Source organism: Rhodanobacter thiooxydans LCS2 (assembly GCF_000264375.1).
Classification (GTDB): Bacteria; Pseudomonadota; Gammaproteobacteria; order Xanthomonadales; family Rhodanobacteraceae; genus Rhodanobacter; species Rhodanobacter thiooxydans.
The window spans coordinates 1-40,414 of the sequence record NZ_AJXW01000008.1; the positions used below are offsets into that span (position 1 = coordinate 1).

At 68.9% G+C, this 40,414-nt stretch carries 37 protein-coding genes; 20 read left to right on the plus strand and 17 right to left on the minus strand.

All coding sequences use genetic code 11. The features are described 5' to 3' along the window. Nucleotides 1-146: 146 nt before the first annotated feature. Nucleotides 147-623, minus strand: coding sequence for a GNAT family N-acetyltransferase (locus tag UUA_RS02035; RefSeq protein ID WP_008433835.1), 477 nt, complete (start codon nt 621-623; stop codon nt 147-149). A 344-nt stretch (nt 624-967) separates the two neighbouring features. Between UUA_RS02035 and UUA_RS02040 the strand changes: the two genes are divergently transcribed. Next, a complete protein-coding gene (locus UUA_RS02040; protein ID WP_235605858.1) occupies nt 968-1,165 on the plus strand; it encodes a hypothetical protein in 198 nt (65 codons plus the stop codon). A 75-nt stretch (nt 1,166-1,240) separates the two neighbouring features. Here UUA_RS02040 and UUA_RS02045 read toward each other — a convergent pair whose 3' ends face one another. Further along, nucleotides 1,241-2,245 (minus strand): Lnb N-terminal periplasmic domain-containing protein, encoded by a 1,005-nt coding sequence (locus UUA_RS02045; RefSeq protein WP_008433838.1) that lies wholly within the window; start codon nt 2,243-2,245, stop codon nt 1,241-1,243. 134 nt (nt 2,246-2,379) lie between these two features. On the opposite strand from UUA_RS02045, the gene UUA_RS02050 reads away from it, so the two are divergent. The 3 genes from UUA_RS02050 to UUA_RS02060 all read left to right on the plus strand — a co-directional run bounded on the left by UUA_RS02050 (nt 2,380) and on the right by UUA_RS02060 (nt 6,385). Continuing rightward, nucleotides 2,380-4,275, plus strand: coding sequence for an esterase/lipase family protein (locus UUA_RS02050; protein ID WP_039953421.1), 1,896 nt, complete (start codon nt 2,380-2,382; stop codon nt 4,273-4,275). A gap of 106 nt (nt 4,276-4,381) precedes the next feature. Continuing rightward, a complete protein-coding gene (locus UUA_RS02055) occupies nt 4,382-5,665 on the plus strand; it encodes an NAD(P)/FAD-dependent oxidoreductase (RefSeq protein WP_008433841.1) in 1,284 nt (427 codons plus the stop codon). 186 nt (nt 5,666-5,851) lie between these two features. Beyond that, nucleotides 5,852-6,385 carry a hypothetical protein gene (locus UUA_RS02060; RefSeq protein ID WP_153022841.1) on the plus strand — a complete coding sequence of 178 codons (534 nt, stop codon included), beginning with the start codon at nt 5,852-5,854 and terminating at the stop codon, nt 6,383-6,385. Between the two features lie 38 nt (nt 6,386-6,423). On the opposite strand, the gene UUA_RS02065 is transcribed toward UUA_RS02060, so the two are convergent. Genes UUA_RS02065 through UUA_RS19865 form a run of 3 tightly spaced genes read right to left on the minus strand, consistent with a single transcriptional unit; the run spans nt 6,424 to nt 8,502 of the window. After that, nucleotides 6,424-6,789, minus strand: a complete 366-nt coding sequence (locus tag UUA_RS02065; RefSeq protein ID WP_153022842.1) for a hypothetical protein — start codon at nt 6,787-6,789, stop codon at nt 6,424-6,426. A gap of 26 nt (nt 6,790-6,815) precedes the next feature. Further along, on the minus strand, nt 6,816-7,568 hold the full coding sequence (locus tag UUA_RS02070; protein WP_008433846.1) for a carboxypeptidase-like regulatory domain-containing protein: 753 nt from the start codon (nt 7,566-7,568) through the stop codon (nt 6,816-6,818). A 52-nt stretch (nt 7,569-7,620) separates the two neighbouring features. Next, nucleotides 7,621-8,502, minus strand: a complete 882-nt coding sequence (locus tag UUA_RS19865) for a hypothetical protein (RefSeq protein ID WP_008433848.1) — start codon at nt 8,500-8,502, stop codon at nt 7,621-7,623. 532 nt (nt 8,503-9,034) lie between these two features. On the opposite strand from UUA_RS19865, the gene UUA_RS02080 reads away from it, so the two are divergent. Further along, the gene (locus tag UUA_RS02080; RefSeq protein WP_008433850.1) at nt 9,035-9,274 is read left to right on the plus strand and encodes a hypothetical protein; all 240 of its coding nucleotides are present in this window, start codon (nt 9,035-9,037) and stop codon (nt 9,272-9,274) included. Between the two features lie 81 nt (nt 9,275-9,355). On the opposite strand, the gene UUA_RS02085 is transcribed toward UUA_RS02080, so the two are convergent. The 5 genes from UUA_RS02085 to UUA_RS02105 all read right to left on the minus strand — a co-directional run bounded on the left by UUA_RS02085 (nt 9,356) and on the right by UUA_RS02105 (nt 14,968). Then, nucleotides 9,356-10,129, minus strand: a complete 774-nt coding sequence (locus UUA_RS02085; protein ID WP_039953417.1) for a formyl transferase — start codon at nt 10,127-10,129, stop codon at nt 9,356-9,358. Next, the gene (locus tag UUA_RS02090; RefSeq protein ID WP_008433853.1) at nt 10,126-11,097 is read right to left on the minus strand and encodes a polysaccharide deacetylase family protein; all 972 of its coding nucleotides are present in this window, start codon (nt 11,095-11,097) and stop codon (nt 10,126-10,128) included. Before UUA_RS02090 ends, UUA_RS02085 begins: the two co-directional genes overlap by 4 nt. Nucleotides 11,098-11,244: 147 nt before the next feature. Further along, nucleotides 11,245-13,035, minus strand: coding sequence for an acyl-CoA dehydrogenase C-terminal domain-containing protein (locus UUA_RS02095; RefSeq protein ID WP_008433855.1), 1,791 nt, complete (start codon nt 13,033-13,035; stop codon nt 11,245-11,247). Nucleotides 13,036-13,065: 30 nt separating this feature from the next. Then, nucleotides 13,066-13,542 carry a hypothetical protein gene (locus tag UUA_RS02100; protein WP_039953423.1) on the minus strand — a complete coding sequence of 159 codons (477 nt, stop codon included), beginning with the start codon at nt 13,540-13,542 and terminating at the stop codon, nt 13,066-13,068. A 184-nt stretch (nt 13,543-13,726) separates the two neighbouring features. Further along, a complete protein-coding gene (locus UUA_RS02105; protein ID WP_039953424.1) occupies nt 13,727-14,968 on the minus strand; it encodes a serine hydrolase domain-containing protein in 1,242 nt (413 codons plus the stop codon). Between the two features lie 178 nt (nt 14,969-15,146). Between UUA_RS02105 and UUA_RS02110 the strand changes: the two genes are divergently transcribed. The 11 genes from UUA_RS02110 to UUA_RS02160 all read left to right on the plus strand — a co-directional run bounded on the left by UUA_RS02110 (nt 15,147) and on the right by UUA_RS02160 (nt 24,089). Continuing rightward, on the plus strand, nt 15,147-15,614 hold the full coding sequence (locus tag UUA_RS02110; protein WP_008433860.1) for an SET domain-containing protein: 468 nt from the start codon (nt 15,147-15,149) through the stop codon (nt 15,612-15,614). A gap of 86 nt (nt 15,615-15,700) precedes the next feature. Beyond that, complete coding sequence (locus UUA_RS02115) at nt 15,701-16,219, plus strand: RDD family protein (protein ID WP_008433862.1); 519 nt, start codon at nt 15,701-15,703, stop codon at nt 16,217-16,219. Continuing rightward, on the plus strand, nt 16,219-16,899 hold the full coding sequence (locus UUA_RS02120; RefSeq protein WP_008433863.1) for an RDD family protein: 681 nt from the start codon (nt 16,219-16,221) through the stop codon (nt 16,897-16,899). The genes UUA_RS02115 and UUA_RS02120 overlap by 1 nt, the downstream gene beginning before the upstream one ends. After that, the gene (locus UUA_RS02125) at nt 16,896-17,873 is read left to right on the plus strand and encodes a stage II sporulation protein M (RefSeq protein ID WP_008433864.1); all 978 of its coding nucleotides are present in this window, start codon (nt 16,896-16,898) and stop codon (nt 17,871-17,873) included. Before UUA_RS02120 ends, UUA_RS02125 begins: the two co-directional genes overlap by 4 nt. Continuing rightward, the gene (locus UUA_RS02130) at nt 17,863-19,377 is read left to right on the plus strand and encodes a hypothetical protein (RefSeq protein WP_008433865.1); all 1,515 of its coding nucleotides are present in this window, start codon (nt 17,863-17,865) and stop codon (nt 19,375-19,377) included. Before UUA_RS02125 ends, UUA_RS02130 begins: the two co-directional genes overlap by 11 nt. After that, nucleotides 19,374-20,483 (plus strand): hypothetical protein, encoded by a 1,110-nt coding sequence (locus UUA_RS02135; RefSeq protein WP_008433866.1) that lies wholly within the window; start codon nt 19,374-19,376, stop codon nt 20,481-20,483. Before UUA_RS02130 ends, UUA_RS02135 begins: the two co-directional genes overlap by 4 nt. Continuing rightward, nucleotides 20,480-21,484 (plus strand): AAA family ATPase, encoded by a 1,005-nt coding sequence (locus tag UUA_RS02140; protein WP_008433867.1) that lies wholly within the window; start codon nt 20,480-20,482, stop codon nt 21,482-21,484. The genes UUA_RS02135 and UUA_RS02140 overlap by 4 nt, the downstream gene beginning before the upstream one ends. 118 nt (nt 21,485-21,602) lie before the next feature. Further along, on the plus strand, nt 21,603-22,910 hold the full coding sequence (locus UUA_RS02145) for a DUF58 domain-containing protein (protein WP_008433868.1): 1,308 nt from the start codon (nt 21,603-21,605) through the stop codon (nt 22,908-22,910). Nucleotides 22,911-23,144: 234 nt separating this feature from the next. Continuing rightward, entirely contained in the window at nt 23,145-23,525 is a 381-nt protein-coding gene (locus UUA_RS02150) for a DUF4288 domain-containing protein (RefSeq protein WP_039953418.1), read from the plus strand. Nucleotides 23,526-23,624: 99 nt separating this feature from the next. Next, nucleotides 23,625-23,777, plus strand: a complete 153-nt coding sequence (locus UUA_RS18700) for a type II toxin-antitoxin system RelE/ParE family toxin (protein WP_008433869.1) — start codon at nt 23,625-23,627, stop codon at nt 23,775-23,777. A gap of 3 nt (nt 23,778-23,780) precedes the next feature. Beyond that, nucleotides 23,781-24,089 carry a helix-turn-helix domain-containing protein gene (locus UUA_RS02160; RefSeq protein ID WP_008433870.1) on the plus strand — a complete coding sequence of 103 codons (309 nt, stop codon included), beginning with the start codon at nt 23,781-23,783 and terminating at the stop codon, nt 24,087-24,089. A gap of 177 nt (nt 24,090-24,266) precedes the next feature. On the opposite strand, the gene fusA is transcribed toward UUA_RS02160, so the two are convergent. Continuing rightward, nucleotides 24,267-26,306: an elongation factor G gene (gene fusA / locus UUA_RS02165; protein WP_008433871.1), complete on the minus strand. Its 2,040-nt coding sequence runs from the start codon at nt 26,304-26,306 to the stop codon at nt 24,267-24,269. A 448-nt stretch (nt 26,307-26,754) separates the two neighbouring features. Here fusA and UUA_RS02170 point away from each other — a divergent pair, with 448 nt between their 5' ends. Together UUA_RS02170 and UUA_RS02175 are read left to right on the plus strand one after the other, a co-directional pair. Then, the gene (locus UUA_RS02170; protein ID WP_008433872.1) at nt 26,755-27,600 is read left to right on the plus strand and encodes a hypothetical protein; all 846 of its coding nucleotides are present in this window, start codon (nt 26,755-26,757) and stop codon (nt 27,598-27,600) included. Nucleotides 27,601-27,641: 41 nt separating this feature from the next. Then, the gene (locus UUA_RS02175) at nt 27,642-29,600 is read left to right on the plus strand and encodes a hypothetical protein (protein WP_235605859.1); all 1,959 of its coding nucleotides are present in this window, start codon (nt 27,642-27,644) and stop codon (nt 29,598-29,600) included. Between the two features lie 67 nt (nt 29,601-29,667). Here UUA_RS02175 and UUA_RS02180 read toward each other — a convergent pair whose 3' ends face one another. After that, nucleotides 29,668-30,810 (minus strand): carboxylate-amine ligase, encoded by a 1,143-nt coding sequence (locus UUA_RS02180; protein ID WP_008433874.1) that lies wholly within the window; start codon nt 30,808-30,810, stop codon nt 29,668-29,670. Nucleotides 30,811-31,225: 415 nt separating this feature from the next. Between UUA_RS02180 and UUA_RS02185 the strand changes: the two genes are divergently transcribed. Next, complete coding sequence (locus tag UUA_RS02185) at nt 31,226-32,824, plus strand: hypothetical protein (RefSeq protein ID WP_008433875.1); 1,599 nt, start codon at nt 31,226-31,228, stop codon at nt 32,822-32,824. A gap of 123 nt (nt 32,825-32,947) precedes the next feature. Here the strand turns inward: UUA_RS02185 and UUA_RS02190 are convergent, their stop codons facing one another. The 5 genes from UUA_RS02190 to UUA_RS02210 all read right to left on the minus strand — a co-directional run bounded on the left by UUA_RS02190 (nt 32,948) and on the right by UUA_RS02210 (nt 38,384). Next, nucleotides 32,948-35,203: a xanthine dehydrogenase family protein molybdopterin-binding subunit gene (locus tag UUA_RS02190; protein ID WP_008433876.1), complete on the minus strand. Its 2,256-nt coding sequence runs from the start codon at nt 35,201-35,203 to the stop codon at nt 32,948-32,950. Beyond that, nucleotides 35,200-35,736, minus strand: a complete 537-nt coding sequence (locus UUA_RS02195; protein ID WP_008433877.1) for a (2Fe-2S)-binding protein — start codon at nt 35,734-35,736, stop codon at nt 35,200-35,202. Before UUA_RS02195 ends, UUA_RS02190 begins: the two co-directional genes overlap by 4 nt. A gap of 51 nt (nt 35,737-35,787) precedes the next feature. Next, nucleotides 35,788-37,107, minus strand: a complete 1,320-nt coding sequence (locus UUA_RS02200) for an APC family permease (protein ID WP_008433878.1) — start codon at nt 37,105-37,107, stop codon at nt 35,788-35,790. Nucleotides 37,108-37,180: 73 nt separating this feature from the next. Beyond that, the gene (locus UUA_RS02205) at nt 37,181-38,062 is read right to left on the minus strand and encodes a PhzF family phenazine biosynthesis protein (protein ID WP_008433879.1); all 882 of its coding nucleotides are present in this window, start codon (nt 38,060-38,062) and stop codon (nt 37,181-37,183) included. A 133-nt stretch (nt 38,063-38,195) separates the two neighbouring features. Further along, a complete protein-coding gene (locus UUA_RS02210) occupies nt 38,196-38,384 on the minus strand; it encodes a hypothetical protein (RefSeq protein WP_039953420.1) in 189 nt (62 codons plus the stop codon). Nucleotides 38,385-38,610: 226 nt separating this feature from the next. On the opposite strand from UUA_RS02210, the gene UUA_RS02215 reads away from it, so the two are divergent. After that, entirely contained in the window at nt 38,611-40,128 is a 1,518-nt protein-coding gene (locus UUA_RS02215) for a fumarate hydratase (RefSeq protein WP_008433880.1), read from the plus strand. The last annotated feature ends 286 nt before the right edge of the window (nt 40,129-40,414 follow it).

The following is a 40,414-nucleotide window of genomic DNA, read 5'->3' on the forward strand; positions in this document are numbered from 1 at the left end:
GACTCGCTCACATGAAACAGTCGCTTGCGTGACTGTTTCAGTCCGGCCATCGGGCAACCGCTCCTCCGTTGCCTCAACTCGGGCGTCCATACCCTCGCCATGCCCTCGCCGTGGCCAGCCTGAGAGGCTGAAAAAATCACAACCTCTCAGCGCACCGGCTTGGCCAGCCGCAGCAGGTCCGGCAGGTAACCGGCGGCTTCGTACAGCGCGCGGGCGCGCGCGTTGCCGGGGAACACCGCCAGCGTCACCAGCTGGCAATGGTGGCCGCGTGCCCATGTCTCGGCGTGCGCCAGCAGCGCCTTGCCGACCCCGCGATTCTCGTACGGCGGCGCCACCGCCATGTCGGAGATGTGGCAGTTGCTGCGTCCGGTAAAAAAATCCGCGGTGCGCTGCAGGTGGATGAAGCCGGCCCGTTCGCCGTCGGCGTCCTCGGCCACGAACAGGTAACTGTTCGCCGGTTGGTCCTCCAGGTGGCGCTGCAGGTCGTTGCGGATACCCTCGATGCACTCGTGGCGACGCCGCCACGGCGGCAGCGTGAAATCGGCGAAGCGCGGCGCCTGCGCCAGAATGAAGTCGTCGTCCTCTTCTTCGGCCAGGCGGATCAGCAGGGACACCTCGGTCATGGGGATCGACTCGGCGGTTGGGTGACAGTGCCGTTTCTACACCTTGCCTGATGATGGCGGTAGCCCTCGGGTAGCTGGAAGCAGGCTGCCGGCAGGCCCGTGTATATTTTTGCGCAGCGCGGCAGGGTATCGGCCTCGCCTTGCCGAACGGCATCCACGCAGGGAACCCGTCCATGTCGACCACCCGCTGCATCCATCTCCGGCCCGCCGGCGAGCCCTGCTGGCGCAGGGCATGCGCGCCATTCACGACGACCTGAAACTGCCGTCGGCATTCCCGCCGGAAGTCGAGGCCGCTGCGGCACGGCGGCCGCAACCTGGCCGAAGCCACCGTGCTGGCGCCACGCGTGGGCGAGGTCTTCAACGGTGCGATCGTCGAGGTCGGCCATGACGATCCGGGCAAAGGCACGGTCATCGTGCGCGATCCGGCGGTCGAGGCCAGCGTGTCAGGTGCCGCGAGTCTTCCGCTCGGCGCCGACGTCAGGGTGAGCCTGGTCGAGGCCGATCCGGTCAGGCGCGTGACGCGTTTCGCACTGGCGGGATGACCGCGGCGGCCGCCGTTCAATCGCGCGGCGGATCGGAAGTTGGCCGCCGTGGCCTGAGCGCCTGACACGCCGAGGTCAGGATCCGCGCGCGCGGATCGCGCGGGAGAAGTCGTCGCCCGCCGCCGTGTTTCGCGCCCGTTCGGTGATGCGGCTGCGGCGGCGCAGTTCGTCGAGCGACACGCTGCGATCCACTGCACCCACGTCGTGCAGGTAGTCCGGCAGGTAGCCGGTCAGCAGCAGGCGGATGTCCCACGGCAGTCCTGGCTCGATCTGCCGGGCCATGCGGTAGACGATCGTGGTGCAGTTCGAGGTGATCGTGTTGTAGAACGCCGGCCTGCCGGCGAGCGTGTTCGCCGCCTGCACATAGGAGAGGAACAGCGCACGCATGGCCGCCTTGTCCATGCGCAGCGGGTACAGGTAGTCGTCCTCGCCGCGCACGTTGGTACGCACACGGATGATGTCGTGTTCGTCGGCGGCCACCAACACCGTCTCGAACTGCTTGAAGAAGCCGCCGATCGGCGAATACTGCTCGCCGCGCTGCCGGCGGATTTCCACCGAGAAGACCACGCGGCTGCCGTCGTCGAAGCCGAACGAGATCATCGCGTGGGCGATCGCCCGGCTGCCCCAGTACGACAGCACCGCGTCGGCCGAGGCGAGGTGGTCCAGGTCGTAATGGCGGGTTTCCCAGCGCGTGTCGTAGTCGTCGTCGCTGCGCCAGTCGAAGTCGCGCACGTTGTCGAGGGTGACTTCGCTGCCGCTCGCCGTGCCGGTGAACTGGCGCGCGACGTCGTCGGCCCAGACCCGCGTGCCGGACGGCGCGATGCTCGCCCACCACAACAGCAGCAGCGCGTACATCGCCGTGTAGACACCCAGCGGAAGCCAGCTGCGGCGGGCGATGGCGACGGCAGCCAGGGCGATCACGGCCAGCGCCCACAGCGTGCCGCCGAGCGTGCGCACGGTGGCGTTGCCGGGCAACTGGTACCACAGCGCCATGGCGCCCCACGTACCGGAGACGAAGCTGGCGAGCGACACCGCCGCGAAGAGTGCCGTCCTGCCGATCACCCCGTACTTCTTTGCCATCTCGTTCCCGGGCATCCGTCCATGCCGCAAGCCTGCAGCTTTGACTGTGGCATGACAATGCCGGATCTCTGATGCGGCGGCTACAATCCCCGCATCGCCTGGCCTGGAACAAGATGCCGATGGGATCGCTGCAGATGAAGGCCCGAACCTGCGCCTGGGCAGCGCGCTGCATCGCCGTGATCGGGCTGCTCGGCCTCAACGCCTGCGCGATGGTCGGGGTGAGCCGCGTCAACACCAACGACTACGTCAGCCAGCAGCGCGCCGACGTGATCGTTGCCGGCCGGCCGAGCGACCGCACCGTGCAGTCGCTCAACGTGGTTGCGCTGACGCTCGACAGCTGCCAGCGCGATTTCGCGGCCTGCACCGACACCGTCGCCCACTCGGCGGGGCTGACCGACGAGCAGCGGCTCTCCACGTTGGCCGAGATGTGGCTGGGCCGGGCGCTCAAGGCGGAGCGGTCGCAGTCCGGCGCGACGATGGACGACACGACGCTGGACGCCTTCCTGCAGTCCGCGCGCTACGCCTATGCGTATCTCTTCTACACCGCGCGTGCGCCCACCGAGCGCACGTTCGAATTGCGTCAGGTGCAGGTGACGTGGTTCTACAACCTGGCCGTGCAGCGCGTGATGAGCCGCTTCTTCCTGGAGCTGCCGCATCTGGACCCGCACTGGACGCAAACCACGCTGGCCGGCTGGAGCGTGCTGCGCTCGCAGAGCGATATGCGCCTGCCGGGCGGTACGCGCGTGCCGGCAGAGCTGATCCCGGCGGCGAACCTGCGCTTCGAGGGCCTGCGCAATATCTATCGACGCGACGGCTTCGGCTCCAACTTCGTGGCCGTTGCGCCAGCAGAGGCGGCCGCCGCCGAGGTGCCGTGGCGCGAACCCGATTACGTGCCGATCACCGGTGCGCTGGAATTCGAGGGCAGCACGCTCGATGCCATGCTGGCGACGCGGCAGGTGCGCCTGCTGGTGCGCGACCCGTACCACGACGATACCGTCACGGTGGGCGGCCGGGTGGTGCCGCTGGGTGCGAATTTCACCGCACCCTACGGCGTATGGCTGGCCCGTTCGGGCTTCGCCAGCCAGTCGATCCGCTCGCTGCTGGGTCGCGAAGGCGGCATCCGCACGCCGCGCGTACTGCTGATGCAGCCCTACGACCCGGACCGGCTCACCGTGGTAATGCTGCACGGCCTGGCCAGCAGTCCGGAAGCGTGGATCAACGTGGCCAACGAGGTGATGGGTGACGAGGAACTGCGCCACAACTACCAGGTGTGGGAGGTCTACTACCCGACCAACCTGCCGGTGGCGGTGAACCTGGCCAACATCCGCAAGGCGCTGGACGCCACGCTGCAACATTACGATCCAACAGGCCAGGCACGCGCATCGAACAACATGGTGCTGATCGGCCACAGCATGGGCGGCGTGATCGCGCGCCTGCTGGTGTCCTCCAGCGACGACCGGCTGTGGGGCGTGATCCCGGTACGCGCCAACCTGTCGGCAAGGAAGCAGCAGCGGCTGCACCAGCGGCTGGCGCCTTATTTGCAGTTCACCCCGATGCCGCAAGTGACCCGCGCGGTGTTCCTGGCGGCGCCGCATCGCGGCACGCCGTACGCCCAGCACCGCCTCGCGCGCTGGGTCGGCAACCTGATCCGGTTGCCGGTGGCCGTGCTGAAGGAAATGGCGGAAATCGGCAATCTGCTGGAATCCGACGACTCGGACGGGACCCGACCGCTGTACATGCCCAACAGCATCGACAACCTCAGCGACGCTTCCCCGTTCATCGTTGCCGCCGCCAACCTGCCGATCTCGCCGCTGGTGCACTACCACACCATCGTCGGTGTGTATAAATCGAAAGGCACTCTGCAGGACAGCAACGACGGCGTGGTGCCGTACAAAAGCGCCCACCTCGACGGCGCCGATTCCGAACTGGCCATTCCCTCCTGGCACAGCGTGCAGGAGACGCCGGCGGCGATCGTGGAGCTGCGACGGATCCTGCGGCTGCAGTTGGAGGCGCTGAAGCAGACGAAGTGACCGCAGACATCGGCAGCATCTGCTTTTCACGCCATGGCGCGACAATGGCTGGGCGTCGCAACGCGGCATGCGGCGGCGTTCGCCATTCCAGGCCCGGGAGAAAACCATGATGCACCGGATCGTGATCGTCGGCGGCGGCGCCGGCGGGCTGGAACTGGCCACCCGGCTCGGTCATGCGCTGGGCAAGCCCGGCCGCGCCAGCGTCACCCTGGTGGACGGCAACCTCACCCACATCTGGAAACCGCTGCTGCATGAAGTGGCAGCCGGCGTGCTGGACGCGGCCACCGAGGAACTCAGCTACGCGGCGCAGGCGCGCTGGAATCATTTCCGCTTCGTCGCCGGTCGCATGGCCGGGCTCGACCGCGCGCGCCGGGTGATCCGGCTGGCCGCATGGCGGGGCGAACACAGCGGTGTGCAGACGCCGGCGGTCGAGCTTGGCTACGACACCCTGGTGATCGCGGTGGGCAGCATCGGCAACGACTTCGGCACGCCGGGCATAGCCGAACACTGCATCTTCCTCGACTCGGTGGCGCAGGCCGAGGACCTGCGCCAGAACATGCTGGAGCGGCACATTTCGCGAGTCGCCCAGGGCATCGACACGGCGCTGCGCATCGCTGTCGTCGGCGGTGGCGCCACCGGCGTCGAGCTGTGCGCGGAACTGCTCGACGCCAACCGCACGCTGGCGCACTACCAGAGTCGCAAGGAAGGCCTGGAGCATCTCGACATCACCTTGCTGGAGGCCGGCCCGCGGCTGCTGCCGGCGCTGCCTGAGCGGATCAGCCGCGGCGTGCGCGAGAATCTGCAGCAGATGGGCATCACCGTGCGGACCGCCACGGCGGTCAAGCACGCCGACGCCAGCGGCCTGTACGACGCCGGGGGCAAGCTGCTGCCGTCCGACGTGATGGTGTGGGCGGCCGGCGTGCGCGCGCCCGCGTTCCTGCGCGAGATCGACGGACTGGAAACCAACCGCAACGACCAACTGGCCGTGCTGCCCACGCTGCAGACCACGCGCGACCCGGACGTTTTCGCGCTGGGCGATTGCGCGGCCTGTCCCCGCGGCGGCGGCGCCAGCGGCAACGTGCCCGCGCTGGCCCAGGCGGCGCATCAGCAGGCGACCCTGCTGGTCGGCAACCTGCGCCGCCGTCTCGACGGCAAGCCGCTGCAGGATTACCGTTTCCAGGACCGCGGCACGCTGATTTCGCTGGCCTCGTACAACGCCTTCGGCAAGCTGTTCGGCAACCGCGTCATCGAGGGGCGCCTCGCGCATTTCTTCTACGCCTCGCTCTACCGCATGCACCAGTCCGCCCTGTACGGCCCCTGGCGCACTTCGCGCAAGCTGCTCGGCGATGCGATCGCCCGCAATACGCGGCCGCTGCTGAAGCTGCATTGAGGCGTCGGCGCGCCGGCGGTTGCGGCGTCCGCGGCGGACATGTCAGATTCGCGCTTCATCGGGACAGTGGCTTGGCTGGCGCAGCGCTGGTCCTGCACAAGATGGTGAAGGCATTCGTGCGCCGGGGCTGGATCGGAATCCAGTGGTACCGGGCACCTGTCATGTCGCGGCCCCGGATCACGTTGTATGGGAATCACCTTCTGGAGATTCGCCATGTCATCCTGTTCCATTGCCACGCTTCTGGCCGCCGCGCTCGTGCTGCCGCTGGCCGGCTGCACGCCACCGGAGGGGGTGGCGGTTGTGGACTGCGAAAAGCCGGTCCAGCTGTCGGACAACCCGTGGAAGCGCTGCACGCTGCGGGTGGGCACGTTCCACGGCCGTGCGGCGGCGACCTTTCGTGGCAAGTCGCCGGGGTTCTACCGCTACTTCGAGGCCGAAAGCGCATTCCGCGTCGAGCGTGGACGGGTCCGGGTGACGGTGCGGGGCAGCGGCGAGCCGGTCGTGTTCACCGTGGAGCCGCAGCGGCCCTGGCAGGGACACATCGTTGCGCGACTGAACCGCCAGGACCGCAAGGGCCGGAGTTTCACCGTCGTGCTGGAACCGGAAGGCGATGCCTCGGGGTTCCAGGCTACCGTCCGCCATCGCGATGTGCAGCGTTCGATGGAGACGTCGACGACCGTGATCCCCGCCATCGTCGGGTCCTCGCCTTCGCAGGGGTGATGGTGTTGTTCACATCGTTGCGCGGGCGGCACGGCGCGTTACAGGGATTTGATCTTCAGGTGTTCGACCTTGCCGGAGGTGGGGACGTCGCAGCTGGCCTGGTTGGAGAAACTCTGCACAGGCATGATTTCGCTTGCCGCGCTTTGTCCCTGAGCTACCTTGTGGCAGGCGCCGCCGCTCATCCCGCCCTTGTTGCGGCAGCTGATGACCAGGTCCCAGCAGGCTTCGAAGCCGCCGTTGCCGGCGGTGCGCTGGATCTTGCAAGTGACGCCGTGGGGACCGGGTTTGCCGCAGTCCACGCGGGCCGCATCGGGTTCTGAAATGCGGACGCACGCGGCAAGCATCAGCCCCGCGCTGGCCATGGCCGCAGCGCGGGCGAGAGTTTTCAATGTCATGGGTTGCATGTTCCTGATCGTGTTTGCATGAAGCGTCAATCGCCAATGACGATCGAGGCCGAGTTGTTCCTGCCGCTGCCGGGATTGGGGATGAAGTCCAGCTGGAGTTCGGCTTTGAATTCTCCTTTCGCGTGCCAGTCCTGGATCCTCAGGCGACGATTTCCCGCAACGCCCTTCAATGCCGCTTCGACCGTGTAGCGGCCGAGGGGGACGTCTTCCACCTGGTAGCGATCGACCCAGTAATGGTCCCCGGGCCGCAGTCGCAGCGTCTTTCCGGGCGAGCCGTCGATCAGCGGGCCGCTGGGCGTCAACGTCAGCTCGACGTGGTCCAGGTCCCCGCTGAAGTCCAGATCCGTGCTGAGCTGGATGAACCCGCCATAGAATCCGTAGTCGTTGTCCGGCACGCGTCCTTCCAGTTTCCAGACGAAGTTGCGGACGGCGCCTTGGTCGTCGAAGGAGTCGACGTTGTCCGGCTGCAGTTCCAGGGTGTAGGTCTTGCCGTTGTAGGCCTTCTTGATGGACGCGTGCGCCTTCCATGCGCCGGGCTGCGCCTTGATTCGATAACTGCCGTCTTCCCCGGTGGAGCCGTGGATGTACGAGGCGTAGAACACGCGGTTGTCGAGCAGGATCTTCGCGCCGGCGATGGGCTTGCCCCGTGTATCGAGGGCGGTTCCCGTGGCATGGCCTGTTTCTGCCCTGGGTGTGGCGTTGCCGGCATCTACCCTGCAGGCCGGCAACCCCAGTGAAACCAGGACTGCCAGCAGGATGGTGGTCGTTTTCTTCATCATGCGGGGTTCCGGAAAGTGATTCGTGATCCGCGCCGGCGATCGACGCGTCCTGTTACTTCGCCGTTTCCGGCAGCAGGCAGTTTTCGCGCGCGCGGGCGATTTCCCCGGTGCCGTTGCCGATGGCCTGGACCTTGCCGTTGCTTCGGTAACGGCGCTGGACCTGCAGGCAGTGGTATTCAATTTTCTGCACGGCGGCGGCGCGTGGAACGAGGATGTGCTTCATCCAGCCGGCGGCGAGGTCGATCACGATGTCCTTCATGCCCAGGCCGAAGATGGCCTTCATCGAGTTCGCCAGTTCGCCCGCCCCCGGCGTGCCGGTGTCCACGACCTTGGCGATCACCTCGTTGGCGGCCACGGTGGTCTCGCCGCGGGTGGCGCGCTCGCGCCAGACCTGGGCCTTGACCGTGGCCTCCGCGCTCGCCTCGGAAACGCGCTTGAGCTGCATCTCGCGCAGTACCGAGTGCTGCTTGACGAAATGGTTTTCCGGATCGCGCATCGGGATGGTCATGTGATCCGGGAACAACGGTCGGATCTCCCATCGCACTCGCCATTTCTCCGCCGAATCGGCGATTTCGCGCAAGCTCTGCTCCGCCGGCAGGCCGAGTTCGCCCAGGCATCGATTGAAGATTTCCCGGGTGCGCATCTCCTCGTCGCGCAGCGTGCGGTCGTATTCCTCCAGCGCGTCCGGGTCCACGCCGGCGGTGGCGGTGAAGCGGACGAAACGGGTGCCGTGTCCTTCCGGGCCACTGTCGTCGGGTGGCTTGTGGACCGTTCCCTGCAAGGCCCGTACCTGCACCTCGGTGTTGGCGAACTGCACCACCAAGTTGGCAAGGCGCAGCAGCTCGGGGTACAGCGCTTCGAACACGGCGCCCAGTGGCGCAGGCTCGCCGTCGCGGGCAAGTGCAAGCAAGCTGGTGATGTCGGTGTCGGACATGCGATCTCCCTCTGGCGGGCCCCGCCAGCGACACCAGCCGTCGCTTGCCGGGCATGCCATTGCCGAGTTTTCGTTGTCGGGATACCGGCCCGGGATCGCGCGTGCAGCCGGCGAAGCCATGGTGTCGCTGCCATTCGTCCCCGCGGCAATTTCTACCATATCCACCGGCGTGGCGGGCTCGATCCGGATTTCGCCATCCGGTCGCGTGACCGAGGTCTCGTGAAGGGCCAGAAGCGAGAAATTGGGCGGGCAGGTTCATCGATCGATCGCCCTGGCGGGAGCGTCGATCCAGTGTCGGCGTGGAGCACCCCTGAGTCGACACCGACGCATGGGCAGGGGATGATTGCTCGGCGCTGGAAGCCGTGCCCCTGGCTGGTGCTGACGGTGCTGCTGTCTTGCGCGCTGGTGGCCTGGGCTGTGATCCAGCGGGTCACGGCACCGGTCCGCCGGCGGACGAAGTGGCCTGGCGTAACCGCATCGATGGCCCGGATGACATCGCCGACATTGGCAAGCCTATTGCATGCCTGAGCGCATGAGCGACCTTGCCTACGACATCACCTGTCTGATCGAATCCGCATCGGCGGAGCCTGCGGTACCGTCGCGGGCGCCGATCAGGACACCGGCGGCCGTGGCGCCGTCACCAGCCAATGCGGTCAGTGCGGAGGAAACGCTGGCGCGGGAACTGTTGCAGGTGGCCGATGCCCATGAGGCCCTGATCCAGCAGTATCTGCGGTTCAGCGGCACCGTCTGCCAGGGCACTTCCAGGCAGTAACCTGCCGAATGGCTGCCGCTCTCGAAGAAAAGCTGACGCATTTCGACACCGCGGCTGACACGATCCCGCTTCGAGCGGACGTTATTTGACCGACCTCGAAAACCGGTACCTGAGGTATTGGCTCAGGGTGGGGTGATACCAGAGCCCGGAGGGGCCGACGCCGTCGCGAGGGGTGAGGGTGCCGTCGACCGCGTCGCGCAAAGCCTGCTTCATCAGCGGGATGGCGGCGGCCAGCTGGTGCAGCGGATAGGTATTGAAGCCGTCGCTGCTCTCGGCGTGGATCCGTTGCTGGTACAGCACGCCGCCGGTGTCCACCCCGGTGTCCACCAGGTGCACGGTGACGCCGCAGTTTTCGGCGTCGTCGTGGACCAGCGCCCAATAGCCGCCGTGCACGCCGCGGTAACGCGGAGTGATGCCGACGTGGGTGTTGATGAAGGGGCGGTCGATGCATTCGATCACGGCGCGCGAGATGATCCGCGTGCCGTTCACCACCACCGCGTCGACGTCGAGCTTCCCGAGCAGCCGCCGCACTGCCGCCGTGTTGACGCTGTGCACCCGGTGGGTGATGGCGGCCGGCGGCGGGTCCGCCTGCAGCCCGTAGCGGCGGATCAGCTCGTTCATTCGGGGGCGCTGGAGTCGCACCAGCAGCCGGTTGAACGCGATGAAGGCCAGTTGGCCGATGACGGTGGGCCAGCCCAGCTGGCGCAGCCGGTACCGGATCATGCCCCGCGCCGAGGGCCTGCGTTCCACCACCACGGCGAGAATCTCCGCCTCGCCGGCCAGCGCGTTGTACATGAACCAGGACGATGGCCCGTCGCCGCACAACATGGCGATGCGTGGAAGCCGTCGCTTCATCGCGCAGCCAGTGCGTCGGCGAGTTCGGCCATGCCCAGCGAGCGCATGCCGTCATCGCGGCGCAGGCGTTCGAACTCCTCGATCACCTGCTCCAGGAAGTGCATGTTCCGGTCGGTGTCCACGCCGAAATTGTGCGGATGCCACCACAGGTGGAAGATTTCGTGCTGCCGGGCGGCATGGCGCATGGCGCGCTTGATCCGGCGCAGGCGCAGACCGTCCAGGCACGCCAGGCGCGGATTGTAGGGACGCAGAAAACGGCTGGCCGGAAAGTTGAACGGGGGCGCACCGGCGCAGCTTTCCAGCGTGTACGTGTGGTAGCCGCTGAGGTTGACGTAGCTGTCCAGCAGACGGCCCATGCGGCGCACAGCGTTCTGTCCGACGTTGTCGGTCGCGGTGTACAGCCAGCCGTGCTCGTTGCCGCGATAGGCGGTGATGCCGTGTTCCGCCAGTACCGCCAGATAGTCGGGGTGCCACTGGTTGCGGGGAAACACCAGGCTGCGCGGGGCGAGACCCCGTGTCGCCGCGATGCGCACGGCGGCGGCGATGTCGGCGCTGAACGTGGCGGCCGTCTGTCCGGCTTCGCGGCAGTAGTAGTGGGAGTAGGTGTGGGTCGCTATTTCCTGCGCCGGTGTCGCGGCGATCAGGTCGATCAGCGCGGGCGCGAAGTGGTAGTGCTCGGCGATGTCCGGCGTTTGTGCCAGGTAGCGGTACGGGCAGAGCGCACGGTTGTCGTAGCTGGGCCGCTCGCGCGGCGCCGCGGCCAGGGCCTCGCTGCGGTCGTGGCAGAACAGGAACCCCACCACGGCCCAGGTAGCGTGGATGTGATGCTGCTCGAACAGGCCGAGCATACGGGGAATGGCTTGCCGGGCACCTTCCAGGTGCTTGCGGTAAGCGTCGAGGCTGCGCGTGTCGCGCACGCCCCAGTAAAGCTCGAAGTCGATGGATATCGTGAACGCGCCGGTGTTCATGCCATCCCCAGGCTGCCTTGCTTCCCGCCCGAGCGTAACAGTTTACGATGAACGCCAGCGTGGCGCGGCGGCCGGGGACGCTTGCCGCCGGCGCCAGCAGGAAAGCGCGGGCCGGCCGGGCTTTCTGCTGGCATAGCCGGCGAGGCCTCAGGCGATTTCGGGCAGCGTCGTTACCCCGGCCTCGATCGCCGCCTTGTGCGTCAGGGTGCGCGGCAGGATGCGGGCGAAGTAGAACGCGGCAGTGTCGCGCTTGGCCTGCTTGAACGCGGCCGATGGCGCGCCGGCTTCGGCGGCGGCCACGCTGCGCGCCCACAGGTAGGCGAGGGTGACGTAGCCGGAGTAGTACAGGTAGTCGGTCGCCGCGGCGCCGAGTTCCTCCGGGTTGGCCGCCACGCGCTGGGCCAGGCTTACGGTGAGCTCGCTCCATTCCTTGGTGGCGACGGCGAGCGGGCCGATCAGGCTGCGCAGTGATTCGTCGGCGCTGTGCTGTTGGCAGAACGTGCTGATCTCCTGCAGGAAGTGTTTCGCGCCCACGCCCTGCAACTGGAGGATCTTGCGGCCCAGCAGGTCGGCCGCCTGGATCCCCGTGGTGCCCTCGTACAGGGTGATGATGCGGGCGTCGCGCACGAACTGCTCCATGCCGTTCTCGGCGATGTAGCCGTGGCCGCCGTAGATCTGCAGCGCTTCCTTGGTGCACTCCTGCGCCAGCTCGGTGGTCATGCCCTTGGCGATCGGAATCAGGAAGGCGACCAGTTCGCCGGCTTTCTGCCGCGCGGCTTCGTCCGCTGCGCGATGTTCGATGTCGGTCTGCAGCGCGGTGTACAGCAGCAGCGCGCGCGAACCTTCGACGAAGGCGCGCTGGGTCAGCAGCATGCGCCGCACGTCCGGCTGCACCAGCAGGTTGTCGGCCGGCTTGTCGGGGAACTTCGGGCCGGACAGCGAACGCGACTGCAGCCGCTCGCGCGCGTAGCTAAGGCTGTTCTGCAGTGCGCGCTCGGCCAGCGCCAGGCCCTGCACGCCGACCGACAGGCGCGCCGCGTTCATCATGGTGAACATCGCGGCGAGGCCCTTGTGCGGCTTGCCGATCAGGTAGCCATCGGCGCCGTCGAAGTTCATCACGCAGGTGGAGCAGGCGTGGATGCCCATCTTGTGCTCGATCGCGCCAGCGGCCACCGTGTTGCGCGCGCCCAGCGAGCCGTCCTCGTTCACCTTGAATTTCGGCACGATGAACATCGAGATGCCGCGGCTGCCTTCCGGCGCGTCGGGCAGGCGCGCCAGCACCAGGTGCACGATGTTCTCGGCGAGGTCGTGTTCGCCGGCGCTGATGAAGATCTTGGTGCCACTGATCTTGTAGACGGCGTGGCCGTCCGCGTCCGCCGCCGCCGGCTCGGCGCGGGTCTTCAGCAGGCCGAGGTCGGAGCCGGCCTGTGGCTCGGTCAGGCACATGGTGCCGGTCCAGCGGCCCGCGACGATCGGCTTCATGAAGCGCTCGCGCTGCCACTCCTCGCCGTGCAGTTCCATCGCGTGGGTGGCGCCCTCGGACAGCAGCGGGTACAGGCTCCAGGCCAGGTTGCCGGACTGGAAGATCTCGGTGGTGGCGATGCCGAGCACGCCGGGCAGCGCCTGGCCGCCGTAGGTTTCGGGATTGGTCAGGCCGGTCCAGCCGCCTTCGGTGAACGCCTTGAACGCTTCCTTGAAGCCCTTCGGCGTGGTTACCGTCTGGGTGGCCTTGTCGTAGTGGCAGCCTTCCGCGTCGGCCGGAGCGTTGGTCGGCGCCAGCAACTGTTCGCTGAGGCGGCCGGCTTCGTCCAGCACCGCGTCGAGCAGGTCACGGCTGTGCGCTTCGCCGCCTTGCAGCGAAGTCAGGGTCTGCTCGGCGCCGAGTACGTCGAACAGGGCGAAACGCAGGTCGTCGAGGGGGGCCTTGTAAGCGGTCATGGTGATTCCTTCGGTGGAAAGCGGGGGCGTCTAGCGGTACGTGTCGGGGATGCCAGGCACCGGGGAGATCCAGTCGTTGCCGTTGAAGTCGAACGAGCGCGGCTTGTCTTCCTGCTCGGGCCTGGCGCTGGCGCTGCCGCTGATGCGGTAGGCCAGCGCGCCGCCACTGCCCTTGGCGGCGACCGCCTGCAGCGCCTGGTTCATTGCCGCGGTGGGCAGCACCCGAAGCTGGACCACGTCGCCGGCGAGTTCGGGAATGTCGAGGTCGAACGCGGCGTGCAGCCGTACCGGTACCAGCTCGGCCACCTGCAGCTGGCCGTCCAGCGACTTGAAGTCCATCCCGGCGTAGCTGTTGTTCTGGATGCGCACGGTCAGCTGCCATTGCCCGCCCGGCAGTACCAGCAGTTGCTGGATGCTCAGGGTCGGCGGATACACGCTCTTCTTCGCCGGGCCGCAGGCGGCCAGGCCCAGCAGCAGGACGGGGGTGATCCAGCGCAACAGACGCATCGCGGTCTCCAAACGATCGTTTGAATGCCGATTCTAACCACGTTTGGGGTGGGGATTGGTAGTGGCGTGGGTTGGGCAGCCCGGTGGCTTGCCGTTTGCGCCGGTTTTGTCGACAGGCCTGGTGCGTACAGCAATGGCCCATTGCTGGCGGCAGTCAGGCGAAGCGGATTCCCGCAGCGATGCCTCAGTGTGGCGGGCTGTCCTTGCCGAAAGCGCCGCTCGCTTCGGCCACGCGCAACACCGCGCTGACGAAGTCGGCGTAGCCCTCGTCCGCGGACTCGGCGTCGTTGCCGGCGTCGATCTGTCGCACGGCGACCAGATTCGCCTTCGGCACGATCACCACGTACTGGCCGCCGTCACCGTTGCCGTAGTAGGCCACGATCGGACCCTGACTGCGTTTGAAGAGGCGATACGGGCCGATACCCCGGCTGATCAGCTGATCGGCCATGATGGATTTCGCGTCAGCCCCGAGCGCCTTGGCAATACCGCGCTGGAGCGCCTCCGGGTCGTCGAAATGCGCGCCCTTCAACGCGGTTTGCAGCTTGCGCACGGTCGCTTCCGGCACGCCGCGTCCGCGCAGCATGTCGTAGCTGGCCGGGTCGGTGTCGAAGTGCATCCATTGCGGCGCTCGCCACCACAGCAGGCCGCCACTGCCGTCCTCCAGCGGTCCGGCGGCAAGCATGCTGTCGATGTAGCCGGTCGCCACGAGTTGATGCCCGTGCCATTGGCCCCGGTTGTTCACCAGTTCGCCCAGCTTGGCCAGGTCGGCCGCCGTGAGCGACAACCCCGCCATGGCGTAGGGATGGCCGGCCTTGTCCTTGCTCCAGGGACCCGGATGGATATCCATTGCCTTGAACAGGCCGTCCCGGAAGAACACGTCCATCGGCTGGCCTGACGCCTTTTCGATGATGCCGGCGAGCAGGTTCACCGCCTTGTTGTTGTAGCTGGGGTTGGTGCCGGGCTTGCTGCTCAGTTCCGCCGTCAGCGCCAGTTGGATGGCGTCGGGCGCGGGATAGATCTCGACATCGGCGCGCCGGAAATTTTGCAGACCCGACGTATGGTCGAGCAGCATGCGCACGGTGATGTCCTTCTTCAGGCCCTGTTTCCATTCGGGATAGAAGTCGGCCACCGGCTGGTCCAGCGACTTGATCCTGCCCTGGTCGAGCAATTGGCCGATGCCCAGCGCTACCACCGACTTGGTGACCGACATCAGCTCGATCGGGCCGGGTGCCTTGTTATCGGGATAGTAGTGGCCGAGTTTGTGGCCATCCTGCAACACGAGCACGGCGTTGCTGTGGGTCTGCTTGCCGCGTTCGAGCAGCTGGGCGAGAGCCTTGTTCGCGGCGGGGGACAGGTTGCCGGCGTTGGCGGGCAGCGCGGCGGTCATCGGAAGCGCCAGGGTCGCGAGAACAAGCCATGTATTCATGTGCCGGGTTTCCATGGAGACTGCAGGGCGGATGACATCATCGTGCGGCAGCCTTCACTCTCGCGCTGCGGAGCACCGCGGTCATGTGCCATTTGTGTCACTCGGCGTAATCGGCACGCGAGGTTTCGCGCAGCCGGGCAAACGGGCATCATCCTTCTTTTTCCCAGAGCCTCATCGCATGTCACGACGTTTTGTTGCACGCCGCTCGCCGATCCACGGCAACGGCGTGTTCGCCACCGCGCCGATCAGCAAGGGCGAGGAGATCATCGAGTACAAGGGCAAGTTGATGACCCATGCGCAGGCCGACGACCTGTATGGCGACGGCGGCGAGACCGGCCACACCTTCCTGTTCACGCTCAACGACGACTACATCATCGACGCCAACCAGGGCGGCAACAGCGCGCGCTGGATCAACCACAGCTGCGCGCCGAACTGCCGCGCGCTGGTCGAGGAAAGCGCCAGCGGCGACCCGCGCAGGGACCGCGTGCTGATCGAGGCGATCCGCAACATCAAGCCGGGCGAGGAGCTCACCTACGACTACGGCATCGTGCTCGACGTGCCCCACACGGCGCGCCTGAAGAAGCTGTGGAAGTGCCTGTGCGGCTCGCCGCAATGCACCGGCACGCTGCTCAAGCCCAAGCGCTAGCCAGCGGTCAAAATTCGCTTCTATACTCGCCAGCGTTGCCCGACATGGGGGAGGGCAACCAGGACGGCAACAAGGGGAAGGAAGCAATGGAAACGAATCCGTATGCCGCGCCAGCGGCGGTGGTCGACGATGCGGCCGCGTGGGATGCGTACGATCTGGAAAACCGCAAGGCCGGGCGCGGCAAGCGCCTCGGGGCCGTGCTGCTGGACGGGTTGGTCAACCTGATCTGGGCCCTCCCGGTTTTCTGGGGCGGCATGATGGCGATCGGCGTCAGCAAGGGGGTCAAGCCGGCCGCGCCGATGGTCGGCGTGATGCTGCTGGGCTTCGCGCTGCTGGTGGCGATCGTCGTGGTCAACTGTGTGCTGCTGCACCGGCATGGGCAGACCATCGGCAAGCGCGCGCTGGATATCGCCATCGTGCGCACCGACGGCAGCCGCATGGGCCTGCTGCGCTACATCTTCATCCGGGCGTTGCCGGTGATCCTGCTTGGCGCGATTCCGTACGTGGGCTGGCTGGTCTCGCTGGCCGACCCGCTGCTGATCTTCGGCCCGGAGCGCCGCTGCCTGCATGACCTGATCGCCGACACCATCGTCGTCGACGTCTGATGCTCGACACCGTCCGCGAGATCGAGACACCCGAAGGCGTCTCGCTGCGCCTGCGTGCGGCCGGCGCGTTGCCGCGCGCGCAGGCGTGGATGGTCGACCTGTTGCTGCGTCTGGTGGTGCTGTTCGTCGCGATGATCCCGCTGGCGCTGTTCGGCAAGGGCGGCAACGGGCTGGCCATGCTGCTGATGTTCGCGCTGCTGTGGGCGTACTCGGTGGTGTGCGAGGTGTGGCTGGACGGGCAGACCCTGGGCAAGCGCGCGCTGGGCCTGCGCGTGGTCAAGGCGGACGGCACGCCGGTGACCTGGCTGCCGTCGGTGGTGCGCAACCTGCTGCGTGCGGTGGATGCGCTGCCGGGCGTGTACGGCGTGGGTCTGGCCAGCACGCTGATCGACCCGCATGCGCGCCGGCTCGGTGACATCGTGGCCGGCACCATGGTGATCCACGCGCAGGAGCTGCCGGCGGGCCAGCAGGTGCCGGTGCTGCCGGCGCTGCCGCTGCCGCACGTGCTGGCGGCCGACGAGCAGGCCGCGCTGGTGGAGTACGCCGAGCGTGCCGGACAGCTCACCGTGCAGCGGCAGGAAGAACTGGCCAACCTGCTCACGCCACTGACCGGGCAGCGCGACACCGCGGCGATACGGCAACTGGTCGCGCACGCCAACTGGCTGCTGGGACGCGCATGAAGCAGGAACGTTTCATCGCCCTGCACAGCCGCGAGTGGGATGGCCTGCAGTCATGGCTGAACGCGCTGGACCGCCAGCCCAAGCGCACCCTGCGGCAGGAACAGGCGCTGGAGTTTCCGCAGTCCTACCGGCGCGTGTGTCACCACCTGGCGCTGGCGCGCGGGCGCGGCTACAGTCATGAGGTCACCGAACGGCTGCAGCGGCTGGTGCAGCAGGGGCATCGCGTGCTGTACCGGCCGCCGGCACCGCGCTGGCACCGCGTGGCGGGTTTCCTGCTGGCGGGCTTCCCGCGTCTGGTGCGTGCGCAGTGGCGCTGCATGGCGCTGGCGGCGGCGCTGTTCTACCTGCCGGCGCTGTGCCTGGTGGTGCTGCTGCAGCTGCGCCCGGAGTTGGCGCACACCTTGTTCAGCAGCGCGCAGCTGGTGCAGTTCGAGAAGATGTACGACCCGGCGAACGCGCACATCGGCCGCAGCAGCGGTACCGATCTGCAGATGTTCGGCTACTACGTGATGAACAACGTCAGCATCGCGTTCCGCACGTTCGCCTCGGGCCTGGTCTTCGGCGTCGGCGCGATCTACGTGCTCGGCGCCAACGGCGTGCTGATCGGCGGCGTGGCCGGGCACCTCACCGCGATCGGCTACGGCGGCCCGTTCTGGCGGTTCGTGGTGGGCCATTCGGCGTTCGAGCTGAGCGCGCTGGTGATCGCCGGCGGCGCCGGCCTGCAGCTTGGCCTGACCCTGCTGGCGCCGGGGCGGCAGCGGCGCGGCCCGGCGCTGGTCGCGGCCGGCTGGGTCGGCGCGCAGCTGGCGCTGGGCGCGTTCGCGATGCTGCTGGTGGCGGCGTTCATCGAGGCCTACTGGTCGTCGATCGCGGCGCTGCCGGATGCACTGCGCTTCGGCGTCGGCGCGCTGCTGTGGCTGCTGGTGCTGGGCTGGCTGTGGCGCGGCGGCAGGGCGGGCACGCGTGGAACTTGAGCGGATCAGCGTGGTGCTGCGCCCGCGCGCGCCGCGCGAGGCGCTGGACCTGGGCGCCGCGCTGCTGCGCGCGAACGCGGCGGCGGTGTGGTCGGCGTGGTTCGCCTTCACGCTGCCGGTATTCGTGCTGTGCAATGCGCTGGGCCTGCTGCTGGGGTTGCCGTGGCTGGGCCTGGTGCTGGTGTGGTGGCTGAAGCCGCTGTTCGACCGTGTGCCGCTGTATGTGCTGTCGCGTGCGGTGTTCGACCGCGCGCCGGGCTGGCGCGAGACCCTGCGCGGCCAGCGCCAGTGGAGCTGGCGCAGCACGCTGGCCGGGCTGAGCTGGTTGCGCATCGACAGCAGTCGCGCGCTGCGCCTGCCGCTGGAACTGCTCGAAGGCGCGCCGCGCCAGCAGCGCGCCGCGCGCTGGAAGGTATTGCGCCGACGCATCACCGGCGAGACCAGCCTGCTCACCTATGGCTGCCTGCAGTTCGAGCTGGTGCTGTTCCTGAGCTTCTGGCTGTTCGCGTTGCTGCTGATTCCGCACGAGTGGCGGCCGGAGTCGCTCGCCAGTTTCTTCCGCGACGACGTGCACGTCGCCGCCACGCCGTGGATCCTTGCCGGCGCCACGGTGGCCTACCTGGCGATGAGCGCGATCGAGCCGCTGTACGTGGCCTGCGGTTTCGCGCTGTACCTGAACCGGCGCACCCAGCTCGAAGCGTGGGACATCGACCTGGCGTTCCGCCGCCTGCGCGCGCGCCTGCAGGGGCTGGGCAAGCTGCTCGGCGTGCTGCTGCTGTGCGCCAGCGCGCTGCCGCTGTCGGTGCGGGCGGCAACCGCGAGCGTGGACGTGCCCAAGCCGGTGGCCAGCAACCTCGATCAGGTGTTCGGACCGCCGGCCGGCGCGGATCGTTTCGCCGCCGCGGCCGCCGAGGTCTACCGCGATCCGCGCTTCGGCGGCGAGCGCACGGTTCGCCGCTGGAGCTTCAAGTACGCCTCGGAGCCGGCCGCGCGTGCGCAGCCGCTGGCGTTCCCGCTGCTGGCGCGCGTGCTGGCGGCGGTGTTCAAGGGTTTGTTGTGGCTGGGGCTGATCGGCGCCGTCGGCGCGCTGGCATGGTTCGCCTGGCGCTGGCGCGGGCGGCGGGTGCCGGCCGCCGACGAGACGGCGCCGGCACCGTTGCATGGTTTGGCGAGTGTCGAGGCGCCATCGCCGCTGCCAGCCGACCTGGCGGCGGCGACCCGCGCCCTGTGGCAAGGACAGCGCCGGCGCGAGGCGCTGGCGCTGCTGTACCGCGGCAGCGTGGAGCGCACCGCGCAGTTGCTGCAGCTGCCGCCGGCAGTCGGCGCGACCGAGGCGGACTGGCTGCGCCAGGCCGCGGCCATCGCCGATACGGAGCGCGCACAACGCGTGGTGGCGATCGTGCGCGCCTGGCAGTTCGCCGCGTACGCCGGGCGCTATCCGGACGATGCCGCGATCGAGCGCCTGCTGAATGGCTGGCCGGCACAGGCGGGGGCGTCGGCATGAACCGCCGGGCGCTGCTGCTGCCGGGCCTGCTGGTACTGGGCGCCGCGTTGCTGGTGGCGGGCTTCTTCGCCACCTTCGAGCGCAAGGACGTTACCGAGCCGGTGACCTTCCATGGCGAGGCGCGCTACAACCGCTTTTTCGCGCTGGAGCAGACGCTGCGCCGCCTGGACGAGCCGGTGACTTCGCTGGCCACGCTGGACCCGCCCAAGATGCCGCTGACTTCCGGTGACACCTTGCTGCTTGGCGATGAGGCGGCGCGGGTCGATGTGGACGATGCCGCACGGATCGCCGCGTTCGTGCGCAGCGGCGGCCACCTGCTGCTGTCGCCGGGGGCGGCCGCGACGGTGCGCGTGCCGCTGTTCGAGGCGCTGGCCCTGCTCGATCCGCGCCCGGCGGAACATGCCTGCCGCCTGCTGCGCACCGCCGCCGCGAACGAGAAGGGGGGCGTGCTGCTGTGTGGCCATCGCTTCCGCCTGCGGCCGGGCGCACCCGTGGAGGCGGCGATCGGCGATGCGCAGGACGGCTACCTGTTCGCGCGCACCCGGCTGGGCAAGGGCACGGTCAGCCTGCTGGCCGGCTTCAGCGCGCTCTCGCGCAACGAGCTGAAGCAGGCCGCCGCGCAGCAGTTCGCCTGGCAGCTGCTGGCGCCGAACCGCGGGCGCGGCGTGCTCTACCTGGTCTACGCGCTGGACGGCCCGACTTTCCTCAAGTGGCTGTCGGTCAAGGGCTGGCCCGCGCTGCTGGCGCTGGCCGCGTTGCTGGCCGCGTGGATGGCGATGCGCAGCGCGCGGCTTGGCCCGCTGCTGCCGGTGCCGCCCTTGCACCGGCGCGCGCTGCTCGAACACGTGCAGGCCGCCGGCGAGTTCCTGTATCGCCGCGACGGCGGCCGCAGTCTGCACCAGCTGGCCTGCGAGACCGTGCTGGCGCGCCTGCGCCGGCGCGACCCGGCCTGCGTGATGCTCAGCGGCGACGCCCTGTACGCACGCCTGGCCGAACGCTTCGGGCTCGACGCCGCGCAGGTGGCCCAGGCCTTCCAGTCACCCGCGAACGCGCCGGCGTTCCGCGCTTCCATCATCACCCTGGCCCGACTCAGGAGCCGCCCATGAGCACCGAAACCCTCGCCGCCCCGGCCACGTCGCCGGCACCGCTGCCGATCGCCGAACTCGGCGAGCACGCACGCGCCCTGCGCACCCAGGTGGCGCGCGCCTTCATCGGCCAGACCGAGGTGTTCGAGCAGGTGCTGCTGGCCCTGCTGGCCTCTGGCCACGTGCTGATCGAGGGCGTGCCCGGGCTGGGCAAGACGCTGCTGGTGCGCGCGCTGGCCGCCTCGGTCGGCTGCAGCTTCGGGCGCGTGCAGTTCACCCCCGACCTGATGCCGGCCGACGTCACCGGCCACGCGATCTACGACCCGAAGACCGAGGCGTTCAAGATCCGCAGCGGCCCGGTGTTCACCAACCTGCTGCTGGCCGACGAGATCAACCGCGCGCCGGCGAAGACCCAGGCCGCGCTGCTCGAATCCATGCAGGAAGGGCAGGTGACCATCGAGGGCCGCCGTTTCGCGCTGCCGGCGCCGTTCATGGTGGTGGCCACGCAGAACCCGATTGAGCAGGAGGGCACCTATCCGCTGCCCGAGGCGCAGCTCGACCGCTTCCTGATCAAGGTGACGATCGGCTACCCCACGCTGGAGGACGAGTGCCGCATGGTCGCTGGCGTGGTCAACGGCAAGGTCGCCGCCGAGCTGGACGTGTCGCAGGTGAAGCCGGTACTGAGCCAGGCCCAGCTGCTGGCCGCGCAGCGTGGCGTGGCGGCGATCCGCATGGATGCGGCAGTGACCGACTACGCCGTGCGCATCGTGCGCAGCACGCGCGAATGGCCCGGCGTGATCGGCGGCGCTGGCCCGCGCGGCGGCTTGGCGCTGGCGCGGCTGGCGCGCGCGCAGGCGGCGGTCGACGGCCGCGATTTCGTCACCCCGGACGACGTGCGTGCAGTGGCGCTGCCGGCGCTGCGCCATCGCCTGCTGCTGGCGCCGGAGGCGCTGCTGGAACGCCAGCGCCCCGACGACGTGCTCAAGGCGCTGCTGCACAAGGTGCCGGCGCCGCGCCAGTGACGCGAGCTACCCGCCTTTTTTGTAGGAGCGCACCCTGTGCGCGATGCTCTGATGCTCCATCGGAGCGAAGAGCATCGCGCACAGGGTGCGCTCCTACACGCACGTTCGGGGGCTGTTGATGCGGCCAGCTCCCGCGCTGCTGTGGCTGCTGCTTGGCTGGACCGTACTCGGCGTGCTGGTCAGCCTCGGCTGGCTGTCGCTCGCGGCGTGGCTGGCCAGCGGCGGCGCGGTCGCGCTGCTGGCGTTCATCGACGGCTGGCGCCTGCGCCGTATGCCGTCGCCCACCGTGCAGCGCGAGCTGGCGCCGGTGATGCCGCTGGGGCCGCAGGCGCGGGTCGGCCTGCGCCTGCGTGGCACGGCACGGCGCGCGCAGAAGCTGCGCCTGCACGACCTGCATCCGGGCGGCTGGGTGGCAAGCGGCATGCCGCGCACGGTGGTGTTGCCGCCGGGCGGCGACGTGCTTCTCGACTACGCGGTCACCCCCGACGCGCGTGGCCAGTTCACGTTCGACGGTTGCCACGTGCAACTGCGCTCGCCGTGGCATTGCTGGACCGCGCGCCGCGTGCTCGGCGCGGCATCGACGGTGCGCGTGTATCCGAACTTCGCCGCGCTGGCCGAGCTGGCCGGGCTGAGCGTGGAACTGGCCTCGCGCAGCGTCGGCGCCCGGCTGCAGCGGCGCCGCGGCGAAGGCACCGAGTTCCAGGAACTGCGCGACTACCGCGTCGGCGACAGCCTGCGCAAGATCGACTGGAAGGCCACCGCGCGCAGCAGCCGCCTGATCTCGCGCGAGTACCGCGACGAGCGCAACCAGCAGGTGGTGCTGATGCTCGACTGCGGCCGCCGCATGCTGGCGCAGGACGACCAGTTGGCGCACTTCGACCACGTGCTGAACGCCTCGCTGGCACTGGCCAGCATCGCGCTGCGCCAGGGCGATGCGGTGGGCCTGCTGGCCTGCACCGGCCAGCAGCAGCGCTGGCTGCCGCCGCAGCAGGGCAGCGGCGGCATGGACATGCTGCTCGGCGCCGGCTACGACCTGCAGGCCATGCCGCTGGCCACCGACTACCTCGCCGCCGCCAGCGCGCTGCAGGCGCACCAGCGGCGCCGCGCGCTGGTGGTACTGGTTACCAACGTACGCGACGAAGACGACGCCGAACTGCGCGCCGCGGTGAGCATGCTGTCCAAACGCCACTTGGTGATGCTGGTCAGCCTGCGCGAACTGGCCCTCGACCGCGCCGCTGCCGATCCCGGCGACGAACTGGAAACCGGCATCCGCAGCGCCGCCGCGATGCACTACCTGGCCGAACGCGAACGCGTGCACGAAGCGCTGCGCCGCGAAGGCGTCAACACGCTCGACGTGCGCTGCAGCGAACTGTCCGGCGCACTGATCGAGCGGTATCTGGCGATCAAGCGGGGGAATCGGCTGTAGAGGCCAAAAAGGCTGGCATGCGGGCGCGGTCGTGCGCTTGCCGCTGCCGGCTTGCGGTGGGAGGATCGCTGTGTGATCGGTGTTAGCGGGAAAGACTGCGGGATTAGGCGGCGTGGACAGGGGAATTCGTTGATTCGCGCAGGAAACTTCCGGCGACCGCAGCCCGATTAGGCGGGTTAGGCCGCGGAATTAGGGTTCATTCGACAACCGAATTTACAGTAAGTTAGAGCCCACATGCCAAGCACTCCACAACCGGAAGGCAAGAGATTTGCCGCCAAGCTGCTTTTCCAGTTCCGCGTTGTCGTCGACGGCGATTCTGGCGTCATGCGTACCTGCGAGGAGCGAATTATCGTTTTTCGTGCAAGCACTGCTCGGAAGGCGCTTGCGACCGCAAAACGCCGAGGCAGAGCTGCTCAGCACACCTATGAGAATGACGCTGGCCGTACGGTGTACTTTGAGTTTGTCGGCATCCAGGATCTGTTGCATCTAGGGCTCGAGTGTGAGGAAGATGAAGTCTGGTACAACATCACACAGCGCAAGCTACCCATGGAGCGTGCTGCTTCTATCCTTCCTCCGGAAGGTGGGCTCAATGCCATCCGCAACAGCGGGCTCTGACATCTCCGCAAGAGACTTCCAGACAATCCCAGCAAGGCGCTCCACAACGGCCGAAGGGCCGGTCAAGCAGGGGTCCAGTTCCTCGGCAACTATTTGAAGATGCGCGCGACCAGCGGCGCTTGGTGCACGATCTATGTGGCCAAATTCGCCCAGGCGATCTACGTGTTGCATGCCTTCCAGAAGAAGACGCAGAAAACGGCCAAGGCGGATCTGGACTTGGCCGCGCGGCGCTACAAGCTGATTGGAAGTTGAGCCATGAAGAAGACCGATTCCCGTTGGGACGACACGCGCCGTACCGAAGGCAGCGGCAACGTGTTCGTGGACATGGACTTCGACCCAGCCGAAGCGGAAGTGATGCAGTTGCGAGCCGAGGTGATGCTGCGCATCGAGCACTTGCTGCGCGAGAAGGGTTGGACACAGGCCGAGGCCGCGCGCCGTTTGGGCGTGACGCAGCCGCGCATTTCGCGACTGGTGAAAGGGCGTTGGGAGGATTTCAGCCTGGACATGCTGCTGACGCTGGCGGCGCGCGCCGGTCTGCATCCGAAGCTGCGGCTGGCGGCCTAGGGCAACGCTGTGAAGTCGTCACCCGCGCGAAAGCGGGGGCCCGAGAGGTTGCTTTCCATGGATGCTCGCTTTCGCGGGCATGACGACAAGGACTATTCCAGCGTGGCCCCGATTCAGGACGGCGAGTAAATGGGGCGGGGGGAATAAACAAAATCGCGCTTCCCGCCCATTCTGGCCTCACTCCTCCTCCACCTTCGGCTTCCACGCCGCGCCCAGCTGCTTCTGCACGGCTAGCGGCACCGCTTCGTAGTGGCTGAGGTCGAGGCTGTAGCGGCCGCGGCCGCCGGTCATCGATTTCAGTTCGGTGGGGTAGTCGGTCAGTTCGGCCAGCGGCGCCTGTGCCTTGATCACCAGCTCGCCGCCGCGCTGGGTATCGGTGCCCAGGATGCGCGCGCGCTTGCCGGCGAGGCCGCCGGTGACGTCGCCCACGCTGCTCTCGGGGATCGCCACCTCGACGTTGACGATCGGTTCCAGCACGATCGGCTGCGCCTTGCCGACTGCATCAAGGAACGCCTTCTTGCCGGCGCTGACGAAGGCGACTTCCTTCGAGTCGACCGGGTGGTACTTGCCGTCGTACACGGTCACGCGCAGGTCCTGCAGCGGGTAGCCGGCCACCGCGCCGTGCTCCATCGCCTGGCGCACGCCCTTCTCGATCGCCGGCAGGAACTGGTTCGGGATCACGCCGCCCTTCACCGCGTCGACGAATTCGAAGCCGGCGCCGCGCGCCAACGGCTCGACGCGCAGGAACACCTCGCCGAACTGGCCGGCGCCGCCGGTCTGCTTCTTGTGCCGGTGGTGGCCCTCGGCATCGGCAGCGATGGTTTCGCGGTAAGCGATGCGCGGCGGCTGCGCTTCCACCTCGACGCCGTAGCGCTCGCGCATGCGCTCCAGCATCACCTTCAGATGCAGTTCGGACAGCCCGCGCACCACCGTCTCGTTGAGTTCCTTGTGGTGCTCGACGCGGAAGCACGGGTCTTCCTCGGCCAGCCGCGCCAGCGCGTTGGAGAGTTTCTGCTCCTGGCCCTTGTGCCTGGGCACCAGCGCCAGGCCGAACATCGGCGAGGGGAAGCTGGGCGGCGCCAGCGTGATGCGGTCCTCGTCGTGTGAGTCGTGCAGCACCGCGTCGTAGTGGATCTCCTCCACCTTCGCCACTGCGGCGATGTCGCCGGGGATCGCCGCCTCGATCTCCACGTGACCCTTGCCCTGCGGGCGCAGCAGGTGGCCAACCTTGAACGGCTTGCGGCCGTCGTCGACCAAGAGCTGGCTGTCGCGGCGCACCGTGCCCTGCCACACGCGGAACACGCCGAGCTTGCCCACGAACGGGTCGTTGACGATCTTGAACACGTCGGCGATCACATGGGCCGCCGGATCGGCGCTGACCTCGAGCGGCGTGCCGTCGCCGCGCACGAACGGCGGCGGGTTGCCTTCGGCCGGGTTCGGCAGCAGCCGCGCGGCCACGTCGAGCAGTTCGCGCACGCCTGCGCCGATGCGCGCGCTGACGAAGCAGATCGGCACCAGGTGGCCTTCGCGCAGGCACTGCTCGAACGCGTCGTGCAGCTGCTGCGGGGTCAGCGCGCCTTCGCCGGCGTCGAGGTAGCGGTCCATCACGGTCTCGTCGACCTCGACCACTTGGTCCAGGATGCGCTGGTGCGCCTCGGCCAGCGAGGAGAAATCGGTGGCGCCGTCGGTGTGAAAGAAGCAGTCCAGCACCTTGCTGCTGCGGTTGGCGGGCAGGTTCACCGGCAGGCATTCGCTGCCGAACTCCTCGCGCAGCGCGTCGACCAGTGCCGCCAGCTTGGCGCCGTCGTAGTCGATCTTGTTGATCACCAGCATGCGCGCCAGCTTGCGTGCCTTGGCGTGCATCATCATGCGGCGGGTGCCGTGCTCGATGCCGTTGACCGCGTTGACCACCACCGCCACCGTTTCCACCGCGGCCAGCGCCGACAACGTGCCGCCGCGGAAGTCGGCGTAGCCGGCGGTGTCGATCAGGTTGAGGCGGCAGTCGCCGTGCTCGATCTGCGCGACGCAGCTGTCGATGGAGTGGGCGCGCGCTTTTTCCTGGCTGTCGCTGTCCGACATCGTATTGCCGCGCTCGATCGAGCCCATCGCCTGGATTGCGCCGCCCGCGTGCAGCAGCGCTTCGAACAGCGTGGTCTTGCCCACGCCGGCGTGCCCGGTGAGCGCGATGTTGCGGATACTTTCCGTGGAATACGTCACGATGCGACCCTCCCATGCAGGGCACGGCCTCGTGGCACGAACGGCACCGCACGAGGCCGCCCGTTGGCGGCTGACGATGGCGGGCCGTCATGGTCGTCCTGCGCCGGGGCAGGCGAGCCGTGCGCCGGGCAGGGGCGGTCATGGCGGAGAGACGGCGCGTGGCGCCGTCCGGCTAGCCTTGAGCCATCCGCCGGTGCGGTCAAGCTGCAGTGCGGGGAACCGTCGCGGCGCCGCGGCGGTCCCGGCGCAGGGTCGCCGCGAGCCGGTCGCCGCCACTCGCTCGGCGCAGGTTCAAGCGTCATCAGCCATGCTGTGTGCAGCCATCACCCCAAGAGGCCCCGTCATCGTTCGCCCGCAGCCGCTTGCCCGGCACCATCCTTCGCCGTCGAATGCGCCACCGGCACCGCCGGGCCGCGGCCCGGGCCTGCTGGATGACGCAGGGCGGGCATTGCTGCGGCCGGGCCGCCGGCGCGGGCCATGGCGCGACCGTCGCACACACTGGCTGGCACTGCTGGTGGCGGGCCTGCTGCACGTGCTGTTCGTGCTGGTGATCTGGCAGCAGATGCGCCCGCCCGTGATCCGTGCCGCGCCGCCCGTGCAGGAGGTGCTGCAGGTGCGTTTCATCCTGCATGCATCGCCCACCGCGACGCCGCCGCCACCGCCGTCGCCGGTCGCGCCACCGCGGGCGCGCCTGCCGCCGCGTTCGCCCGAGCCGCCGGCGAAGGGCGCGATGACCCTGCAAACACCGGCACCGACCGCCGCGCCGCGGCTCTACGACGACAAGGGCCAGCCACTGCTGCCGGCGGCCGCGGCCAGCGCGCCCGCGCCCGACTACGTGCAGCGCCTGCCACAGGGCGATCCGCGGATCATGCAGCACCGCAGCGCGGTCACCTATCAGGCCACGCGCTTCGAGAAGGACTGGAGCAGCGGCGGCAATGCGTTCGACAGCGCGCTGCAGAAGCTGGTGGAGAAGACCACGGTGAAGAAGACCGTCCACCTGCCCGGCGGCGTGCGCATCCACTGCGGCGTTTCGCTGGCCATGCTGGCCGGTGGCTGCGGTGGTGATGCGCCGCCACCGCCTTCGGCGAAAAGCGGTGACGAGCGCCTCAGCATGGCGCCCACGAAACCGCTGGCGGGCGACGCGCATGCGCCGCGGAAACCCAGCGAGGAGGCATGCATCGCGATGTACCGCGCCGGCAAGCCGCTGACGTGGGGCTGTCCGGTCGATACCGCGAATCGCGCGGTCGACGCCGAGCTGCGCGAGCGCGCCGCGGGTGCCGCGCGCCGTCACTGAGCGTCATGCGGAGGCGCGCTCGCGCCCGCTACACTCGCCGCATGCCCCCGCCGCCGGACCCGCCAGCCGCCAGCCGCCCCGCCAATCCGGCGCGGGTGATGCTGAACTCGCCGCTGGCGGCGGCCACGCGTGCCAGGGTCTACCACCAGCGCAGCCGTCCGCGTCCGCACGAACGCGGCCTGCGCATCCTCGCCATGGTTGGCGCGTTGCTGGTGCACCTGGTATTCCTGTTCGGCTTCGTGCTCGGCCCGGCGTTCGAGGTGGTGCCGCCGCCGGAACCGCGGCAGCAGCAGCTGCAGGTGCGCCTGATCGAGCTGCCCGAGCCGCCGCCACCGCCACCGGTGCGCGGCACCCCGCCGAAGGAGCGCGGTCCGCGGCATCAGGGCCGCAGCCGCCGACCCGCGTCGGTCAGCGAGCGCAGCGCGAACACCGAAGCCGTGGTGGCGCCGCCGCCGACGGCTGTTGCGCCGCCGGTGATCGCGAAGGCCGCGAAGACGCACGCAGCGAAAGCGCAACCGCCCGCCGCGCTGCCGGCGCCGGTAAGCCTGCCGCAGCCGGCGCCGACGCCCGAACTGCAGCCCGTGCCGCTGGCCGGCGAGCCGCCGACGGTGACGCTGCCGACGCCGGCCGTGCAACCGCCAGCGCCGCCGAAGTTCCAGCCCGAAGCGGTGCGCCGGCCGCAGCTGGAAGGCAACCGCCCGATGCCGGCGCCACCGTCGCTGGCGCTGCCCGAGCTGCCACTGCAGGCCGCGCCGCCGATCACCATCTCCAGCATCGCGTTGAACACCGAACGGCCGAAATCCGCCGCGCCGGCCAGTGTGGCGCCGGTGCGTGCGCAGCTTCCCGCCGCGCCGCCGGTACCCGAGTTGCAGCCCGTGCCGTTGCCGGCGCAGCCTTCGCCGAACGTCAAGCTGCAGGCGCCACTGAGCATGCCGGCGCCGACCTTGCCAGCCGAGAAGCCGCAGCTGCAGGCGCCGTCGATCGAGGTGGCCGAGGCGGAACTCGAGGCGGTGCCGCTGGCACCGGCGGCACCGGCGCAGGTCGAGCCACCGGCGCCAAGCGCGAAGATAAAAGTCAGCAATCCGGCGCGACAAACAGCCGTCCAGCCGTCCATCGAACGGCCGCAGTTGAGTGCGCCACCGGAGGTCGCTGCCACCGCCACGCCGGCTCCGCCGGCAACCAGTCCTCCGGCGCAATCGTCATCGCCCGCGGCAGCCGAACAGGCGACCTCAAGCTCCGCGGAGACCAGCAGCACGCCTGATGTCAGCCGTGCTCCCGACGCCACGGCGCAAGGCAGCGACCTGGGCACACCCGGCAGGCCCGAAGGCGTGGTCGCCGCACCCGAAAGCGCCAGCGCCACGGCCGCGTCGCCGGCGGCGCGGCAGGGCAGCGACCAGGGGCGTCGCGGCGAGCAGCCCGGCAAGGGCCAGCTTGGTGGCCACCAGCCCGGCGCGGCAGAAGGCGAACGGCAGGGCTCACTGGACAGTTATGTGCAGCTCAAGCCGCGCGGCGACACCGAGATCATGCGCCACGGCGCGCCGAACATCGGCTACCAGCCCACCCGTTTCGAGCAGGACTGGACGCCCGAAGGCGAAAGCTCGATCGACACCGCGTTGCGCCGCGCGGTGGAGAAAACCACGGTCAACCACACCTTCCATCTGCCGCGCGGCGTGCGGGTGGAGTGCTCGATCAAGCCGCTGCTGCCGATCGCGCTGCTCGGCTGCGCCAATCCCGACCCGCCCCCCAAGCCAGTCGACGCCAAGGCTTATGAGCGCCTGCACCTGGCGCCCGCCAACCCGGTGGCCGCACCCGCGCCTGCGGCCAGCCGTGCCGCCCCCGTGCCGATGGTCAGGGTCGACAACAGCGCCGAATGCGCCGCCGCCCGCGTTGCCGGCGGCCCGCCGCCGCCGGACTGCACAGGCATCGTGCTGCCGGTGAAACCCGCCGCCCCCGCGCCGTCATCCAGCTCGTGGGTTCCGGCGAGCGACCAGTTCCACTGAGTCGCGGCGGAAGTCATTCCCAATCAGGCGGACCGGATGCGTCGCAGGCTCGCCGCTTCTTCCTTGATCACTCCGAAACCGAAATGCTGGTTTCAGCCAGCCAGTCGATCACGGCGCGAAGTGCCTCGATGTTGCCTGATCCCGCGTTCCGCAGGCTGTGATAAAGAACCAGTTGCTGCTGCGCGCTGGTGCCGCGGGTGACGATGGTGTTGAGATGCCGCAGGGGTACTTCGCAGTCCAGCTCGTGCGCATCTTCTGAAACCAGTTCGATGGCGGCGTCGAGCACGCGCACGCACTCGACCACCCCGCCGGTGGTTTCGTCGATGAAGCTCGCGTCGGGGCCGAAGCGTTTCGCGCGCCAGCGGTTCTCGTCGATGATCCGGCGGGTGAGGGCGGTTCGCGCCTGGCCGAGTTCAGGCCTGCGCACATGGGCCCGCACCAGGCAACGGAACAGGGCGGCCAGCGCGAGGGCGTCCTCGAGGTGCGTGCAGGCATCCGCGATGCGCAGTTCGAGCGTGGGGTAGCGATGCGCGGGGCGGATCGCCCACCACAGGAAACTTGCATCCTTGATGGCGCCGACCCGCGTCAGCAGTTCGCAGAAGGTGCGGTATTCGGCCTCGTCGGCGAAGAAGTCGGGGATGCCGGAGCGTGGCCACTCGTCGTAGGCGGACTGACGGTAGCTGAGCAGGCCGGTGCAACGGCGGTTCCAGAATGGCGAGGAGGTGGACAGTGCGAGGAACAGCGGCAGCCACGGCATCAGGCGGTTCATCAGCGCAACACGATCGACGTCGGTCGGGGGCGCCACGTGCACGTGCAAGCCACACAGCAGGTTGCGGCGGCCGACCATCTGGAAGTCGTCGATGATCCGCGCGTAGCGCGATCTGTCCGTCTGCGTCTGCTGATGCCAGGCGCTGAGCGGGTGCGTGCCCGCGGCGACGATGCGCAAGCCGGCGCTGTCGGCAAGCTCGGTCAGGCCGCGGCGCAACCGCGCCATCTGTGTGCGTGCCGTGGCCATGTGCTCGAACACGGGCGAGCTGAGCTCGATCTGCGACTGCAGCAGCTCGCTGCCGATGCACGCTCCGAAGCGTTGCCGGCACCGCTGCAGGAACGCCTTGGGCACGCGCGAGGGCGCGCGACGCGTGGCGGGACTGACCAGGAAGAACTCTTCTTCCAATCCAAACGTGTAGGGGCTGGAAGGCTCGGTGGCCATCGGGAGCTCCGGCGTGGTTGGTGCCCCAGCATCACGCATCGCGCATGACGATTCCGTTGGAGGGATGCCGCACGCCTCGGCGGGCGGCACCTCGACGTCGAACGCCACCCCGCCTTTCGATGGCACCGGAGTTGATGGAGTGCCGGTGTCGCGGAGTGGCGGTCGCCGTTGCCGTGACCGCCATGGGCTAACACGAAATTGATCGTATTCGCAGGAAATTGCGCCGGATTGAAAGGCTGCCGGAAGTTGCGCGGCGCCATATGCTGGCACCTTTCCGCGGGGGCGCGGCATCGCATGCCGCGATGCGGAGAGGCGTCACCGGTGTGGACTCGCGGCCCGGTCGTCGCAGGCACCGTTACTCGCGTCCGCATCCGGTTCAGAGAAAGCCAATGCTGTTTTCTGAAGGGAGAATTCCATGTCTTTGTCGACCTCCGGCGGCCTCAGCCTCGCACTGTGTGCCGCCATCAGTCTTGCCATCACCGGTAGCGCCCAGGCCACCACCACCACGGGGCCCGAGGTCACGCCGGCGGTGCAGCACGACACCCTGCATTCGCTGCGCGGCGTGATGCCGCGTCCGGATGATTTCACCAAGAACTCGCATGCACATCCGGCTCACCGGCTGCCCTTCATCGACGGCCCCGGCAACCAGACCGACGGCGCCGTGCAGAGTGGCCCCACTGGCAGCTTCGCGCCCGCGCTCGGCGCCGGCTTCGACGGCGTGGGCCAGGGCTTCAGCGGCCCGCAGGGTACGTTCACCGTCAACAGCGCGCCGCCGGATACCAACGGTGCGGTCGGCGCCACGCAATACGTGCAGATCGTCAACAGCGCGTTCGCGGTGTTCGACAAGTCGACCAAGGCCGTGACCTACGGCCCGGTGACGACCAACACGCTGTGGGCCGGCTTCGGCGGCCCGTGCGAAACCGACAACGACGGCGACGCCACCGTGGTCTACGACAAGGCGGCCGGCCGCTGGGTGATCTCCCAGTTCGCGGTGACTGCCGCGCCGTACTACCAGTGCGTGGCGGTCTCGGCGACCAGCGACGCCACCGGCGCCTACTATCGCTACGCGTTCCCGTACGGCAGCGTTTTCCCGGACTACCCGAAGATGGGCGTGTGGCCGGATGCCTACTACGAAACGTTCAACATGTTCAGCGGCAACACCTTCTCCGGCGCGAAGCTCTGCGCCTATAACCGCAACGCGATGCTGAGCGGCGCCGCGGCCACGCAGCAGTGCTTCCAGTTGTCCACCAGCTACGGTGGCGTGCTGCCGGCGGACCTCGACGGCGCCACCGCGCCGCCGGCCGGTTCGCCGAACTACCTGATGAACTTCGGCTCGAGCAGACTGAACCTGTGGAAATTCCACGTCGACTGGGCCAACACCGCCAATACCACGCTGACCGGGCCGGTCAGCATTCCGGTGGCCTCGTTCGCCGCGGCCTGCGGCGGCGGTACCTGCATTCCGCAGGCGAGCGTCAGCCAGAAGCTCGACTCGCTGGCCGACCGGCTGATGTTCCGCCTGGCCTACCGCAACTTCGGCACTCACGAATCGCTGGTGGTCAGCCACTCGGTTGCGGTCGGTACCACGCGTCGCAACCCCTATACCGGCGTGCGCTGGTATGAGGTCCGCAGCCCGGGCACGACGCCGGTGGTCTACCAGCAGTCCACCTTCTCGCCGGACACCAGCTACCGCTGGATGGGTTCGGTGGCGATGGACAAGATGGGCGACATGGCGCTGGGCTACAGCGTGTCCAGCAGCGCATTGCACCCGGCGATCCGCTACACCGGTCGCCTGGGCACCGATGCGCTGAGCACCATGCAGGCCGAGAACAGCATCATCGAGGGCCTGGGTTCGCAGAGCGGCAACAACCTGTCGCGCTGGGGCGACTACAGCGCGATGACGGTCGACCCGGTCGACGACTGCACGTTCTGGTACACCACCGAGTACCTGAAGAGCACCGGCTCGTTCAACTGGAACACGCGCATCGCGTCGTTCAAGTTCCCGGGCTGCCTGTAACCGATGCACCGTCCGGCCTTGTCGGCCGGACGGTCTCGGCGAGTCATACGGAACGGGGTCGCCATTGGGCGGCCCCGTTTTTCTTCTGGAGCCTTCGCGACCGGGGCGCCGTCTGTCGGATGTTCACAGCAGCCGCAGCAGTTCCTTCATCAACGGCAGTCGGCGCACGCGCACGGCGCTGGCGCGGAATACCGCGTTGGCCAGCGCCGGCGCGGCGGTGGGCATGGCGAGGAAACTGGCGCCGACCGGTGCGCGGTCGCCGGGGACGGTGATCACTTCGACGTCGTTCGGCAGCTGCGCCATGCTGGCCAGCGGGTAATCCTTGTAGCTGTGCTGCTGCACCTGGCCGTCCTTGACAGTGATCGCCGCATTCAGCGCGATGGACAGCGCGTCCAGCGTCGCGCCGGCCACCAGGCCCTGCAGCCCCAGCGGGTTGATCACGCGGCCGACGTCGACCGCGCAGACGACGCGCTGGATGGTCAGCTGTTCGCCCTGCATCGCCGCCTCGATCGCATGCGCCACGTAGGCACCGTCGACGTGCCAGCAGGCGATGCCGAGACCGTTGATGGTGCGCAGCCAGTTCTTCCACTCGATGCGGTCGGCGACCAGCTTGAGCACGTTCACCAGGCGACCGGTGTCCAGCGTGCCGCCGCTGCTCAACGGCAACGCGCGGGGTTCGCCGAGGATGCGCAGGCGGGTTTTCAGCGGGTCCTCGCGCATCTGGTGCGCGAGCTCGTCGATGAAGCTTTCCACCGCGAACGCGTTGCTGAGGTGGGGCATGCCGCGCATCGGGCCGCGCGGCTGCGCCGACTCCAGCGCGTACCAGTCGCTGCGGTAGTTCGGCACCAGCGCGGCGGGCAACTGGTCGGCCTGCAGTTCGGACGTCCACAGGCGCTCGTCCGGCGTGCCGCGACGCGCCAGCGCGGAGGCGCTGGCCATGCGCTGGTGCCAGGCCAGCAGCTGGCGCTTGCGGTCGACGATCGCGCTGATCCGGTGCACGCTGCCGGCGCGGTAGTAGTCGTGGCCGAAGTCCTCGCCGCGCGTCCACAGCAGGCGCACCGGCTTGTTGACGGCCTTGGCCAGCAGCACCGCTTCGGCGACGTAGTCGTGGTCGAGCCGGCGGCCGTAGCCGCCGCCGACGCGCGGCACGCGGATGTCGATGCGGTCGGGCGCCAGGCCGGTCAGGCGCTGTACCACGGCCCAGGCTTTCTGCGGCGCCTGGGTCGGCACGACCAGGCTGGCACGGTCCTTGTCCAGCCGCACCAGGCAGTTCATCGGTTCGGCGGTGGCGTGCGCCAGCCACGGCTGCACGTAGGTGGCGTCGAGGCGGCGCGCGGCTTTCTTGCCGGCGGCATCGACGTCGCCGTCGTTGCGCACGCGGCTGGTGGGCAGGGCATCGCCGGCGAGCAGGGTGGTGGCCTGCTGCTCCAGTGTGGCGCTGTTCTCGCCGCTGCTGGCGCCGGGCTTCCATTCGAGCTGGAGTTTCGCGCGGCCCTGCAGGGCGGCCCAGGTGTTTTCGGCCAGCACTGCCACGGCCGGGGCGATCACCGTGCTGCCCAGCGGCTGGCCGGGCTCGGGCTTGAGCTGGACGACCTTCAGCACGCCTTTCACGGCGAGCGTGTCGGTGGTGTCGATGCGTGCCAGCGTGCCGTCCGGCCACGGGCAATGCGTCAGCACGGCGACCAGGGCGTCGCCGTAGTAGTGGTCGATGGCGTAAAGAGCTGTGCCGGTGACGATGGCGCGCGCATCGACGTCGCCGGCGCTCTGGCCGATCAGGCGGTAGGCGGCGGCGTTCTTCAGCGGCGGCACGCTGGACGGGAGCGCGATCTTGCCGGCGTCGGCGGCCAGGCTGCCGTAGCCGAAGCGGCGGCCGTCCGGCGCGATCACCGTGCCGGCCTCGCAGCGCAGGCGGCTGGCCGGCACGCCGAGCCGGCGCGCCGCCGCCTGCAGCAGCAGCCAGCGCGCCACCGCGCCGATCTGGCGTAGGTCGTTCCACGCTGCGGGGATCGAGCCGCCGACGCCGCCGACCTGATGGCCGTAGGTCCAGCGCGGCTTGCCGTTGTCGTTCTCCACGCCAAGGCCGAGCGCCACCACGCCGACGCGGTTCCAGTCGGCGTCCAGTTCGTCGGCGATGATCCGCGGCAGCGCAGTGGCGACGCCGCTGCCGGTGTCCGGGTCGCGTGCGCCGATCAGCACACTGCCGCTGGCGTCGATGCGTACGTAGGCGCCGAGGTCGTAGAGGTTGTCGCCGAGCATGGCCGGCGGCAGTGGCGCATCGGCGGCGTCGGCGACGCGGATGCCTACCACCAGCGCACCGGCGCCGCCGGCCAGCACCTGCAGGAAGCGCCGGCGCGAGAGCCGGATGCCATGGCCGCTCATGCGCGGGCCACCTTGCCGGCAGCGGCGCGCTTGATCGCGCGGCGCACGCGGGTCTGGCAGCCGCAGCGACACAGGTTAGGCAACTGGTCGATGTCGCCATCGTCCGGCTGGGGCTTGCGCCGCAGCAGGTCAACGCCGGCGATCAGCCAGCCCGGCGTGCAGTAGCCGCAGCCGATCGCGTCCTCGTCGATGAAGGCCTGCTGCAGCGGGTGCAGGCTGCCGTCGTTGGCGGCCAGGCCTTCCACCGTGGTCACCGCCTTGCCGGCCAGTTTGGCCAGCGGCTGCGTGATCGCGGAGACCGCCTTGCCGTCGACCAGCACCAGGTCGGCGCCGTTCTCGCCGGCTTCGCCGCCGTACTTGGTGCCGGTCAGCCGCAGCACGTCGCGCAGGTACCACAGCAGCGGCATCTGCGGGTCGCCGGTGTGGCGGAAGCGCTCGCCGTTGACCTCGAGGTCGATGCCGTCGCGGATCTTCTCCGCCACGACGCCGCTTTCCTGGGCGGTCGACAGGACCTGGGCTTGCACGCGCGCCATCCATCATCTCCTCGGGGTCGATCCGCGCATTGTGGCATTGCTAGCCGCAGGCTAGGGACGCGCGCGGCTGAACAGGCGACGCCAGAGCGCATAGACCGGCACGCCGGCGAGCATGATCAGCAGGCCGATGCCGGTGTTGCGCGGGTTGTCGCGCAGCGACAGCAGCACCACCAGCGTCACCGCGGCGACGAACAGCAGCGGCAGCCACGGGTAACCCGGCACGCGGAATCCCTCGTTGCCGGCATCGTGGCGGCGGTACCAGAACAGCGTGGCCACGCCGATCGCGCAGGCCAGCCAGTCGCCGAAGGTGGCGTAGTCCAGCAGCTGGCCGTAGCTGCCGGACAGCGCCAGCACGATGGCCCAGCCGGAAAGCAGCAGCAGCGCGGTGTTCGGCGTGCGCCAGCGCGGGTGCAGCCGCGCCACCGCGCGGAAGAACAGGCCGTCCTCGCCCATCACCTGCAGCACCCGCGCGCCGGCGACCAGGGTGATGTTACAGAAGCCCAGGGTGGAGATCGCCACGCCCAGCGCGATCAGCTTCGCGCCCAGCGGGCCGGCCACCTGCTGCATCACGTCCGCTGCCGGCGCGCTGCTGGCGGCCAGCCCGGCATGGCCGAGCACCGCGAGATAAGCCACGTTGACCAGCGCATAGGCGCCGATCACCAGCAGCATGCCGAGGGTCAGCGCGCGCGGCAGCGTGCGCTGCGGGTCGCGTACCTCGCCGGCGAGGTTGTTGAGATAGGTGAAGCCGGAATACGCGAACAGCACCGGCAGTGCCGCGCCCATGAAGCCGACGCCGTGGCGCACCGGGTCGGCGGCCAGCACCTGACCGTGCCCGGCGCCGGCGAGGAACAGGCCGCACACCACCAGCGCCGCCACCGCCAGCAGCTTGAGCAGGGCGAACAGGTTCTGCACCTGCGCGCCGAGGCGGATGCCGAACAGGTTGATGCCGCTGACGAAGACCAGCGCGCCGACGGCGAGCGGCAACGTCCACGCCGCCGGCAGCCCGAACAGCGCGGCAGCATAGCGGGCGAAGATCGTCGCCACCGCCGCGGTGGAGCCGGAGTAGATCACCAGCAGCATGGTCCAGCCGAACAGGAAGCCGGCCAGCGGCCCGAACGCCTCGCGCAGATACACGTAGCTGCCGCCCGCGCGCGGTCGGCGCGCGCCCAGCTCGGCGTAGCACAGCGCGCCGACCAGGGTGAGCAGGCCTGCAGCCACCCACATCAGCAGCAGCGCCAGTCCCGACTCGGTGCGCTGTGCCACGATGCCGGGGTTGAGGAAGATGCCGCCGCCGATGACGCCACCGACCACGATCAGCGCGGCGTCCCACGGGCGCAGGCTGCGCACGTAGCCGGGAGAGGCGTCGTTCATGCAGGGGAGGTCGCTGGCGGAGGGAGCCGCAGCATGCCGGCCGTCGCGCGGGCAGGCAAGCGTTCGGAGACGTTCAGTCCAGCTGCAGCTCACCACGGATGACCACGGCGCAGGCGCCGCCGATGCTGATGCTGCCGTCCGCCGCGTCGCGCACCACCTCGACGCAGCCGTCGCGGGCCACTTCGCGCCCCTGGCTGGCGCGGTAGTGCAGGCCATAACCCGCCGGGTCGCCGACCTCGGCGAGGAAGGTCATGATCGCCGCGTTGGCGCTGCCGGTGACCGGGTCCTCGGGAATGCCGTCGGCCGGGCAGAACGCGCGCACGGCCATACTCGCCTCGCCGCTCCGCTGCCGGCCGAACACGCTGACGCCGACGGCGCCGGCAGCTTCGCAAAGCGCGCCGATCGCGGCCAGGTCGGGTTGCAGCTGCCGCACCGCGGCCTCCTCGTGCAGGTCGCAGACGAACCACCGCGGCCCGTTGTCGATCAGGCGCAGCTGGCTTTCCGCCAGTTCGGCATGCACGGCCCAGCCGAGCCGGGCACGCTGCTGTGCCGCCACGTTCCGCAACGTGGCCGGCGGCGCCTGCACGCGGATGATCCGGCTGCCGCCGCTGCCTTCGACGCGCACCGGCAGCAGCCCGGCCGCGCACTCCTGCAGCAGCTGCCGCTGGTCCGGCGGCACCAGGCCGGATTCGATCGCGGCATAGGCGCTGCCCACGCTGGGGTGGCCGGCGAATGGCAGTTCCTGGCGCGGGGTGAAGATGCGCACGCGGTAGTCCGCCGCGGCGCTGGTCGGCGGCAGCAGGAAGGTGGTTTCGGAAAGGTTGGTCCAGCGCGCGAACGCCTGCATCGTGGTGTCGTCGAGGCCGTCGCCGTCGACCACCACGGCCAGCGGATTGCCCAGCAGCGGCTTGCCGGAGAACACGTCGAGCTGGATGAAGCGGCGGTTGCGGGGCATGGTGGTTTCCGGTCGGGCAACCGCCCGAGGATGGCACCGGCGGGCGCTGCCGGAAAGCGACAGTCGGCAACGCCGCCCGGAAACGGAAAGCCGCCGCGCGGCGGCTTTCCGTGCAGCGTGCCCGCCAAGGTGCTCAGAACGCGTTGAGGAACACGGCCAGATTGTTCACGTTGAGTGTGCCGATGCCGGCGCCCGGCGCGTCGCCCTTCTTGCCGGCGTAGAACCCTGTTGTCGAAACGTCGGGCCCGTTGCGGCTGCGGCAGTTCGCCGGCGGCTTGCAGTCGAGTCCACCCCATACCCCGATCGCGGCTCCAGAAGACAATCCGCGCTGGTCGCATGAGTCTGGACCCGCGCGTCTGATCGTGGAAGTGTCTGATCACCAGAAATTTCTTGCGACTTGTGCCTGGCGCGCCGCACGTGCGGAAGCATGCGGCCGCGGGCCGCTTTCGGGCGGAGGGCCGATTTGCGGCACAATGAGAGGGTCGTGCGCCGCGAACAGCCGTTCGCCGGCGCCTTGGTCCCCGAATCGAAGCCGCCTGTCCAGACCCATGACCACCATCAAGCAAGCAGACCTGATCCAGTCCGTCGCCGACGCGCTGCAGTACATCAGTTACTACCACCCGGTCGACTACATCAAGAGCCTCGCCGCCGCGTACGAGCGCGAGGAATCGCCTGCCGCGAAGGACGCGATGGCGCAGATCCTGATCAACTCGCGCATGGCCGCCGAAGGCCACCGGCCGCTGTGCCAGGACACCGGCATCGTCACCGTGTTCCTCAAGGTCGGCATGAACGTGCGCTGGGACGACGCCACCATGTCGCTGGAGGACATGGCCAACGAAGGCGTGCGCCGCGCGTATCTGAACCCGGACAACAAGCTGCGCGCCAGCGTGCTGGCCGATCCGGCCGGCAAGCGCACCAACACGAAGGACAACACGCCGTCGGTGGTCAACATGTCGATCGTGCCGGGCGACACCGTCGAGGTGATCGTGGCGGCCAAGGGCGGCGGCTCCGAGGCGAAGAGCAAGTTCGTCATGCTCAACCCGTCCGATTCCATCGTGGACTGGGTGCTGAAGACCGTGCCCACCATGGGCGCTGGCTGGTGCCCGCCGGGTATGCTGGGCATCGGCATCGGCGGCACCGCCGAGAAGGCGATGCTGATGGCGAAGGAAGCGCTGATGGAGGAGATCGACATCCAGGAGCTGATCGCGCGCGGCCCGGCCAACCGCGCCGAGGAGCTGCGCATCGAGTTGTTCGACAAGGTCAACGCGCTGGGCATCGGCGCGCAGGGCCTGGGTGGCCTCACCACCGTGCTCGACGTCAAGGTGAAGGATTTCCCGACCCACGCGGCGAACCTGCCGGTGGCGATGATCCCGAACTGCGCCGCCACCCGACACGCGCACTTCGTGCTGGACGGCTCCGGTCCGGTGATGCTCGACCCGCCGTCGCTGGAAGACTGGCCCAAGCTCACCTACGACGCCTCGAAGGGCCGCCGGGTGAACCTCGACACGGTGACCCGGGACGACGTCGCCAGCTGGAAGCCAGGCGAGACCCTGCTGCTCAACGGCAAGCTGCTCACCGGCCGCGATGCCGCGCACAAGCGCATGGTCGAGATGCTCAACCGTGGCGAGCCGCTGCCGGTGGATTTCAACGGCCGCTTCATCTACTACGTCGGCCCGGTCGACCCGGTGCGCGAGGAGGTGGTCGGCCCCGCCGGTCCTACCACGGCGACGCGCATGGACAAGTTCACCGAACAGGTATTGGCGCAGACCGGCCTGCTCGGCATGGTCGGCAAGGCTGAGCGCGGCCCGGCGGCGATCGAGGCGATCAAGAAGCACCGCTCGGTATACCTGATGGCCGTGGGCGGCGCGGCATACCTCGTCTCCAAGGCGATCAAGGCATCGCGCGTGGTCGGCTTCGCCGATCTGGGCATGGAGGCGATCTACGAATTCACCGTCGAGGACATGCCGGTCACCGTGGCGGTCGATGCCGGCGGCAGCTCGGTACACCAGACCGGCCCGCGCGAATGGCAGGCCCGCATCGGCAAGATCCCCGTCTTTGTTCAATAAACCCGTGCGCGCAGCGCACGCCTTCGCCTCCTCCCCCTCCGGGGGAGGATTGAGGAGAGGGTGCGAGACTTGCGCGATCCGGCATGGAGGTGTGTCGGCGCACGCGTTTGCCTCCCCCTCCAGCGACCGAAGGAAGTCCCTTGCGGGAGGGATGATTGAGGTGGGATAGCGCAAGGTCACCGCCAAGCCTCGAAAGCGCCATGCAGGTGCCCGACACACGAGGCAATCTCGCCAGCCAAAATCAAAAGCCAGAAGCCCCCCCCCAACCCCCCCCCTGCAAGCAGGG

What these genes read in the sequence shown, in the direction of transcription:
- UUA_RS02055 (WP_008433841.1), top strand. Translation starts at nt 4,382, where the DNA reads ATGATGCACCGGATCGTGATCGTCGGCGGCGGCGCCGGCGGGCTGGAA.
- UUA_RS02115 (WP_008433862.1), top strand. Translation starts at nt 15,701, where the DNA reads ATGGAAACGAATCCGTATGCCGCGCCAGCGGCGGTGGTCGACGATGCG.
- UUA_RS02105 (WP_039953424.1), bottom strand. Translation starts at nt 14,968, where the DNA reads ATGAATACATGGCTTGTTCTCGCGACCCTGGCGCTTCCGATGACCGCC.
- UUA_RS02140 (WP_008433867.1), top strand. Translation starts at nt 20,480, where the DNA reads ATGAGCACCGAAACCCTCGCCGCCCCGGCCACGTCGCCGGCACCGCTG.
- UUA_RS02200 (WP_008433878.1), bottom strand. Translation starts at nt 37,107, where the DNA reads ATGAACGACGCCTCTCCCGGCTACGTGCGCAGCCTGCGCCCGTGGGAC.
- UUA_RS02175 (WP_235605859.1), top strand. Translation starts at nt 27,642, where the DNA reads ATGCCCCCGCCGCCGGACCCGCCAGCCGCCAGCCGCCCCGCCAATCCG.
- UUA_RS02180 (WP_008433874.1), bottom strand. Translation starts at nt 30,810, where the DNA reads ATGGCCACCGAGCCTTCCAGCCCCTACACGTTTGGATTGGAAGAAGAG.
- UUA_RS02065 (WP_153022842.1), bottom strand. Translation starts at nt 6,789, where the DNA reads ATGCAACCCATGACATTGAAAACTCTCGCCCGCGCTGCGGCCATGGCC.
- UUA_RS02085 (WP_039953417.1), bottom strand. Translation starts at nt 10,129, where the DNA reads ATGAAGCGACGGCTTCCACGCATCGCCATGTTGTGCGGCGACGGGCCA.
- UUA_RS02080 (WP_008433850.1), top strand. Translation starts at nt 9,035, where the DNA reads ATGAGCGACCTTGCCTACGACATCACCTGTCTGATCGAATCCGCATCG.
- UUA_RS02100 (WP_039953423.1), bottom strand. Translation starts at nt 13,542, where the DNA reads ATGCGTCTGTTGCGCTGGATCACCCCCGTCCTGCTGCTGGGCCTGGCC.
- UUA_RS19865 (WP_008433848.1), bottom strand. Translation starts at nt 8,502, where the DNA reads ATGTCCGACACCGACATCACCAGCTTGCTTGCACTTGCCCGCGACGGC.
- UUA_RS02195 (WP_008433877.1), bottom strand. Translation starts at nt 35,736, where the DNA reads ATGGCGCGCGTGCAAGCCCAGGTCCTGTCGACCGCCCAGGAAAGCGGC.
- UUA_RS02150 (WP_039953418.1), top strand. Translation starts at nt 23,145, where the DNA reads ATGCCAAGCACTCCACAACCGGAAGGCAAGAGATTTGCCGCCAAGCTG.
- UUA_RS02145 (WP_008433868.1), top strand. Translation starts at nt 21,603, where the DNA reads ATGCGGCCAGCTCCCGCGCTGCTGTGGCTGCTGCTTGGCTGGACCGTA.
- UUA_RS02135 (WP_008433866.1), top strand. Translation starts at nt 19,374, where the DNA reads ATGAACCGCCGGGCGCTGCTGCTGCCGGGCCTGCTGGTACTGGGCGCC.
- UUA_RS02120 (WP_008433863.1), top strand. Translation starts at nt 16,219, where the DNA reads ATGCTCGACACCGTCCGCGAGATCGAGACACCCGAAGGCGTCTCGCTG.
- UUA_RS02050 (WP_039953421.1), top strand. Translation starts at nt 2,380, where the DNA reads ATGAAGGCCCGAACCTGCGCCTGGGCAGCGCGCTGCATCGCCGTGATC.
- UUA_RS02110 (WP_008433860.1), top strand. Translation starts at nt 15,147, where the DNA reads ATGTCACGACGTTTTGTTGCACGCCGCTCGCCGATCCACGGCAACGGC.
- UUA_RS02090 (WP_008433853.1), bottom strand. Translation starts at nt 11,097, where the DNA reads ATGAACACCGGCGCGTTCACGATATCCATCGACTTCGAGCTTTACTGG.
- UUA_RS18700 (WP_008433869.1), top strand. Translation starts at nt 23,625, where the DNA reads ATGCGCGCGACCAGCGGCGCTTGGTGCACGATCTATGTGGCCAAATTC.
- UUA_RS02045 (WP_008433838.1), bottom strand. Translation starts at nt 2,245, where the DNA reads ATGGCAAAGAAGTACGGGGTGATCGGCAGGACGGCACTCTTCGCGGCG.
- UUA_RS02060 (WP_153022841.1), top strand. Translation starts at nt 5,852, where the DNA reads ATGGGAATCACCTTCTGGAGATTCGCCATGTCATCCTGTTCCATTGCC.
- UUA_RS02190 (WP_008433876.1), bottom strand. Translation starts at nt 35,203, where the DNA reads ATGAGCGGCCATGGCATCCGGCTCTCGCGCCGGCGCTTCCTGCAGGTG.
- UUA_RS02035 (WP_008433835.1), bottom strand. Translation starts at nt 623, where the DNA reads ATGACCGAGGTGTCCCTGCTGATCCGCCTGGCCGAAGAAGAGGACGAC.
- UUA_RS02160 (WP_008433870.1), top strand. Translation starts at nt 23,781, where the DNA reads ATGAAGAAGACCGATTCCCGTTGGGACGACACGCGCCGTACCGAAGGC.
- UUA_RS02185 (WP_008433875.1), top strand. Translation starts at nt 31,226, where the DNA reads ATGTCTTTGTCGACCTCCGGCGGCCTCAGCCTCGCACTGTGTGCCGCC.
- UUA_RS02095 (WP_008433855.1), bottom strand. Translation starts at nt 13,035, where the DNA reads ATGACCGCTTACAAGGCCCCCCTCGACGACCTGCGTTTCGCCCTGTTC.
- UUA_RS02215 (WP_008433880.1), top strand. Translation starts at nt 38,611, where the DNA reads ATGACCACCATCAAGCAAGCAGACCTGATCCAGTCCGTCGCCGACGCG.
- UUA_RS02205 (WP_008433879.1), bottom strand. Translation starts at nt 38,062, where the DNA reads ATGCCCCGCAACCGCCGCTTCATCCAGCTCGACGTGTTCTCCGGCAAG.
- UUA_RS02070 (WP_008433846.1), bottom strand. Translation starts at nt 7,568, where the DNA reads ATGATGAAGAAAACGACCACCATCCTGCTGGCAGTCCTGGTTTCACTG.
- UUA_RS02125 (WP_008433864.1), top strand. Translation starts at nt 16,896, where the DNA reads ATGAAGCAGGAACGTTTCATCGCCCTGCACAGCCGCGAGTGGGATGGC.